General features: G+C 59.8%; 48 protein-coding genes and 3 tRNA genes (2 of these 51 cut by a window edge). 39 read left to right on the top strand and 12 right to left on the bottom strand.

The genetic code is table 11. The features are described from left to right. From M0814_RS18240 to M0814_RS18220, 5 genes are all read right to left on the bottom strand, one after another. A protein-coding gene (locus tag M0814_RS18240; RefSeq protein ID WP_103484339.1) for an FAD-binding and (Fe-S)-binding domain-containing protein crosses the window boundary here: on the bottom strand, nt 1–2,491 show its 5' portion. It extends 320 nt beyond the left edge of the window; the window shows 2,491 of its 2,811 coding nt (coding positions 1–2,491); it begins with the start codon at nt 2,489–2,491; its stop codon lies beyond the left edge, outside the window. Beyond that, nucleotides 2,488–3,159 carry a lactate utilization protein gene (locus M0814_RS18235; protein ID WP_086793694.1) on the bottom strand — a complete coding sequence of 224 codons (672 nt, stop codon included), beginning with the start codon at nt 3,157–3,159 and terminating at the stop codon, nt 2,488–2,490. Before M0814_RS18235 ends, M0814_RS18240 begins: the two co-directional genes overlap by 4 nt. Next, a complete protein-coding gene (locus M0814_RS18230) occupies nt 3,159–4,613 on the bottom strand; it encodes a LutB/LldF family L-lactate oxidation iron-sulfur protein (RefSeq protein WP_041066752.1) in 1,455 nt (484 codons plus the stop codon). Before M0814_RS18230 ends, M0814_RS18235 begins: the two co-directional genes overlap by 1 nt. Beyond that, a complete protein-coding gene (locus M0814_RS18225; protein WP_003221501.1) occupies nt 4,610–5,434 on the bottom strand; it encodes a (Fe-S)-binding protein in 825 nt (274 codons plus the stop codon). Before M0814_RS18225 ends, M0814_RS18230 begins: the two co-directional genes overlap by 4 nt. Before the next feature lie 161 nt (nt 5,435–5,595). Then, nucleotides 5,596–7,290 carry a lactate permease LctP family transporter gene (locus tag M0814_RS18220; protein WP_103484338.1) on the bottom strand — a complete coding sequence of 565 codons (1,695 nt, stop codon included), beginning with the start codon at nt 7,288–7,290 and terminating at the stop codon, nt 5,596–5,598. A 261-nt stretch (nt 7,291–7,551) separates the two neighbouring features. On the opposite strand from M0814_RS18220, the gene M0814_RS18215 reads away from it, so the two are divergent. Continuing rightward, the gene (locus M0814_RS18215) at nt 7,552–8,319 is read left to right on the top strand and encodes a GntR family transcriptional regulator (protein WP_045122286.1); all 768 of its coding nucleotides are present in this window, start codon (nt 7,552–7,554) and stop codon (nt 8,317–8,319) included. Between the two features lie 144 nt (nt 8,320–8,463). Here the strand turns inward: M0814_RS18215 and smpB are convergent, their stop codons facing one another. Further along, a complete protein-coding gene (gene smpB, locus M0814_RS18210; protein WP_003221505.1) occupies nt 8,464–8,946 on the bottom strand; it encodes an SsrA-binding protein SmpB in 483 nt (160 codons plus the stop codon). A 119-nt stretch (nt 8,947–9,065) separates the two neighbouring features. Between smpB and M0814_RS18205 the strand changes: the two genes are divergently transcribed. The 3 genes from M0814_RS18205 to M0814_RS18195 are packed head-to-tail and all read left to right on the top strand — an operon-like array spanning nt 9,066 to nt 11,218. Beyond that, nucleotides 9,066–10,469, top strand: a complete 1,404-nt coding sequence (locus tag M0814_RS18205) for a sodium-dependent transporter (protein WP_047597942.1) — start codon at nt 9,066–9,068, stop codon at nt 10,467–10,469. 7 nt (nt 10,470–10,476) lie between these two features. Then, nucleotides 10,477–10,911 (top strand): type II toxin-antitoxin system RatA family toxin, encoded by a 435-nt coding sequence (locus M0814_RS18200; protein WP_003221509.1) that lies wholly within the window; start codon nt 10,477–10,479, stop codon nt 10,909–10,911. Next, nucleotides 10,904–11,218 carry an RnfH family protein gene (locus M0814_RS18195; protein ID WP_103484337.1) on the top strand — a complete coding sequence of 105 codons (315 nt, stop codon included), beginning with the start codon at nt 10,904–10,906 and terminating at the stop codon, nt 11,216–11,218. The genes M0814_RS18200 and M0814_RS18195 overlap by 8 nt, the downstream gene beginning before the upstream one ends. Nucleotides 11,219–11,279: 61 nt before the next feature. Here M0814_RS18195 and M0814_RS18190 read toward each other — a convergent pair whose 3' ends face one another. Next, nucleotides 11,280–11,807, bottom strand: coding sequence for an outer membrane protein assembly factor BamE (locus M0814_RS18190; RefSeq protein ID WP_003221514.1), 528 nt, complete (start codon nt 11,805–11,807; stop codon nt 11,280–11,282). 97 nt (nt 11,808–11,904) lie between these two features. Between M0814_RS18190 and fur the strand changes: the two genes are divergently transcribed. Beyond that, complete coding sequence (gene fur, locus M0814_RS18185; protein WP_003221515.1) at nt 11,905–12,309, top strand: ferric iron uptake transcriptional regulator; 405 nt, start codon at nt 11,905–11,907, stop codon at nt 12,307–12,309. 75 nt (nt 12,310–12,384) lie between these two features. Here the strand turns inward: fur and recN are convergent, their stop codons facing one another. Beyond that, a complete protein-coding gene (gene recN / locus M0814_RS18180) occupies nt 12,385–14,058 on the bottom strand; it encodes a DNA repair protein RecN (protein ID WP_003221517.1) in 1,674 nt (557 codons plus the stop codon). A gap of 240 nt (nt 14,059–14,298) precedes the next feature. Between recN and grpE the strand changes: the two genes are divergently transcribed. From grpE to M0814_RS18140, 8 genes are all read left to right on the top strand, one after another. Beyond that, the gene (gene grpE, locus M0814_RS18175; RefSeq protein WP_007961425.1) at nt 14,299–14,865 is read left to right on the top strand and encodes a nucleotide exchange factor GrpE; all 567 of its coding nucleotides are present in this window, start codon (nt 14,299–14,301) and stop codon (nt 14,863–14,865) included. A gap of 102 nt (nt 14,866–14,967) precedes the next feature. Then, nucleotides 14,968–16,884, top strand: a complete 1,917-nt coding sequence (dnaK, locus tag M0814_RS18170; protein WP_003221521.1) for a molecular chaperone DnaK — start codon at nt 14,968–14,970, stop codon at nt 16,882–16,884. A 297-nt stretch (nt 16,885–17,181) separates the two neighbouring features. Further along, the gene (dnaJ, locus tag M0814_RS18165; RefSeq protein ID WP_003221522.1) at nt 17,182–18,306 is read left to right on the top strand and encodes a molecular chaperone DnaJ; all 1,125 of its coding nucleotides are present in this window, start codon (nt 17,182–17,184) and stop codon (nt 18,304–18,306) included. 9 nt (nt 18,307–18,315) lie between these two features. Further along, nucleotides 18,316–19,122 (top strand): 4-hydroxy-tetrahydrodipicolinate reductase, encoded by an 807-nt coding sequence (dapB, locus tag M0814_RS18160; RefSeq protein ID WP_103484336.1) that lies wholly within the window; start codon nt 18,316–18,318, stop codon nt 19,120–19,122. 257 nt (nt 19,123–19,379) lie between these two features. Beyond that, nucleotides 19,380–20,516, top strand: a complete 1,137-nt coding sequence (carA, locus tag M0814_RS18155) for a glutamine-hydrolyzing carbamoyl-phosphate synthase small subunit (RefSeq protein WP_103484335.1) — start codon at nt 19,380–19,382, stop codon at nt 20,514–20,516. Nucleotides 20,517–20,642: 126 nt separating this feature from the next. After that, nucleotides 20,643–23,864: a carbamoyl-phosphate synthase large subunit gene (gene carB, locus M0814_RS18150; protein WP_007961429.1), complete on the top strand. Its 3,222-nt coding sequence runs from the start codon at nt 20,643–20,645 to the stop codon at nt 23,862–23,864. Beyond that, entirely contained in the window at nt 23,861–24,337 is a 477-nt protein-coding gene (greA, locus tag M0814_RS18145) for a transcription elongation factor GreA (protein ID WP_003221530.1), read from the top strand. Before carB ends, greA begins: the two co-directional genes overlap by 4 nt. Before the next feature lie 28 nt (nt 24,338–24,365). Continuing rightward, a complete protein-coding gene (locus M0814_RS18140; protein ID WP_103484334.1) occupies nt 24,366–24,770 on the top strand; it encodes an MFS transporter in 405 nt (134 codons plus the stop codon). A 9-nt stretch (nt 24,771–24,779) separates the two neighbouring features. Here the strand turns inward: M0814_RS18140 and M0814_RS18135 are convergent, their stop codons facing one another. Further along, on the bottom strand, nt 24,780–25,088 hold the full coding sequence (locus M0814_RS18135) for a YhbY family RNA-binding protein (protein WP_003221534.1): 309 nt from the start codon (nt 25,086–25,088) through the stop codon (nt 24,780–24,782). A gap of 101 nt (nt 25,089–25,189) precedes the next feature. Between M0814_RS18135 and rlmE the strand changes: the two genes are divergently transcribed. From rlmE to M0814_RS18050, 17 genes are all read left to right on the top strand, one after another. Continuing rightward, nucleotides 25,190–25,819: a 23S rRNA (uridine(2552)-2'-O)-methyltransferase RlmE gene (gene rlmE / locus M0814_RS18130; protein WP_003221536.1), complete on the top strand. Its 630-nt coding sequence runs from the start codon at nt 25,190–25,192 to the stop codon at nt 25,817–25,819. A 202-nt stretch (nt 25,820–26,021) separates the two neighbouring features. After that, nucleotides 26,022–27,929 (top strand): ATP-dependent zinc metalloprotease FtsH, encoded by a 1,908-nt coding sequence (gene ftsH, locus M0814_RS18125; RefSeq protein WP_027610779.1) that lies wholly within the window; start codon nt 26,022–26,024, stop codon nt 27,927–27,929. A gap of 8 nt (nt 27,930–27,937) precedes the next feature. Continuing rightward, nucleotides 27,938–28,789: a dihydropteroate synthase gene (gene folP / locus M0814_RS18120; protein ID WP_103484333.1), complete on the top strand. Its 852-nt coding sequence runs from the start codon at nt 27,938–27,940 to the stop codon at nt 28,787–28,789. 16 nt (nt 28,790–28,805) lie between these two features. Continuing rightward, nucleotides 28,806–30,143: a phosphoglucosamine mutase gene (glmM, locus tag M0814_RS18115; protein ID WP_103484332.1), complete on the top strand. Its 1,338-nt coding sequence runs from the start codon at nt 28,806–28,808 to the stop codon at nt 30,141–30,143. A gap of 65 nt (nt 30,144–30,208) precedes the next feature. Beyond that, complete coding sequence (gene tpiA / locus M0814_RS18110) at nt 30,209–30,964, top strand: triose-phosphate isomerase (protein ID WP_003221542.1); 756 nt, start codon at nt 30,209–30,211, stop codon at nt 30,962–30,964. Nucleotides 30,965–30,968: 4 nt separating this feature from the next. Beyond that, complete coding sequence (gene secG, locus M0814_RS18105; protein ID WP_045122288.1) at nt 30,969–31,355, top strand: preprotein translocase subunit SecG; 387 nt, start codon at nt 30,969–30,971, stop codon at nt 31,353–31,355. A gap of 22 nt (nt 31,356–31,377) precedes the next feature. After that, nucleotides 31,378–31,463 (top strand) — tRNA-Leu (locus M0814_RS18100). A gap of 97 nt (nt 31,464–31,560) precedes the next feature. Next, a tRNA-Met gene (locus M0814_RS18095) sits at nt 31,561–31,637 on the top strand. A 138-nt stretch (nt 31,638–31,775) separates the two neighbouring features. Next, nucleotides 31,776–32,234, top strand: coding sequence for a ribosome maturation factor RimP (rimP, locus tag M0814_RS18090; RefSeq protein WP_007973115.1), 459 nt, complete (start codon nt 31,776–31,778; stop codon nt 32,232–32,234). Between the two features lie 47 nt (nt 32,235–32,281). Next, nucleotides 32,282–33,763, top strand: a complete 1,482-nt coding sequence (nusA, locus tag M0814_RS18085; RefSeq protein WP_003221546.1) for a transcription termination factor NusA — start codon at nt 32,282–32,284, stop codon at nt 33,761–33,763. A gap of 27 nt (nt 33,764–33,790) precedes the next feature. Continuing rightward, entirely contained in the window at nt 33,791–36,310 is a 2,520-nt protein-coding gene (infB, locus tag M0814_RS18080; RefSeq protein ID WP_003221547.1) for a translation initiation factor IF-2, read from the top strand. 160 nt (nt 36,311–36,470) lie between these two features. After that, nucleotides 36,471–36,869 carry a 30S ribosome-binding factor RbfA gene (gene rbfA / locus M0814_RS18075; protein ID WP_003221549.1) on the top strand — a complete coding sequence of 133 codons (399 nt, stop codon included), beginning with the start codon at nt 36,471–36,473 and terminating at the stop codon, nt 36,867–36,869. 4 nt (nt 36,870–36,873) lie between these two features. Beyond that, nucleotides 36,874–37,791, top strand: coding sequence for a tRNA pseudouridine(55) synthase TruB (truB, locus tag M0814_RS18070; protein WP_024011571.1), 918 nt, complete (start codon nt 36,874–36,876; stop codon nt 37,789–37,791). A 115-nt stretch (nt 37,792–37,906) separates the two neighbouring features. Continuing rightward, the gene (rpsO, locus tag M0814_RS18065) at nt 37,907–38,176 is read left to right on the top strand and encodes a 30S ribosomal protein S15 (protein ID WP_003221553.1); all 270 of its coding nucleotides are present in this window, start codon (nt 37,907–37,909) and stop codon (nt 38,174–38,176) included. 193 nt (nt 38,177–38,369) lie between these two features. Continuing rightward, nucleotides 38,370–40,475 (top strand): polyribonucleotide nucleotidyltransferase, encoded by a 2,106-nt coding sequence (gene pnp / locus M0814_RS18060; protein ID WP_003221554.1) that lies wholly within the window; start codon nt 38,370–38,372, stop codon nt 40,473–40,475. A 136-nt stretch (nt 40,476–40,611) separates the two neighbouring features. Then, nucleotides 40,612–40,687, top strand: a tRNA-Thr gene (locus M0814_RS18055). Nucleotides 40,688–40,912: 225 nt separating this feature from the next. Then, nucleotides 40,913–41,212 (top strand): DUF6388 family protein, encoded by a 300-nt coding sequence (locus tag M0814_RS18050; RefSeq protein ID WP_103486507.1) that lies wholly within the window; start codon nt 40,913–40,915, stop codon nt 41,210–41,212. 51 nt (nt 41,213–41,263) lie between these two features. Here M0814_RS18050 and nadC read toward each other — a convergent pair whose 3' ends face one another. Continuing rightward, entirely contained in the window at nt 41,264–42,112 is an 849-nt protein-coding gene (nadC, locus tag M0814_RS18045; protein ID WP_027610785.1) for a carboxylating nicotinate-nucleotide diphosphorylase, read from the bottom strand. Between the two features lie 371 nt (nt 42,113–42,483). Between nadC and M0814_RS18040 the strand changes: the two genes are divergently transcribed. From M0814_RS18040 to M0814_RS18020, 5 genes are all read left to right on the top strand, one after another. Beyond that, on the top strand, nt 42,484–44,670 hold the full coding sequence (locus tag M0814_RS18040; protein WP_103486508.1) for a DUF1631 domain-containing protein: 2,187 nt from the start codon (nt 42,484–42,486) through the stop codon (nt 44,668–44,670). A gap of 64 nt (nt 44,671–44,734) precedes the next feature. Next, nucleotides 44,735–45,295, top strand: coding sequence for a 1,6-anhydro-N-acetylmuramyl-L-alanine amidase AmpD (gene ampD, locus M0814_RS18035; RefSeq protein ID WP_103367760.1), 561 nt, complete (start codon nt 44,735–44,737; stop codon nt 45,293–45,295). Then, nucleotides 45,292–46,131 (top strand): regulatory signaling modulator protein AmpE, encoded by an 840-nt coding sequence (ampE, locus tag M0814_RS18030; protein WP_103486509.1) that lies wholly within the window; start codon nt 45,292–45,294, stop codon nt 46,129–46,131. The genes ampD and ampE overlap by 4 nt, the downstream gene beginning before the upstream one ends. A 288-nt stretch (nt 46,132–46,419) precedes the next feature. Further along, complete coding sequence (locus tag M0814_RS18025; RefSeq protein WP_103486510.1) at nt 46,420–48,450, top strand: methyl-accepting chemotaxis protein; 2,031 nt, start codon at nt 46,420–46,422, stop codon at nt 48,448–48,450. Nucleotides 48,451–48,693: 243 nt separating this feature from the next. Continuing rightward, the gene (locus tag M0814_RS18020) at nt 48,694–49,083 is read left to right on the top strand and encodes a hypothetical protein (protein WP_103486512.1); all 390 of its coding nucleotides are present in this window, start codon (nt 48,694–48,696) and stop codon (nt 49,081–49,083) included. Here M0814_RS18020 and M0814_RS18015 read toward each other — a convergent pair whose 3' ends face one another. Both M0814_RS18015 and cra read right to left on the bottom strand, forming a co-directional pair. Next, on the bottom strand, nt 49,084–49,860 hold the full coding sequence (locus tag M0814_RS18015) for a TatD family hydrolase (protein ID WP_103486513.1): 777 nt from the start codon (nt 49,858–49,860) through the stop codon (nt 49,084–49,086). Nucleotides 49,861–49,863: 3 nt separating this feature from the next. Further along, complete coding sequence (gene cra / locus M0814_RS18010) at nt 49,864–50,859, bottom strand: catabolite repressor/activator (protein ID WP_003221573.1); 996 nt, start codon at nt 50,857–50,859, stop codon at nt 49,864–49,866. Between the two features lie 306 nt (nt 50,860–51,165). On the opposite strand from cra, the gene ptsP reads away from it, so the two are divergent. The 4 genes from ptsP to M0814_RS17990 all read left to right on the top strand — a co-directional run. Next, on the top strand, nt 51,166–54,027 hold the full coding sequence (ptsP, locus tag M0814_RS18005; RefSeq protein WP_103486514.1) for a phosphoenolpyruvate--protein phosphotransferase: 2,862 nt from the start codon (nt 51,166–51,168) through the stop codon (nt 54,025–54,027). Then, nucleotides 54,027–54,968, top strand: a complete 942-nt coding sequence (pfkB, locus tag M0814_RS18000; protein ID WP_103486515.1) for a 1-phosphofructokinase — start codon at nt 54,027–54,029, stop codon at nt 54,966–54,968. The genes ptsP and pfkB overlap by 1 nt, the downstream gene beginning before the upstream one ends. Before the next feature lie 11 nt (nt 54,969–54,979). Continuing rightward, on the top strand, nt 54,980–56,713 hold the full coding sequence (locus M0814_RS17995; RefSeq protein ID WP_003221576.1) for a PTS fructose-like transporter subunit IIB: 1,734 nt from the start codon (nt 54,980–54,982) through the stop codon (nt 56,711–56,713). Between the two features lie 171 nt (nt 56,714–56,884). Next, nucleotides 56,885–57,671: the 5' portion of an alkaline phosphatase D family protein gene (locus tag M0814_RS17990; protein ID WP_103486516.1), read on the top strand. 755 nt of this gene lie beyond the right edge of the window; the window shows 787 of its 1,542 coding nt (coding positions 1–787); it begins with the start codon at nt 56,885–56,887; its stop codon lies off the right edge, out of view.

The raw sequence follows: 57,671 nt of genomic DNA, 5'->3' as shown, positions 1-57,671 counted from the left end.
CTTCCTGCGGGGTGAACTCCAAACGATCGAGAAGATGCGTACGGATGAAGCGCACCGGGTCGTACAGATCCAGGCGCACATTTCCCACATCCTGCACCAGACGCAAGGTGCACGGGCTGGTGTCGCAGTAGATCGGATCTAGCCCGCCACGACTGGCATGGAGGAGCGCGCTGATCAGTTCCTGGCGTTTGTGTTCGGCCTGTTCGGCGTAGCCTTTGGAGGCAAACGGCTGACCGCAGCAGAGGTTGTCCTGATTGTCCGGGAAGACTACTTGGTAACCGGCCTTTTCCAGCAGGCCACGGGTCTTGTCGTACAGCGACATCTGCTCCTTGTCGCCGGCTGCCGGGCCCATCACCCGTGAAACGCAGGCGGCCAGATAGACCACGCGCGGCCGTTCGTCCGACACGCTCGGGCTGAAGCGAATGGCTTTTTCCGGTTGCGGCATCGCATTGGTCCACAGCGGCACCTGGCCTTTGGACAAGCGCGTCAGCGTCGCCGAAAGCTTGGCCAGACGCGGTGTGCCGAGCAGCATCCGTGCGCCGTTGGCCACGTGCAGGGTGAAGCGTGCGCCTTGCAGGGTCTTGGCGAAATTTCCTTCGATCCAGTCAGCGGTTTTCTGATGCGTGGCGTTACGGGCGCGGAGCTTTTTCACCAGTTCGCCGGTATTGATGCCAACGGGGCAACGCTGAGCGCACAACCCGGTCGCCGCGCAGGTCTCGATGCCTTGGTACTCGTAGGATTGTTCCAGCTCGGTGGTGTCAACGCCGGCGCGTTTCTTCGCTTGAATGTCACGCCAGATCACGATGCGCTGGCGCGGGCTGAGGGTCAGGCCTTTTGACGGGCAGACCGGTTCGCAGAAGCCGCACTCGATGCATTTATCGACAATCTCGTCTGCGGCTGGCAACGGCTTGAGGTGCTTGAGGTGGATCTGCGGATCTTCGCTGAGCACCACGTCGGGGTTGAGGATGCCGTTGGGGTCGAGCAGGCGTTTGAGCTGCCACATCAACTGATAGGCGTCGCTGCCCCACTCCAGCTCAACGAACGGCGCCATGTTGCGCCCGGTGCCGTGTTCGGCCTTCAGCGAACCGCCGAACTCCACCGCCACCAGTTGCGCCACGTCGTCCATGAACGCCTGATAGCGTGCGACTTCTTCCGGACTGTTGAAGCCTTGGGTGAAGACGAAGTGCAGATTGCCTTCCAGTGCGTGTCCGAAAAGGATCGCTTCGTCGTAGGCATGTTTGTCGAACAGCGCGATCAGGCGATTGACGCCGATGGCCAGTTGCTCGACCGGGAAGGTCACGTCTTCGATGATCACCGTGGTGCCGGTTTTACGCACGGCGCCGACGGCGGGGAAGGTGTCCTTGCGGATCGCCCAGAGCTTGGCGTTCTCGGCCGGGTCTTCGGTGAAGTCGACCTGTTTTTCCACCGGGAAACTGACCAGCGAAGCCATGATCTGCGCCAGCTGTTCCTGCAGCAAAGTGGAAGAGGCGGCGCGGGATTCGATCAGCAGCGCGCAGGCATTGTTCGACAGGTGTTGTACGAAATCCGGCATGCCCGGTTTGTCCTGCACCGAACGCAGACTGCGCCGGTCCAGCAGTTCTACCGCCGACACCGGTTGGCTTTTCAGCACGGTGACCGCGTTGCAGCAGGTTTCCACATCCGGGAACACGATCAGTGCCGAGGCCTTGTTCGGGTGGTCGATCACCGTGTCGTAGGTCACCGCACTGATGAAGCCGAGCGTGCCTTCGGAGCCGACCAGCAGGTGGCTCAAGATATCCACAGGTTCGTCGAAATCCATCAGGGCGTTGAGTGACAGGCCGGTGGTATTTTTCAGACGGTATTTGTGGCGGATTCTCGCCGCCAGTTCGGCATTGGCGCGGGTCTCACGGCCCAATGTCGCCAGGCGCTCCAGCAGATCGCCGTGGCTGGCGCGAAACGCGGCGACACTGGCGGCGTCTTCGGTATCGAGGCGCGTGCCGTCGGCAAGAACCAGACGAATCCCGGCCAGGGTGTGATAGGTATTTTGCGCGGTGCCGCAGCACATGCCGCTGGCGTTGTTGGCGACGATGCCGCCGATTTTGCAGGCGTTGATCGATGCCGGATCCGGGCCGATCTTGCGCCCGAACGGTGCCAGCCACGCGTTGGCCTGCGCGCCGATCACCCCGGGTTGCAGGCGAATCTGCATGCCCTGGCCGCGAATCTCACGAGCGTTCCAGTTATCCCCCAGCACGATCAACACCGAATCGCTGATCGCCTGCCCGGACAAACTGGTGCCAGCGGCGCGGAAGGTCACCGGGACCTGATCGCGCTGGGCCAGTTTCAACAGCGCCACCACTTCGTCTTCGGACTCGACGCGGATCACCAGTTTGGGAATCAGCCGATAAAAACTGGCGTCGGTGCCGAAGGCCAAGGTCGACAGCGGATCGTCGAAGCGGCGCTCCGCTGGAATCAGTTGCTGCGCATCGCGCAGGAAATTCACCGGAAGCGTCATTGGTCCTCCAGGATCAGCACCACAAGGTCTTTCGGGCCGTGGGCGCCGTAGGCCAGCACTTGTTCGATGTCGGCAGTTTTCGACGGGCCGGACACCAGTAGCGCGTTGGTCGGCATGCCTTGGGCCCACTCGAATTCCTGTTGCACCTGATAGAAGTTGTCGCGGATTTCGCTGGCCTTGAGCAGGGCGAAATGCACCGGTGGCACCAGACTCATCAGTCGCGGTTCTTCACGGGTTGGCCAAAGGATCAGGCTACCGGTCGCGGCGATGGCGCCGAGGGTGCCGGTAAGGCTGGCCGGGGTGTCGTTGAACAGCTCGGCTTTCCATTCTTCCATCGGCCGGTTGTAGGACTTCAGCGTCGGCAGATCAGGATTGTTTGCCCAGTGTTGTGAGATGCGCTGCCCGTGAGGTGTAGTCGGTGCGATCAACAGGCTTGGCAACTGACGGTCACGCAGCAATTGCGCGAGCAGCGCCGGCCAGTCTGCGCCAGTAGTCAGATGGATCTCGGTGTGCACCGCTTCCATCAGTTTGCGCAGTTGCGGGATACGTTGCTCGGCGCTGTAGGTGTAAGGCTGCGTCACCAGATCGACGTCGAAGTCGTCGGCAATCGGTGTGGCGCCGGTCAGACTTTTCCGTAGCTTGGCGAGGATATTTTGCTTGGCGCTCATCAGCGGTCTCCCTGTTTGGCCAGATGCTCGCGGGCCATGTCATGCAGTGAGCGGGCGGCGGGTTTGGGTGCGCTGTGGTTTTGCGTCCATGGGCCGACATTGCTCGGGGTCAGGGCGCGCAGACGCGTGGCGAAGAACCCGAACAACCGATACAGCGTCGGCGAGCTGTTGAGTTTCGCCCAGGCGTTCCAGATGAAGCGTTCCTTGCGCGAATACTTGCTGCCCTGGCCGCGCATCACTTGATGCGGACTGTCCGGGGCTTTGACGTTCTCTTCGCGTAGGCGCCGCAGGATCGCCGGGATAGGAATTTTTACCGGGCACACTTCGCCGCAGGCGCCGCACAGCGACGAAGCGCTCGGATGATCCGGTACTTTCGCCAGACCGACCATGTGCGGGGTGATGATTTTGCCGATCGGTCCCGGGTAAACCTCGCCATAGGTGTGACCACCGACGCGGGTGTAGACCGGGCAATGGTTCATGCAGGCGCCGCAGCGGATGCAGTTCAGGGTCTGGCGCAGCTCGCTGTCGGCAAAGGCCTGACTGCGACCGTTGTCGAGCAGGACCAGGTGCACTTCCTGTGGGCCGTCGAGTTCATGTTCCTTGCGCGGGCCGGAGATCATGTTGACGTAAGTGGTGATCGGAATGCCCAGCGCCGAGCGGGTCAGCAGCGATAGCAGCGGCACCACGTCGCGCAGGTTTTCCACAACCTTTTCGATGCCGGTGACGGCGATGTGCACCGGCGGCACGGTGGTGGTCATGCGCCCGTTGCCTTCGTTTTCCACCAGCAGCAGGGTGCCGGTCTCGGCCACGGCGAAGTTGACGCCGGAAACGCCGATGTCCGCTTCGAAGAATTTCTGCCGCAGGACTCTGCGACCGATCTGAATGAGTTGGTCAACGTCCTTGGTGTACTCCACGCCAAGTTTGTCGTGGAACAAGGACGCGACCTGACCGGCATTCTTGTGGATCGCCGGCATAATGATGTGTGAAGGCTTCTCGTGGTCGAGCTGGACGATGTATTCCCCCATGTCGGACTCCAGGCATTCAACACCTTGAGCCTCGAGGAAATGGTTCATCTCCATCTCTTCGCTGACCATCGATTTGCCCTTGATCACTTGCCGCGCCTCGTGAGCGCGGATGATCGATAAGACGATGCCATTGGCCTCGTCCACCGTTTCCGCCCAGTGCACTGTCACACCGTTGCGGGTCAGGTTCTGTTCCAGTTGCTCGAGCAGGTCGGGCAACTTGGAGAGCGCACGCGCCCTGATCGAGTTGCCCAGGGCGCGCAAGTGTTCTCTTTCGTGGGCATCGCTGAAAGCCGCTGCCCGCTTGGTCATCAGTGAATCCATCGCAGTGCGGAAGTTGTTCCGTAGCTGCTGATCGCCCAAGGCGTTGTGCGCCCGGGTGCGGAAGTCTTCTTCTACGGCAACCGTAGGAATAATCGTCGAGGTGCTCATTTCGCACCTCCGGTTCGCTGCCAGAGGAAGCTCGCCAGGTGTTGCCCGCGCAGTGCTTCCTGCTGTTTTTCCAGCGAGCCGTTGATGTTCATCAAGCAGCCGCAGTCGGCACTCAAGACCTGATGCGCGCCGGACTCCTTCAACGCTCGGGTCTTGTCAGCCACCATCGCGCCGGAAATGTCTGGCATACGGACGCTGAATGTCCCACCGAAGCCACAGCATTCGCTTTCATGCTCATGGTTGACCCGTTCCACATTGCTCAACTGCGCCAACAACTCGCGGCCGTGCAGGTGGGTGTTCATCTCGCGGCGTGCCGAACACGAGGTGTGCAGCGCGACTTTGACCGGTTCGCCGCTGTCCTTGAGCTGCACCTTGCAGACGAACAGCAGGAACTCGGCCAGCTCATAGGTGCGGGCCGCAAGGGCCTGCACCTGTTTCAAGGTTTCCGGCTCGTCCTTGAACAAGTCGGCGTAATGCTCGCGCAGCATGCCCGCGCAGGAACCCGACGGCACCACCACCGGATAATCCCCGGCAAACAACGCCAGTTGCGAGCGCGCGACCGTCCGCGCCTGCTCGGTGTAACCCGAGGTGTAGGCCGGTTGCCCGCAGCAGCTCTGCCCCTGCGGGTACTCGACGCGGATGCCTTCGCGCTCCAGCAAGTGGATCGCGTCCATCCCGGCTTCGGGGTAGAACAGGTCGACCACGCAGGTCCCGAACAGGTAGACCCGCGACGGTTTCTCGCTGGGGTATTGCCGAGGTTCGGGCAGGGGCGGTGCGACGCGGGTGGCGTTGGGCACAGCGTTGTAAAAAAGCTCGCTCATCAGGCGTGTCTCCGGGTGGGCCCGGTTATCCGTCTGTGGCGGCTGCTGAATATAGACAGCATTGCTTTCAGCAGCCTTACAGACCGGGTTGTGAATTGCTGACGCCGGAATCACGAACCGGCGTCGGTTATTTCCGTGTTGCTTGTAGGCTTCTTCCAGCTTTAGTGCACCAGCATGCCGGTGAACCAGTAGGCCTGGGCCAGGGTGATCAGGCCGACAATCGTGGCAAAGAATAGGCTGTGCTTGAGGGTGAAGCGGAACAGATCCGATTCCTTGCCCACCAGGCCGGTCGCGGCGCAGGCCACGGCGATCGATTGTGGCGAGATCATTTTGCCGGTCACGCCGCCGCTGGTATTGGCGGCTACCAGCAGGGTGTCATTGACGCCGATCTGGTGCGCGGTGGTCGCTTGCAGCGAACTGAACAGGGCGTTCGACGAAGTATCGGAGCCGGTCAGAAACACACCGAGCCAGCCGAGGAACGGTGAGAAGAACGGGAAGGCTGCGCCAGTTGCGGCCAATACCAGAGCCATGGTCGAAGACATGCCCGAGTAGTTGGTGACGAAGGCGAAGGCCAGCACCATGCCGATCGACAGGATTGGCCAGCGCAGTTCGTAGAAGGTCTCTTTCAAAGTGGTCAGACCAGTTTTGAAGTTGATCTTCAGCACTAGCATCGAGACCAGCGCCGAGAAGAAAATTGCTGTACCGGTTGCGGAAATCGGATCGAGTTTGAACACCGCAGGAATCGCAGTGGGGGTGGCGACGATCGGCGCGGTCTTGATCACCAGTTGATCAAGGTGCGGGATGGCGAAGTTGAATACCCAGGCGTACATCGATCCGCCGGCGGCGAACATGGCTTTGAAGGGTTTGAGGGTCCAGATGGTCACCAGCACGGTGAGGATCAGGAACGGCGACCACGCCTTGAAAATTTCCCCAAGACTGTAAGGCGAAGCCACGGTGGTGCGCTTCTGGCCGAAACCGCCGACGCTGGCGGTAATCGCTGCGCTCGAGGTGGCGCCGGCGATCTGTGCACCGGCAGTGCGTTTTGGTTGCCAGACTTTGAGGAACAAGGTCAGGGCGATCAGGCTGGCCAGGGCAGAGGTGATGTCCGGCAGTTCCGGGCCGATGAAGTTCGAGGTGAAGTACTGCGTCACGGCAAAGCTCAGGCCGGCAACCAGCGCAGCGGGCCAGGTTTCGCGCACGCCGCGCAGGCCGTCCATCATGAACACCAGCCAGAACGGCACGAACAGCGACAGCAGTGGCAGTTGGCGGCCGGTCATGGCGCCGATCTTGAACGCGTCGATGCCGGTCACCTGGCCGGCCACAATGATCGGAATTCCCAGCGCGCCGAACGCTACCGGCGCGGTATTGGCAATCAGGCACAGGCCGGCGGCGTACAGCGGGTTGAACCCGAGACCGACCAGCAGCGCAGCGGTAATCGCTACCGGCGCACCGAAACCCGCGGCACCTTCCAGGAATGCACCGAAGCAAAAACCGATCAGCAATACCTGCAGGCGCTGGTCGTCAGTGATCGACAGTACCGAACTGCGAATGACCTCGAACTGACCACTCTTGACCGTCAGTTTGTAGAGAAACACTGCCGCGACAATGATCCAGGCAATCGGCCACAAACCGTAGGCAAAGCCGTATCCAGCAGCGGCGAAGGCCATGTCGACCGGCATGTGGAAGGCGAAAATCGCCACGGCGATCGACAGGGCAAGCGTGATGCTGCCGGCCACATGCCCCTTGAGGCGGAACACCGCCAGCGCGAGAAAGAAGAAAACGATGGGGATGACGGCCGCGAGTGCGGAGACGCCGAGACTGCCGAGCGGGGTATAGAGCTGTTGCCAGGTTTGCATATGGGGTGGCCCCTAATTGTTGTTGGTCAGGCACTGTCAGCGTTCTTGGTTAATTGGTAATACCAATTTACAATCGCTGTTGGCTAGGGTAAAAGCCTTGATGTCGGTGTGTCAATTTGTCGCCCTGAAACTTTTGTCGAATAAGCGGTGCAGAGGGCATCTGATCCGGTCGGACGATTGCGCACTGACAGGTGTCGGCGCGGCGCCGATCGGCCAGAATAGAGAGCCCGGCGTGCGGTCGGGATCGTGGAGAGTTGAGTTATGGGGTTTGATCAGATTCGTCAGCGCCGTTTGTCTGACGATATTGTCGAGCGACTTGAGGGGATGATCCTTGAGGGCACGCTGAAGTCCGGTGAGCGGCTTCCGGCCGAGCGAACGTTGGCCGAGCAGTTCGGCGTATCGCGCCCGTCGTTGCGCGAAGCGATTCAGAAACTGGCGGCCAAGGGCTTGCTGGTCAGTCGCCAGGGTGGCGGTAACTACGTGGTGGATACGCTTGGCTCGACCTTCAGCGATCCCCTGCTATTGCTGCTTGAGAGCAACCCCGAAGCGCAGCGTGACTTGCTGGAATTTCGGCACACTCTGGAGGCATCGTGTGCCTATTACGCCGCATTGCGCGCCACGGATGTGGATCGTGAGCGTCTTACTGCAGCGTTCAACGAGCTGCAGGATTGCTACACGCGACATGACGAAGTGAGCCGGGCGGAAGAGGGGGCGGCGGATGCGAAGTTTCATCTGGCGATCGCCGAAGCCAGCCACAACGCGGTGCTGCTGCACACCATCCGCGGGCTGTTCGATCTGCTCAAGCGCAACGTGGTGACCAATATTGGCGGCATGTACAAGCAACGGACGGAAACCCGCGACATGCTGATCGCTCAGCATCGGGAACTGTATCTGGCGATTATCGAAGGGCGTGCGGAGCAGGCGCGCGAGGTTTCCAGTCGGCACATTCTGTATGTGCAGGAAGTGCTGGAAGAGGTGCGGCAGGAGGTTCAGCGCATGGCCCGGGCGGAGCGGCGCAAGGGGATGTGACGGCAATTCAGTTGTGGCAAGGGGGCTTGCTATCGCTTGCTTGCGCAGCAGGCGCCCTCAGCTCTCGCCATTGTCTGTAAAGCGGGTGCCGCTACGCGCCCCAGCGGGAGCAAGCTCCCTCGCCACAGTATCAGGCAGAAGAAATTATTCTTCTTTGCCCTTGTTGCGCACGGCGCGCTGCAACTCACGACCGGCGTCGCGTTCGCGCTCGGTGTCACGCTTGTCGTATTCCTTCTTGCCCTTGCCCAGAGCGATCTCGCACTTGACCATGTGCTTGCTCCAGTAGAAGGACAGGCACACGCAGGCGTAGCCTTTCTGTTGCACGGCAGCGGCGAGTTTTTCCAGCTCGCGTTTGTTGAGCAGCAGTTTACGGGTGCGGGTCGGATCGGCGATGACGTGGGTGCTGGCGGTCATCAACGGTGTGATGTGACTGCCGAGCAACCAGGCTTCGCCGTCCTTGAGCAGGACGTAACTGTCGACCAGTTGCAGCTTGCTTGCCCGCAGACTTTTTACTTCCCAGCCGGCCAGGACCAGGCCAGCCTCGAACCGATGTTCGATGAAGTAATCGTGTCGCGCCTTTTTGTTCTGCGCGATGGTCCCTGTTGGGTGTTTCTTCTGTTTAGCCATAGGGGCGGCATTATATGGAGATAAACGGTCCTCGGCTACGGTGATGCTGCGTGCTTGAGCAGGTTGAGTGAATCCCGGACAATGCGGCCTCTTTTTCTAACGCTTGGGCGTGATATTCAATGTCGACAGACAAGGTTTCTGTCCACGGCAGTTGGGCTAGCCGCTGGGTTTTCATATTCGCCGCGACCGGTTCGGCCGTGGGACTGGGCAGCATCTGGAAATTCCCCTACATGGTCGGGGTCTACGGTGGCGGCGCCTTCGTGCTGATGTTCCTGGCGTGCATCGCGTTGATCGGGATCCCGGTCATGCTGGCTGAAACCCTGATCGGCCGCCGCGCACGGCAGAGTCCGGCGAACGCCCTGAAGGTGCTGGCGCTGGAAGCCGGACATTCGGGCAAGTGGTCGTGGGGCGCATTTGCCGGGATGATCACGGCGCTGCTGATCCTGTCTTTCTATAGTGTGGTCGGCGGCTGGTCGCTGGATTACATCATCGACATGGGACGCGGGGATTTCCAGGGCGCTACGGCAGAGCAGGTCGGCGCTTATTTCGGCAATGTCATCTCCGATCCCTGGCGCCTGACACTTTGGCACACAGTTTTCATGCTGTTGTCGGCCGTGGTGATCGCCAAAGGCGTGGTTGCCGGGCTTGAACGCAGCCTGCGGATCATGATGCCGCTGCTGTTTGTGATGGTGCTGGTGCTGCTGGGTTACAGCATGACCACCGGGCATTTCATGGAAGGCGTGCATTTCATGTTCGATTTCCACCCGGAAAAAGTCCTCGACGGCTTGCTGCCCGCCATGGGGCACGCATTTTTTTCCCTGAGCGTGGGCGTCGGTTCGATCATGATCTACGGCGCTTACATGACCAAGGAAGCCTCGCTGTCCGGCACCGTGGTCGGTGTCGCGCTGCTCGACACCTTCGTTTCGCTGGTGGCCGGTCTGGCATTGTTTCCGATTGTGTTCGCCGGCGGTTTGAACCCTAGCGAAGGCCCGGGCCTGATGTTCGTCAGTCTGCCATTTGCCTTTGGTAACGTGGTTTTTGGCCAGTTGATGGGTGTGGTGTTCTTTGTCCTGGTAGCAATTGCCGCCTGGAGTTCGGCGATTTCCCTGCTCGAACCGATGGTTGCCTATCTGGTTGAACGCACGAAAATCAGCCGTGGCTGGGTGACTTTCTGGCTGGCCTTCATCTGCTGGTTCGTTGGTCTGGGTACGGTTTTCTCCTTCAATATCTGGAAGGAAGCCAAATTTTTCGTGAACGATGGCGGGCTGTTCCATCTCTACCAATGGGGTGCGGCGGGTGGTCTGGACTTCTTCGGCGTGATCGATTTCTTCACCTCGCGGATCATGTTGCCGCTCGGTGGCCTGTGTTTTGTGCTGTTTGCCGGTTGGGTGATGGGGCGTGATGCGGTGCGTGACGAGTTGTCGATTCGTAACCCGGCGCTGTTTGCCCTGTCCTTGTTCTTGATGCGCTACGTGGCGCCTATCGGCATTCTTGTAGTGTTTGCCGCTCAGCTCTGGAAGTAACGCTTACATGACGACACATATTCAACGTTCGGCGTTGCTGCCATACCCGGCGCAATTCCTCTACGACCTGGTCAACGACGTCGCGCGTTACCCGGAATTCCTGCCATGGTGCTCGTCCGCCGAGGTGCTGGAGAGCTCGCCCGAGCACATGCGCGCCAGCGTTGGCGTGGCCAAGGGCGGTCTCAGTCAGCACTTCGTGACGCGCAATACGCTGGTGCCGGGGCAGTCGATCGAGATGAACCTGGAAGAAGGCCCGTTCAATCAGTTGCATGGCGTCTGGGTGTTCAAGGCGTTGAACGAGAAGGCCTGCAAGATCAGTCTCGACCTGTCTTTCGACTATGCCGGGCCGCTGGTGCGCGCGACACTCGGCCCGCTGTTCAATCAGGCGGCCAATACGCTGGTGGATGCTTTCTGCCAGCGTGCCAAGCAGATGCATGGTTGAGCCGGTGATCGAGATCGAGGTGGTATATGCCGCCGTGGATCGTCAGATCCTGCGCACTTTGAGCGTCCCTGAAGGGGCGACAGTGCGTGAGGCGGTGCTCAAGTCAGGTATCGGCGATGAATTTCCAGAGCTGGACCTGAACGAATGTCCGCTGGGGATCTTCGGCAAGGTGGTGGCTGACCCACAGGTTCGCTTGATTCAGGCGGGGGATCGCATCGAGATCTACCGGCCGTTACTGGCGGATCCGAAAGAGGTTCGGCGCTTGCGGGCGGCCAAGGCTGCCGAAGCCAAGGCGCGAAATCAGTAGGACGAGCAAATCGCAGGCAATAAAAAACCCGGAAATTCCGGGTTTTTTATTGCCTCGCACATTACTGCGGCGAGGTGTCCAGCGGCTCAGGCGTCGGAACCGGAACGGTTTCAACACCATCCACGTCCTTCTGGATCGAATCCAGCAAGGAGCCAGGTTTGGCTGGTTGTTCCGGCTTCGGCTTCTCGGCGTTTTCAGCAGGGGCGGTCACGCTGGTGCCACTGTCCTTGCCGAGAATGGCTTCGTCACGGCTCACGCCCGGCATGAAGTCACCGGACAGGCTGACAAGCTGGTCGTTAGAGTTGAAAATAACACTCATGCGTTCCTGTTGGCGTTCACCGCCACCAGGTTGCAGGCTGTACAGATAATCCCAGCGATCGGCATGGAACGTGTCGGTCAGCAGAGGGTTACCCATGATAAACCGTACTTGCCGACGGGTCATTCCCGGGCGTAACTGGTCTATCATGTCCTGCGTGACGACATTGCCCTGCTGGATGTCGATTTTGTAAACCCCGGGGAATGAACAACCGGCGAGTGCGAGCAGTCCCACAAAGGTGAAACTGGTTAGCAAGAGCTTGGTGTTTTGCATCGGTGGGCGACTTCCACTATCTTGGCTGGGACAACGTAAACGCCGATCATACCCGCATTAAGAGAAGCTGCGAAGCAGCATCGCGAGAAAGCTGACCATGGTTGAAAATAGCGAACTACGCAAAGCCGGCCTCAAAGTGACCCTGCCACGGGTCAAGATCCTGCAAATGCTCGACTCTACCGAGCAGCGTCACATGAGTGCCGAGGACGTCTACAAGGCGTTGATGGAAGCGGGCGAGGACGTCGGTCTGGCCACGGTTTACCGTGTTCTGACCCAGTTCGAAGCCGCTGGCCTCGTGGTCCGTCACAACTTCGACGGTGGCCACGCGGTATTCGAATTGGCCGACGGTGGCCACCACGACCATATGGTCAACGTGGAAACCGGTGAAGTCGTCGAATTCGTCAGTCCGGAAATCGAAAAGCTCCAGAAGGCAATTGCCGAGGAGCACGGTGTTGATCTGGTAGATCACAATCTGGTGCTGTACGTACGCAAGAAAAAATAAGCATGTCGCGCGAATTTCAGGTTCGCGAAACGAACGAAGGCGACCCAAGGGTCGCCTTCGTGCTTTCTGCTGCTCTTAAACTTTTGCGGTGACCACCATTTTTTTCGCGTGAGCCAAAGACTCTTTGGTCAGGTCGATGCCGCCCAGCATCCGTGCTACTTCTTCTATACGGTCGTTCTTGCTCAGTTTGGACACGGCGGTGTGAGTCGCCTGCTCGCCCCGTACCTTGTGCACGAACAAATGCTGATGACCCTGCGCTGCCACTTGCGGCAAGTGCGTCACGGTCAGCACCTGCCCGCGATCGCCAAGACGTCGCAACAACTGGCCGACGATTTCGGCTGTCGGCCCGCCGATACCCACGTCCACTTCGTCGAATACCAGGGTTGGTACCCGTGAGGTCTGCGCGGTGATCACCTGAATCGCCAGGCTGATCCGCGACAGCTCGCCACCGGAGGCCACTTTGGCCAGCGCTTTCAGCGGCTGACCGGGGTTGGCACTGACCAGCAGCTCGACTTGCTCCAGGCCGTTGGGCAGCAATTCGTCGCTGCTGTTGGCGCGCAATTCGATGGTGAATCGACCGCCGGGCATGCCCAGGCGCTGGATTTCCTGTTCCACGGCGCTGGCAAGGCTGCCGGCGGCTTGATGACGCAAGTCGCTCAGCTCGCGGGCTTTCTCTTGATAGTGGCGTGCGTAGGAAGCCAGCTCTTCACCCAGACGCTCGATGGATTCGTCATTGGCGTTGAGGGTTTCGATCTCATCCAGCAACTTTTGCTGCAGCTCGGCGACTTCAGTTGGCTGGATCCGGTGCTTGCGGGCCAGGGTGTAAATCGCGTCGAGGCGTTCTTCCAGATATTGCAGGCGCGCCGGATCGGCATCGAAGTTGTCGAGGAAGCGATTGAGCTCGCCCACGGCTTCTTCGACCTGGATCTGTGCGCTGGTCAGCAAGCTGCTGGCTTCGCCCAGTGCGCCCACCGAGTTGTTCACGCTCGACAGACGGTTGAGGCTGGCGGTCAGTGCATTCAGTACGTTGCCGGAATCGCTTTCGCTGCATTGTTCGACCACTTGTCGGCAAATGCCGAGCAGGGTTTCGGCATTGGTCAGGTTTTTGTGTTCCTGCTCCAGCTGTTCCAGCTCGTTTTCGCCGAGGCCGAGGTTTTCCAGTTCCTCGAGCTGGTAGCTGAGCAGTTGGTGGCGCGCGCGTTGTTCGTCGCCGGAGTTGGAGAGACGCTCCAGCTCCTGGCGAGTCTGGCGCCAGCGCTGCGCAGCCAGTTGAACTTGGCGGGCCAGATCGGTGGCACCGGCGTATTCATCAAGCAGGCGGCGATGGGTATCGGTTTTCAGCAGGGACTGGTGTTCGTGCTGGCTGTGGATATCGATCAGCAGTTCGCCGAGAGCCTTGAGATCGCCGAGCGGGCAGGGCGTGCCATTGATATAGCCACGCGAACGGCCTTCGGCGGTAATGACCCGACGCAGGATGCACGGGCCGTCGTTTTCCAGGTCGCGTTCGGCCAGCCAGGCATGGGCTTCGGGAATGTCGACCAGATCGAAGGTAGCCAGAATGTCGGCCTTGTCGGCGCCCGGGCGAACCACGCCGCTGTCGGCGCGATCGCCCAGGGTCAGGCCCAGGGCGTCGAGCATGATCGACTTGCCGGCGCCGGTTTCCCCTGTGATCACGCTCATCCCGCGATCGAGTTCGAGATCGAGATGTTCAACGATGGCGTAGTTGTGTACGGACAGGTGCACCAGCATAAAGGCCGCTCCCAGGCTTTAGGTCTGGTTATTTATACAGTGTTTTGTTTCGGGCTGACAATGCCCTCGCTTAGCTCGATTTGCTTGATCCGATCAAATGCTTATTCCGAGCGGGAATGACAATGCAGCACTTTTTTGTAGGGTTAATCATTGCAGGCCCTTGAAGCCTGATTTTGCGGCCCCATATATCGGGGCAGAAGCGCGAGTACAGCTCGCGGACGTAATTGAAAGGAGAATTCTATGGCTGACGAACAGACAGTAGATACGCAAAATCCAGAAGCCAATCAGGCGCCCGAAACTTCGGGTGACGACCTGGCGACCCGTGTACAAGTGCTCGAAGAGCAGTTGGCCGCCGCGCAGGATCAGTCGCTGCGCGTAGCTGCCGATCTACAGAACGTCCGCCGTCGTGCCGAGCAGGATGTCGAGAAGGCGCACAAGTTTGCGCTGGAAAAATTCGCCGGTGACCTGCTGCCGATCGTCGACAGCCTGGAGCGCGGCCTCGAGCTGTCGAGCCCGGACGACGAAAGCATCCGTCCGATGCGCGAAGGCATCGAGCTGACCCTGAAAATGTTCCACGACACCCTCAAGCGTTATCAGCTTGAAGCGATCGATCCGCATGGCGAACCGTTCAACGCTGTTCACCATCAGGCGATGGCCATGCAGGAAAGCGCCGACGTCGAACCGAACAGCGTTCTGAAGGTGTTCCAGAAGGGCTACCAGCTCAATGGTCGCCTGTTGCGTCCGGCCATGGTTGTGGTCAGCAAGGCGCCGGCGCCAATTTCGCCTTCGATTGACGAGAAGGCTTGAAATTAGCCGCAAGGCCCCCATTTAGAAGTCAAGCGTTTAAGTATTACCGCAGTTAGCCACCACTGCTGCGGCAACAAAATCCAAAGTTTCGGGAGAGTGAACATGGGCAAAATTATCGGTATCGACCTGGGGACTACCAACTCCTGCGTCTCCGTGCTGGAAAACGGCGTAGCCAAAGTTATCGAAAACGCCGAAGGCGCGCGTACCACGCCGTCGATCATCGCTTACGCCAACGATGGTGAAATCCTTGTTGGTCAGTCGGCCAAGCGTCAGGCAGTGACCAACCCGCACAACACCCTGTACGCGGTGAAGCGTCTGATCGGTCGCAAGTTCGACGAAGAAGTCGTACAGAAAGACATCAAGATGGTCCCGTACAAAATCGCCAAGGCTGACAACGGCGATGCCTGGGTTGAAGTGAACGGCCAGAAAATGGCGCCGCCACAAATCTCGGCTGAAATCCTGAAGAAGATGAAGAAAACCGCCGAAGACTACCTCGGCGAGCCTGTGACCGAAGCGGTGATCACCGTTCCGGCCTACTTCAACGACAGCCAGCGTCAGGCGACCAAAGACGCCGGCCGCATCGCCGGTCTGGACGTTAAACGTATCATCAACGAACCAACCGCAGCTGCTCTGGCTTACGGTATGGACAAGGCCAAGGGCGATCACACCGTGATTGTTTACGACCTGGGTGGCGGTACTTTCGACGTGTCCGTGATCGAGATCGCTGAAGTTGACGGCGAGCACCAGTTCGAAGTGTTGGCCACCAACGGTGACACCTTCCTCGGCGGTGAAGACTTCGACATTCGTCTGATCGACTACCTCGTTGACGAATTCAAGAAAGAAAGCGGCATGAACCTCAAAGGTGACCCGCTGGCCATGCAGCGTCTGAAAGAAGCCGCTGAGAAAGCCAAGATCGAGCTGTCGTCCGCTCAGTCGACCGACGTCAACCTGCCGTACATCACTGCAGACGCCACCGGTCCTAAGCACCTGAACGTGAAGATTTCGCGTGCCAAGCTCGAAGCACTGGTTGAAGACCTGGTTCAGCGCACCATCGAGCCTTGCCGTATCGCCATGAAAGACGCCGGTATCGATGTTGGCGCGATCAACGACGTGATTCTGGTCGGCGGTCAGACCCGTATGCCGCTGGTACAGAAGCTGGTGACCGATTTCTTCGGTAAAGAAGCACGTAAAGACGTGAACCCGGACGAAGCGGTTGCCATGGGTGCTGCGATTCAGGGCGCCGTTCTGGCTGGTGACGTGAAAGACGTTCTGCTGCTCGACGTCAGCCCGCTGACCCTGGGTATCGAAACCATGGGTGGCGTGATGACCGCGCTGATCGAGAAAAACACCACGATTCCTACCAAGAAATCGCAAGTGTTCTCGACTGCCGACGACAACCAGGGCGCCGTGACCATTCACGTCCTGCAAGGTGAGCGTAAGCAGGCTGCACAGAACAAATCGCTGGGCAAGTTCGACCTGGCCGACATTCCACCAGCTCCACGTGGCGTGCCGCAGATCGAAGTGACCTTCGACATCGACGCTAACGGCATCCTGCACGTTGGCGCGAAAGACAAGGCGACCGGCAAAGAGCAGAAGATCACCATCAAGGCCAACTCCGGTCTGTCGGATGAAGAAATTCAGAAGATGGTTCGCGATGCCGAGCTGAACGCCGAGGAAGACCGCAAGTTCGCTGAACTGGCTGAATCCCGTAACAAGGGTGACGCACTGGTTCACTCGACTCGCAAAATGGTTACCGAGGCGGGCGACAAGGTCAGCGCTGAAGAGAAGACCGCGATCGAAGCTGCCGTGGTTGCACTGGAAGCCGCTGTGAAAGGCGACGACAAGGCTGCCATCGAAGCGAAGATCGAAGAGCTGTCGAAAGTCTCGGCTCCGGTTGCTCAGAAGATGTACGCCGAACAGGCTCAGCCTGCTGAAGGCGCGGCACCGCACGACGAGAAAGCTGAAAAGGCTGACGATGTCGTTGATGCCGAGTTCGAAGAAGTCAAAGACCACAAGTAAGTTGTTGGTCGCCCGGTTGACTGCCTTGCGGCGGTGACTGGTAGGATGTCGCCGCGCGGGAGCTTGCTCCCGCGTTGGCGTATCTGGAATACACGAATTTTTACAGCATGCGACAAGGTTCGCTTGCTGCTGGTATGGCCGGGAATGCTCCTGCTTTTCGCGCTGCAAGTACCAAACGAAGCAAAGACCAGGATCGTTGAATTGACGTGAGTTGGGTCCGGGCCTGTATTGGGGCTCAACGAGTTTGGCCATCCTCAGGAGGGGTTTGCCGGACGTCCTCAAGAGTGCAAAAGAATTATGGCAAAGCGTGACTATTACGAAGTATTGGGTGTTGAGCGTGGTTCAAGCGATGCAGACCTGAAGAAGGCCTATCGTCGTCTGGCGATGAAGCATCACCCGGACCGTAATCCCGATGACAAAGCGTCGGAAGAACTGTTCAAGGAGGCCAACGAGGCCTACGAAGTATTGTCCGATTCGAGCAAGCGCGCGGCGTACGACCAGTACGGTCATGCCGGTGTCGACCCGAGCATGGGTGGCGGTGGCGCCGGTTTCGGCGGGCAGAACTTCTCGGACATCTTTGGCGATGTCTTCAGTGACTTCTTCGGTGGTGGTCGTGGCGGTTCCCGTGGCGGCGCCCAGCGTGGCAGCGATCTGCGCTACACCCTGGAGCTGAATCTGGAAGAAGCGGTGCGCGGCACTACCGTGAATATCCGCGTTCCGACACTGGTCAATTGCAAGCCATGCGATGGTTCCGGCGCGAAGAAAGGCTCGTCGCCATCGACGTGCCCGACCTGCGGCGGCATCGGTCAGGTGCGCATGCAACAGGGCTTCTTCTCGGTGCAGCAGACCTGCCCGCGTTGCCATGGCCAGGGCAAGATCATTTCCGATCCGTGCGATTCCTGCCACGGCGATGGTCGCGTCGAAGAGTACAAGACCCTGTCGGTGAAAGTTCCGGCTGGCGTCGATACCGGCGACCGCATTCGTCTGTCGGGCGAAGGCGAAGCGGGTACTCAAGGTGGCCCGACCGGCGACCTGTACGTTGTGATCAACGTGCGCGAGCACGACATCTTCCAGCGCGATGGCAAACACCTGTTCTGCGAAGTGCCGATCAGCTTCGTTGATGCGGCGCTCGGTGGCGAACTGGAAATCCCGACCCTCGACGGTCGCGTCAAACTGAAAATCCCTGAAGGTACCCAGACCGGCAAGCAGTTCCGCGTGCGCGGCAAAGGCGTGGCGCCAGTGCGTGGCGGTGGTGCGGGCGACCTGATGTGCCGTGTGGCTGTCGAGACGCCAGTCAATCTGAATCGTCGTCAGCGCGAATTGCTCGAAGAGTTCCGCAGCTCGCTGGCGGACGATAACAGTCACTCGCCGAAAACCACCGGTTGGTTCGATGGTGTGAAGCGCTTCTTCGGCGATCTGTAAGGAGTTGGCATGCGACGTATAGCTGTGATGGGCGCCGCCGGGCGCATGGGCAAGATTCTGGTCGAGGCCGTGCAACAGCGCGCGCCGCTGACCGGCCTGACCGCGGCGATCGTTCGTCCCGGCAGTACGCTGATCGGAGTGGACGCCGGTGAGCTGGCTTCGCTGGGTCGCATCGGTGTGCCGTTGTCCGGCAACCTTGAATCGGTGGCTGAAGAGTTCGATGTGCTGATCGACTTCACCTTGCCGGAAGTCATGCTGAAAAACCTCGCGTTCTGTCGCAAGGCTGGCAAGGCCATGGTCATCGGCACCACTGGGCTCGACGCTGCGCAGAAGCAATTGCTGGCTGAGGCGGGCAAGGATATTCCGATCGTGTTCGCGGCCAACTTCAGTGTCGGGGTCAACCTGTCGCTGAAGCTGCTCGAAATGACCGCTCGGGTGCTGGGCGATGATGCGGACATCGAGATCATCGAGGCGCATCACCGGCACAAGATCGATGCGCCTTCGGGTACTGCCCTGCGCATGGGTGAGGTGATTGCCGATGCGCTGGATCGTGATCTGCAGAAGGTCGCGGTCTATGGTCGTGAAGGCCATACCGGTGTGCGCGAGCGGGAAACCATCGGTTTCGCTACCGTGCGCGGTGGTGATGTGGTCGGCGATCACACCGTGCTGTTCGCTTGCGAAGGCGAGCGCCTGGAGATCACGCACAAGGCTTCCAGCCGCATGACATTCGCCAAGGGTGCGGTGCGTGCGGCGTTGTGGCTGGATGGTCGCGAGCCGGGTCTGTATGACATGCAGGACGTGCTCGACCTGCATTGATTGACTGTTTCACCCAGCGCAAACGCCCGGTTTGCGCTGGTTTTTCTACATCGCGCGACGGCCTGTCGCATTCTCCGGCCTTTTAGGCTCTTTAGCGGTGGACCAAAAAAGCCTTTTTCTGTAAGCTACAGCTTTAGTGTGTCCACTAAAAGCGCGCAGAATAATTCAGTGAAGAAGCGGGGTGACGTGTCCATACGTCACTCCGCTTTTTTACAACCTGCGATTGCCCTTTCATGCGTTATTTACGGGAGGTCTTCTTGACTAAGCCAGCCATACTCGCCCTTGCTGATGGCAGCATTTTTCGCGGCGAAGCCATTGGAGCCGACGGTCAAACCGTTGGTGAGGTGGTGTTCAACACCGCAATGACCGGCTATCAGGAAATCCTTACCGATCCTTCCTACGCCCAGCAGATCGTTACCCTGACTTACCCGCACATCGGCAACACCGGCACCACGCCGGAAGACGCCGAGTCTGACCGCGTATGGTCCGCTGGCCTGGTGATCCGTGACCTGCCGCTGGTAGCGAGCAACTGGCGTAACACGATGTCACTGTCCGACTACCTGAAAGCCAACAATGTTGTGGCAATCGCTGGTATCGATACTCGTCGCCTGACCCGCATCCTGCGTGAAAAAGGCGCACAGAACGGCTGCATCATGGCCGGCGACAACATCTCCGAAGAAGCTGCAATTGCCGCCGCGCAAGGCTTCCCGGGCCTGAAGGGCATGGATCTGGCGAAAGTCGTCAGCACCAAGGAAAAGTACGAATGGCGCTCCACTGTCTGGGACTTGAAGACCGACAGCCACGCGACCATCGAAGCCTCCGAGCTGCCATACCGCGTGGTTGCCTACGACTACGGCGTCAAACTGAACATCCTGCGCATGCTGGTCGAGCGCGGCTGCCGCGTGACCGTGGTGCCGGCGCAAACCCCGGCTGCCGACGTGCTGGCACTCAAGCCGGACGGCGTGTTCCTGTCCAACGGCCCTGGTGACCCGGAGCCTTGCGACTACGCGATCAAGGCGATCAAGGAAGTGCTGGAAACCGAAATTCCGGTCTTCGGTATCTGCCTCGGTCACCAGTTGCTGGCTCTGGCCTCCGGCGCCAAGACCCTGAAAATGGGCCATGGCCACCACGGTGCCAACCACCCGGTGCAGGATCTGGACACTGGCGTTGTGATGATCACCAGCCAGAACCACGGTTTCGCGGTTGACGAAGCGACCCTGCCGGCCAACGTGCGTGCGATCCACAAATCGCTGTTCGACGGCACCCTGCAAGGCATCGAACGCACCGACAAGAGCGCGTTCAGCTTCCAGGGCCACCCTGAAGCGAGCCCGGGCCCGAACGATGTGGCGCCCCTGTTCGACCGCTTCATCAACGAGATGGCCAAGCGACGCTAAGCGTTCGCCTTGAGACTGTAGCGAGAAGCCCTCGAGGGCGGCCCCGACACCGGTGGCGCCCCTCAGGGCTTCAGAAATCGATCAAGACGGCTTGCCGACTGACCTGCGGATTTGAGTGACAAACCCATGCCAAAACGTACAGACATTAAAAGCATCCTGATTCTCGGCGCTGGCCCGATCGTTATCGGCCAGGCCTGCGAATTCGACTACTCCGGCGCCCAGGCCTGCAAAGCCCTGCGCGAGGAGGGTTACCGCGTCATCCTGGTGAACTCCAACCCGGCCACCATCATGACCGACCCGGACATGGCTGACGCCACGTACATCGAGCCGATCAAGTGGCAGACCGTGGCCAAGATCATCGAAAAAGAGCGTCCGGATGCGGTGCTGCCAACCATGGGCGGCCAGACTGCACTGAACTGCGCCCTGGACCTGGAGCGCGAAGGCGTCCTGGAAAAGTTCGGCGTGGAAATGATCGGCGCCAACGCCGACACCATCGACAAGGCTGAAGACCGTTCGCGTTTCGACAAGGCCATGAAGTCGATCGGCCTGGAATGCCCGCGTTCCGGTATCGCTCACAGCATGGAAGAAGCCAACGCCGTCCTCGAGCGTCTGGGTTTCCCGTGCATCATCCGTCCGTCCTTCACCATGGGCGGCACCGGTGGCGGCATCGCGTACAACCGTGAAGAATTCGAAGAAATCTGCGCCCGCGGTCTGGACCTGTCGCCGACCAAAGAGCTGCTGATCGACGAATCGCTGATCGGCTGGAAAGAATACGAAATGGAAGTTGTCCGCGACAAAAAGGACAACTGCATCATCGTCTGCTCGATCGAAAACTTCGACCCGATGGGCGTGCACACCGGTGACTCGATCACCGTGGCTCCGGCACAGACCCTGACCGACAAGGAATACCAGATCCTGCGTAATGCCTCGCTGGCGGTACTGCGTGAGATCGGCGTCGAGACCGGCGGTTCCAACGTGCAGTTCGGCATCTGCCCGGACACCGGCCGCATGGTCGTGATCGAGATGAACCCGCGTGTATCGCGTTCCTCGGCACTGGCTTCGAAAGCCACCGGTTTCCCGATCGCCAAAGTCGCGGCCAAACTGGCGGTGGGCTACACCCTCGACGAACTGTCGAACGACATCACCGGCGGCAAGACTCCGGCGTCCTTCGAGCCGTCGATCGACTACGTCGTGACCAAGCTGCCACGTTTCGCTTTCGAGAAATTCGCCAACGCTGACGCACGCCTGACCACTCAAATGAAGTCGGTCGGTGAAGTCATGGCCATCGGTCGCACCTTCCAGGAATCCCTGCAGAAAGCCTTGCGCGGTCTGGAAGTCGGTGTTTGCGGTCTGGACGAGAAGCTCGACCTGAGCAACCCGGAAAGCATGAGCATCCTCAAGCGCGAGCTGACCGTGCCGGGCGCCGAGCGTATCTGGTACGTGGCGGACGCCTTCCGCGCCGGCATGACCGTCGAAGACATCTTCGGCATGAACATGATCGACCCGTGGTTCCTGGTGCAGATCGAAGATCTGATCAAGGACGAAGAGAAGGTCAAGACCCTGGGTCTGTCCGCCATCGACCGCGACCTGATGTTCAAACTCAAGCGCAAAGGCTTCTCCGATCAGCGTCTGGCAAAACTGCTGGGTGTGACCGAGAAGAATCTGCGTACTCACCGTCAAAAACTGGAAGTGTTCCCGGTCTACAAGCGCGTTGACACCTGCGCCGCCGAGTTCGCCACCGACACCGCTTACCTCTACTCGACTTACGAGGAAGAGTGCGAAGCCGCGCCGTCCGGTCGTGACAAGATCATGATTCTGGGTGGCGGTCCGAACCGTATCGGCCAGGGCATCGAGTTCGACTACTGCTGCGTACACGCGGCCCTCGCACTGCGCGAAGACGGCTACGAAACCATCATGGTCAACTGCAACCCGGAAACCGTTTCCACCGACTACGACACTTCCGACCGTCTGTACTTCGAGCCGGTAACCCTGGAAGACGTGCTGGAAATCTGCCGCGTCGAGAAGCCGAAAGGTGTGATCGTCCAGTACGGTGGCCAGACGCCGCTGAAACTGGCGCGCGCTCTGGAAGCCGCTGGCGTGCCGATCATCGGCACCAGCCCTGATGCCATCGACCGTGCCGAAGACCGTGAGCGCTTCCAGCAAATGGTCGAGCGCCTGAACCTGCGTCAGCCGCCAAACGCCACCGTGCGCAGCGAAGACGAAGCTGTTCGTGCTGCCGCGAAAATCGGTTATCCGCTGGTGGTGCGCCCGTCCTACGTACTGGGCGGCCGCGCGATGGAAATCGTTTACAAGGAAGACGAACTCAAGCGCTACCTGCGTGATGCGGTGCAAGTCTCCAACGACAGCCCGGTGCTGCTCGACCACTTCCTCAACTGCGCCATCGAGATGGACGTGGATGCGGTCTGCGACGGCAAAGACGTGGTGATCGGCGCGATCATGCAGCACATCGAACAGGCGGGCGTTCACTCCGGTGACTCCGCGTGCTCGCTGCCGCCGTACTCGCTGCCGGCGCACATCCAGGACGAGATGCGTGAACAGGTCAAGAAAATGGCCCTGGAACTGGGCGTTGTCGGCCTGATGAACGTGCAACTGGCGCTGCAGGGCGAAGACATCTACGTCATCGAAGTCAACCCGCGCGCTTCGCGTACCGTGCCGTTCGTGTCCAAGTGCATCGGTGTCTCCCTGGCAATGATCGCTGCTCGCGTCATGGCCGGTAAGACCCTGAAGGAAATCGGCTTCACCAAGGAAATCATCCCGAACTTCTACAGCGTGAAAGAGGCGGTGTTCCCGTTCGCCAAATTCCCTGGCGTTGACCCGATCCTCGGCCCGGAGATGAAGTCCACCGGTGAAGTGATGGGCGTCGGCGACACCTTCGGTGAAGCATTCGCCAAGGCCCAGATGGGCGCGAGCGAAGTGCTGCCGACCGGCGGTACCGCGTTCATCAGCGTGCGTGACGATGACAAGCCGCTGGTTGCAGGCGTGGCCCGTGATCTGATCAACTTGGGCTTCGAAGTGGTCGCCACTGCCGGTACTGCCAAGCTGATCGAAGCCGCAGGCCTGAAAGTGCGCCGTGTGAACAAGGTGACCGAGGGTCGTCCGCACGTGGTCGACATGATCAAGAATGACGAAGTCACCCTGATCATCAACACCACCGAAGGCCGTCAGTCGATCGCTGATTCCTACTCCATTCGTCGTAATGCCCTGCAGCACAAAATCTACTGCACCACCACCATTGCTGCGGGCGAGGCTATCTGTGAAGCGCTGAAGTTCGGTCCCGAGAAGACCGTGCGCCGCTTGCAGGATTTACACGCAGGATTGAAGGCATGATCAAATACCCAATGACCGTCCAGGGCGCTAAAGCCCTGGAAGAAGAACACGCTCATCTGACCAAGGTCGTTCGTCCGAAACTCAGCCAGGACATCGGTACGGCTCGCGAGTTGGGTGACCTGAAGGAAAACGCTGAATACCATGCCGCCCGCGAACAGCAAGGCATGGTCGAGGCGCGGATCCGTGACATCGAAGGCCGGATACAGAATCAGGTCATCATTGATGTGACGACCATTCCGCACACCGGCAAAGTGATCTTCGGTACTACCGTCGAGATCGCCAACGTCGAGACGGATGAGAGCGTCACTTACCACATCGTCGGTGAGGATGAGGCTGACTTCAAACTCGGCAAGATTTCGGTTGGCTCGCCTCTGGCCCGCGCCTTGATCGGCAAGGAAGAGGGCGATGTGGTCGCAGTGAAAACGCCAAGCGGCGTTATCGAGTACGAGATTGTCGAAGTCCGTCACATCTGAAGGCAGGCGCCCGCTACGTGCGGGCGCCATGCTTTGGCAACTGACCCAGATGTTGTGGGTCGGCGGCTTCTGGCTGATTCATCTCGGTTTGCGAGCGGTGTTGGGCAAGATTGGCCTGGCACCATTGCTGATCGATGAGATTGCCGATGCGTTCGAAGTGCCGGTGGTGAGTTTTGCCGCCGCATGCGTGATCTTTCAGGCTTTGGTGCTGGTACAGGCCGAGGGCCTTGCCAGTCTATGGCGGGACTTTCGTGGGCAGGTGTTGCTGATGGCGTTGTATGCGTGTGCGATGTTTGTCGCCGTGCGTGTCGGCTGGCCGCAAGCGCATCGCTGGCAGGAGTTCAGTTTTCTGGTGTTGGGCTTTTCCGGTCTGGTGCTGGTGTTACAACCGGTTCCGGGATGGAGTGGGAGGGTGCGCGAAGCACACCCTTGACCCTTGTCATCACTTGAAGCGATGAACGTTCGACAGCTGCTTGTTGACGCTGAAGTTCTTGCGATAAACCAGTGCCATCTTGCCGATGACCTGAACCAGGTCCGCTTTGCCGACCTTGCACAGTTCTGCAATGTGCGCCAGGCGCGACTCGCGGTCGAGGATGTTGAGCTTGATCTTGATCAGCTCATGATCCGCCAATGCGCGTTCGAGTTCGGCTAACACACCTTCAGTCAAACCGTTGTCAGCCACAGTCAAAACTGGTTTCAGATGGTGGCCAATGGATTTGTACTGTTTCTTCTGCTCTGGAGTGAGCGGCATAATCTGACCCTTTCGTCTGGATTCTGTAAAATGGCGGCCATTTTACCCGAGGGTTCGTGGATCCGCCCAATTAATCACGACCCTTATTATCGAGGTGCCCAATGGCGCGTTCCAAGACAAGCCTTGGTTGGCTGAAACGACATGTCAACGATCCTTATGTGAAGCAGGCGCAGAAGGATGGCTACCGCTCGCGTGCGAGTTACAAGCTTCTGGAGATCCAGGAGAAATACAAGCTGATCCGTTCCGGCATGAGCGTTGTCGACCTGGGCGCGGCGCCCGGCGGCTGGTCGCAGGTCACCAGCCGGTTGATCGGCGGTCAGGGCCGTCTGATTGCGTCGGACATCCTGGAAATGGACAGCATCCCGGACGTGACTTTCATCCAGGGTGACTTCACCGAGGACGAAGTGCTCGCGCGGATCCTTGAAGCTGTGGGTAATTCGCAGGTGGACCTTGTGATTTCCGATATGGCCCCCAATATGAGTGGTACGCCTGAAGTAGACATGCCGAAAGCCATGTTCCTTTGTGAGCTGGCGCTTGATCTGGCGGAGCGGATACTCAAGCCGGGCGGTAATTTCGTGATCAAGATTTTTCAGGGCGAAGGTTTCGATGTTTACCTGAAGGATGCTCGCAAGAAATTCGACAAGATCCAGATGATCAAGCCGGATTCGTCCCGTGGCAGCTCCCGCGAGCAATATATGCTGGCTTGGGGCTACCGCGGCGGCAACGAGTAAAACGAGTTTTTTGGCCGGGGTGATAGGTTTTTCGTATTTTGCCCCGCGTGCATAAGCGAATATTGTGTAGAAAGTGTTTCACAAAGGGTTACAGACGGCGCCTGCCAGAGTTGTAGGTAATGTAGTAAGTTAGGCCGGTGAATATCATGCGAAGCGCGCGCCAGTAGCGGAGCTTGCTTCAGAGGGTAGTTAATTGAACGATATGGCAAAGAATCTGATCCTGTGGTTGATCATCGCGGCAGTCCTCGTGACGGTGATGAACAACTTCTCCAGCCCTAACGAGCCGCAGACCCTCAACTATTCCGACTTCATCCAGCAGGTCAAGGATGGCAAGGTCGAGCGCGTAGCCGTCGACGGCTATGTGATTACCGGCAAACGCAACGATGGTGACAGCTTCAAGACCATTCGTCCGGCGATCCAGGACAATGGCCTGATTGGCGACCTGGTCGACAATCACGTTGTGGTTGAAGGCAAGCAGCCTGAACAGCAAAGCATCTGGACTCAACTCCTGGTGGCCAGCTTCCCGATCCTGGTGATCATTGCGGTGTTCATGTTCTTCATGCGCCAGATGCAGGGTGGCGCCGGGGGCAAGGGTGGACCGATGAGCTTCGGCAAGAGCAAGGCGCGCCTGCTCTCCGAAGATCAGGTGAAAACCACCCTGGCTGACGTTGCGGGTTGCGACGAAGCCAAGGAAGAAGTCGGCGAGCTGGTTGAGTTCCTGCGTGATCCGGGCAAGTTCCAGCGTCTGGGCGGTCGTATTCCTCGCGGTGTGCTGATGGTCGGTCCTCCGGGTACCGGTAAAACCTTGCTGGCCAAGGCGATTGCTGGCGAAGCGAAGGTACCGTTCTTCACTATTTCCGGTTCCGACTTCGTTGAGATGTTCGTGGGTGTCGGCGCAAGCCGCGTTCGTGACATGTTCGAGCAGGCCAAGAAGCACGCACCGTGCATCATCTTCATCGACGAAATCGACGCCGTCGGTCGCCACCGTGGCGCCGGCATGGGCGGTGGTCACGACGAGCGCGAGCAGACTCTCAACCAGTTACTGGTGGAGATGGATGGCTTCGAAATGAATGACGGCATCATCGTGATTGCGGCGACCAACCGTCCTGACGTACTCGACCCTGCGCTGCTGCGTCCGGGCCGTTTCGACCGTCAGGTGGTTGTAGGTTTGCCGGATATCCGTGGTCGCGAGCAGATCCTCAAGGTTCACATGCGCAAAGTGCCAATGGGCGACGACGTTGCTCCGGCCGTTATCGCACGCGGTACCCCGGGCTTCTCCGGTGCGGACCTGGCCAACCTGGTCAACGAGGCTTCGCTGTTCGCTGCACGCAGCGGCAAGCGCATCGTTGAAATGAAAGAGTTCGAACTGGCCAAAGACAAGATCATGATGGGCGCCGAGCGCAAATCGATGGTCATGTCCGAGAAAGAAAAACAGAACACCGCTTACCACGAAGCCGGCCACGCCATTGTTGGTCGCGTCGTGCCTGAGCATGATCCGGTCTACAAGGTCTCGATCATTCCGCGTGGTCGTGCGCTGGGTGTGACCATGTTCCTGCCGGAAGAAGATCGCTACAGTCTGTCCAAGCGTGCGCTGATCAGTCAGATCTGCTCGCTGTACGGCGGCCGTATCGCCGAAGAAATGACTCTTGGTTTCGACGGTGTGACCACCGGCGCCTCCAACGACATCATGCGTGCCAGTCAGATTGCGCGGAACATGGTGACCAAATGGGGCCTGTCGGAAAAACTCGGTCCGCTGATGTACGCCGAAGAAGAGGGTGAAGTGTTCCTCGGTCGCGGTGGTGGCGGTCAGAATGCCAGTTTCTCCGGTGAGACCGCCAAGCTGATCGACTCCGAAGTGCGTAGCATCATCGATCAGTGCTACGGCACGGCCAAGCAGATCCTCACGGACAACCGTGACAAGCTGGATGCCATGGCCGATGCGCTGATGAAGTACGAAACCATCGATGCCGAGCAGATCGACGACATCATGGCGGGTCGTACGCCCCGCGAACCGCGTGACTGGACAGGTGGCACCGGTACGCCTCCGCCTCCAGTGATCCAGGATGAGCGTCCGGAAACACCGATCGGCGGTCCGGCTGCTGACGTTTAAGGTTTGAAATGACTTCTGCACAGTCCCTGACCCGGTTGCCTTGCGGCAACCGGGTTCTTGATTTGGCCCGGACGCATGTCATGGGCATTCTCAATGTCACTCCCGATTCCTTTTCCGATGGCGGCCGCTACAGTCAGCTCGACGTGGCCTTGCGTCACGCCGAAGCCATGGTGGCTGCTGGCGCGACGCTGATTGATGTCGGCGGTGAATCGACCCGGCCCGGCGCTCGAGCGGTTTCGCCGCTGGAAGAGCTGGAGCGCGTAGCTCCGATTGTGGAGCTGATCAATCGCGAGCTGGATGTGGTGATCTCGGTTGATACTTCGACACCTGCAGTGATGCGCGAAACTGCGCGGCTCGGTGCCGGGTTGATCAATGACGTGCGCTCGCTGCGCCGTGATGGTGCGCTGGATGCCGCTGCGGCGACCGGGTTGCCGGTATGTCTGATGCACATGCTCGGTGAGCCAGGTGACATGCAGGACAATCCACACTATCAGGACGTTACCCGGGAAGTGGGTGAGTTTCTGGCCGAGCGCATGGCTCAATGTGCGGCGGCGGGTATTCCTGCCGAGCGGATCATTCTTGATCCCGGTTTCGGTTTCGCCAAAACCCTGCAGCACAATCTAAGCTTGTTCAAGCATATGGAAGCCCTGCATGCGCTGGGGCGTCCGCTATTGGTCGGTGTCTCACGCAAAAGCATGATTGGTCAGGCGCTGAATCGTCAGGTGGGCGAGCGTCTGCATGGTGGTCTGGCACTCGCGGCACTGGCGTCAGTGAAAGGAGCGCGTATATTGCGCGTCCATGATGTGGCGGAAACGGTAGACGTGGTGCGAATGCTCGCGGCCGTGGAATCAGCCGAATAAGAATGATGGAGCACTTATGAGCAAGAAATACTTTGGTACTGACGGTATTCGTGGTCGTGTCGGTGAATACCCGATCACTCCGGACTTCATGCTCAAGCTCGGCTGGGCGGCTGGCATGGCCTTTCGCAAGATGGGCGCCTGCAAGGTTCTGGTCGGCAAGGACACGCGAATCTCCGGCTACATGTTCGAGTCGGCGCTTGAAGCAGGCCTGACGTCGGCGGGTGCCGATGTAATGCTGCTCGGCCCGATGCCGACGCCGGCGATTGCCTATCTGTCGCGCACGTTCCAGGCCGAAGCAGGCATCGTGATCAGTGCTTCGCACAATCCGCATGATGATAATGGAATCAAGTTCTTCTCCGGCAAGGGCACGAAGCTGCCTGATGAACTGGAGCTTATGATCGAAGAACTGCTCGACACCCCGATGACCGTGGTCGAGTCGAGCAAGATTGGCAAGGTGTCGCGGATCAACGATGCTTCGGGTCGCTACATCGAATTCTGCAAAAGCAGCGTGCCGAGCGGTACCAGTTTTTCCGGTTTGAAGATCGTGATCGACTGCGCACATGGTGCGACCTACAAGGTTGCTCCAAGTGTATTCCGTGAGTTGGGTGCTGAAGTGGTCGTGCTTTCGGCTCAGCCCAATGGTCTGAACATCAATGAAAATTGCGGTTCGACCCATATGGGGTCGTTGCAGGCTGCTGTATTGGCTGAGCACGCTGATCTGGGTATCGCCTTCGATGGCGACGGTGATCGGGTGTTGATGGTCGATCACACTGGCGCCATCGTCGATGGTGACGAGCTGCTGTTCATCATTGCGCGCGATCTGCACGAGCGTGGCAAGTTGCAGGGTGGCGTGGTCGGTACTCTGATGAGCAACCTGGGTCTTGAGCTCGCGTTGGCGGATCTCTCGATTCCGTTCATTCGAGCGAATGTCGGTGATCGCTATGTGATCGCCGAGCTGCTGGAGCGCAACTGGCTGGTAGGTGGTGAGAATTCGGGCCACATCGTCTGCTTCAATCACACCACAACAGGTGATGCGATCATTGCGGCGTTGCAGGTGTTGATGGCATTGAAAGCCCGCAATGAAGGTCTTGCGCAAACGCGTCAGGTCTTGCGCAAGTGCCCTCAGGTGCTGATCAATGTGCGTTTCGGTGGTGGCGAAAGCCCGCTTGAGCATCCGGCTGTCAAGGAAGCCAGTGCGCGGGTAACCCAGGCGATGGCGGGTCGAGGTCGTGTGCTTCTGCGCAAGTCCGGCACAGAGCCGCTGGTGCGTGTGATGGTCGAAGGCGAGGATGAAACTCAGGTTCGCAGCTATGCCGAAGAACTGGCAAAACTGGTAAGTGAAGTTTCTGCCTGATTCGGCTTGCCAGCCATGATTGTGTTGGGTAACATCTGCGCCCACTTTGACCGACGAGGTACAGCATGCGTCGCCCTATGGTAGCTGGTAACTGGAAGATGCACGGTACCCGCGCCAGCGTCGCTGAGCTGATCAACGGCCTTCGTCATCTGGCCTTGCCAAGCGGTGTTGATGTCGCGGTATTCCCGCCTTGCTTGCATATCAATCAAGTGATTGATGGTTTGAAAGGCAAATCGATTTCGGTCGGTGCGCAGAATTCTGCGGTGGAATCCATGCAAGGTGCATTGACCGGTGAAATTGCACCGAGTCAGTTGGTGGATGCAGGTTGTTCCCTGGTGCTTGTCGGGCACTCCGAACGCCGCCAGATAATGGGCGAGCGAGACGGGATGCTGAATCGCAAGTTCGCAGCGGCACAGGCATGTGGCTTGATTCCGGTGTTGTGTGTAGGGGAAACCCTCGAGCAGCGCGAAGCCGGAAAAACTCTTGAGGTTGTCGGGCGTCAGCTGGGCAGCATCATCGAGGAGCTGGGTGTTGGTGCCTTTGCCAATGCAGTTATTGCTTACGAGCCTGTCTGGGCCATTGGTACCGGACTGACTGCAACGCCGCAACAGGCTCAGGATGTGCACAAAGCCATTCGCGAGCAGTTGGCGGCAGAGAATTCTGAAGTCGCACGAGGTGTGCGGCTTCTATACGGCGGCAGCGTGAAGGCGGCCAATGCGGTCGAACTGTTCGGCATGCCGGATATCGATGGGGGGCTCATTGGTGGAGCTTCCCTGAATGCAGATGAGTTCGGTGCGATTTGTCGCGCCGCGGGAAACTGAAAAAATGCTGGAAACAGTCGTAGTCGTTTTTCATCTGCTGGGTGCATTGGGCGTAGTTGCTCTGGTTTTGCTGCAGCAGGGTAAGGGTGCGGACGCTGGCGCGTCTTTCGGAGCAGGTGCTTCAAATACTGTGTTCGGAAGCCAAGGTTCCTCTACCTTTCTTAGTAAGTTTACTGCTATACTTGCCGCCGGTTTCTTCATAACCAGCTTGGGGTTAGGTTACTTTGCTAAAGAGAAAGCTCATCAGCTGACTCAAGCAGGTTTGCCAGATCCAGCAGTGTTGGAAGTACCTAAGCAACAAAAACCGGCTTCTGATGATGTCCCGGTGCTTCAAGAGCAAAAGTCGGCTACTCCAGCGACTGACGTACCTCCAGCTCAAGAGCAGAAGTAAGAAGGGTTTCAAACGTAGTTTTGCCGAGGTGGTGGAATTGGTAGACACGCAACCTTGAGGTGGTTGTGCCCATAGGGTGTAGGGGTTCGAGTCCCCTTCTCGGTACCAATTAGTCAGGAGAGCCCGCTGTTGCGGGCTTTCTTGCAGGTGGAAGGTTACATTGACCCTATAAGGGATCGGTCGTATACTTCCGCCCCAGCTTTGTCGCGGGGTGGAGCAGTCTGGTAGCTCGTCGGGCTCATAACCCGAAGGTCGTCGGTTCAAATCCGGCCCCCGCAACCAGTTTAAGGAGCCCCTTTTCAGGGGCTTTTTGTTAGCTGGACACTTTCTGCGCCGCTGTTCGACGGCGTTTCAAGGATGGGCGTTTCGCCCATTTTTTTATTTTGCAGCGCATGCATTTACATGCACGAGGGGGTTCAGGTGTCGAGCAAGCTAGAAGAGTTGCAGGCCTTGTTGGCCCCGGTGGTCGTGGCCCTAGGCTATGAATGCTGGGGTATCGAGTTTTCGGCTCAAGGTCGTCACTCGATGTTGCGTGTTTATATCGATAAAGAGGGTGGCGTGCTGGTGGACGATTGCGCCATTGTCAGCCGTCAGATCAGCGGTGTCCTGGATGTTGAAGATCCGATCTCCGTTGAATACACCCTCGAAGTTTCCTCGCCTGGCATGGAACGCCCACTGTTCACTCTTGAGCAGTTTGCAAAATTTGCCGGTGAACAAGTGAAGATCAAGCTGCGCTCGCCTTTCGAAGGTCGACGCAACTTTCAGGGCCTTCTGCGCGGTGTAGAAGAACAGGACGTCGTGGTGCAGGTAGAAGACCATGAGTTCCTGTTGCCGATCGATATGATCGACAAGGCCAACATTATTCCCAGTTTTGACTGAGACGCGGATCCCGCGGATCCAATGGCTTGCGAAAGGCGAGGCGTACGATGAGCAAAGAAGTACTGCTGGTTGTTGAGTCGGTATCCAATGAAAAGGGCGTACCGGCAAGCGTGATTTTTGAAGCGCTGGAGCTGGCTCTGGCCACTGCTACCAAAAAGCGTTTTGAAGACGAAGTTGACCTGCGTGTGGAGATCAATCGCCACACCGGTTCCTATGAGACTTTCCGTCGCTGGACAGTCGTCGAAGAGAATGATCTCGACGATCCTGCGATCGAAACCTGGCCAAGCAAGGTTGCCGAAACGCATCCGGGCGCCAAGGTCGGCGACGTCGTCGAAGAAAAGATCGAATCCATCGAGTTCGGCCGCATTGCTGCACAGACTGCCAAGCAGGTCATTGTGCAGAAAGTGCGTGAAGCCGAGCGCGCTCAAGTGGTCGACGCCTATCGCGAGCGCCTGGGAGAAATCATCTCCGGCACCGTGAAGAAAGTCACCCGCGACAACGTGATCGTCGATCTGGGCAACAACGCCGAAGCGTTGCTGGCCCGTGAAGACATCATTTCTCGCGAAACCTTCCGTGTCGGTGTGCGTCTGCGTGCACTGCTCAAGGAAATCCGCACCGAGAACCGCGGCCCGCAGCTGATCCTGTCGCGCACCGCGCCGGAAATGCTGATCGAGTTGTTCCGCATCGAAGTGCCGGAAATCGCTGAAGGCCTGATCGAAGTAATGGCAGCGTCCCGTGATCCGGGTTCGCGTGCCAAGATCGCTGTCCGTTCCAAGGACAAACGCATCGACCCGCAGGGCGCGTGCATTGGTATGCGCGGTTCGCGCGTCCAGGCCGTGTCGGGCGAGTTGGGTGGCGAGCGTGTCGATATCGTCCTGTGGGACGATAACCCGGCGCAGTTCGTGATCAATGCCATGTCGCCGGCAGAAGTGGCGGCCATTATCGTTGACGAAGATGCCCATGCCATGGACATCGCCGTTGGCGCAGACAATCTGGCTCAGGCCATCGGTCGGGGTGGTCAGAACGTGCGTCTGGCGAGCCAGTTGACTGGCTGGACCCTGAACGTGATGACCGAATCGGACATCCAGGCTAAGCAGCAAGCAGAAACCGGCGACATCCTGCGCAACTTCATCGACGAGCTGGAAGTCGACGAAGAACTGGCTCAGGTGCTGGTAGATGAAGGCTTCACCAGCCTGGAAGAGATTGCCTACGTACCGTTGGAAGAAATGCTCAACATCGACGGCTTTGACGAAGATATCGTCAACGAGCTTCGCGCTCGTGCCAAGGATCGTTTGTTGACCAAAGCCATCGCTACTGAGGAAAAGCTGGCAGACGCCCATCCGGCCGAAGACCTGCTCTCGCTTGAGGGTATGGACAAGGATTTGGCGATGGAACTGGCGGTGCGCGGCGTAATTACCCGCGAAGACCTGGCCGAGCAGTCTATTGACGACCTGCTCGACATCGACGGCATTGACGATGATCGTGCCGGCAAGTTGATCATGGCCGCCCGAGCCCACTGGTTCGAGTAATTAGGCGCGGCCTGAGGAGAGAAGTGCATGACGCAAGTCACGGTGAAACAACTGGCCGATGAGGTCAAAACACCGGTAGAGCGCCTGTTGCAGCAGATGCGTGAGGCAGGTCTGCCGCACACCGCCGCCGAAGAACATGTGACTGACAGTGAGAAGCAATCCCTGCTGACTCACTTGAAGAGCAGTCACAAGGCGAAAGTGGAAGAACCACGCAAGATCACGCTGCAGCGTAAAACCACCAGCACCCTGCGTGTGGCTGGTAGCAAGAGCATCAGCGTAGAAGTTCGCAAGAAGAAAGTTTTCGTACAGCGTAGCCCGGAAGAAATCGAAGCCGAGCGCAAGCGTGAACTGGATGAGCGTCGCGCAGTAGAAAATGCTGCCCGTCAGAAGGCTGAAGAAGAAGCCAAGCAGCGCGCTGAAGAAGAAGCGCGTCGCCAGCCTGCTGCTGCGCCGTCCGCGTCTGCCGAAGCTGTTGCTGCACCTGCGCCAGTAGCCGAACCCGTGCGCGAAGCCGCGCCGGTTGCTGCTGCGCCAGCTGCCGACACTCGCAAGCGTGACGAACAGCGTCGTCCGGACAAGCCACGTGCCGACGATAACAATCGTCGCGGCGGTGGTGGCGATGGCGAGCGCAAAAACGCTCCGCATCGCGCATCGGTCAAAGAAAAAGCGCCGGCTCCACGTGTGGCGCCACGCACTACCGACGAAGAAAGCGATGGCTTCCGTCGTGGTGGTCGCGGCAAGGCCAAGCTGAAGAAACGCAACGCTCACGGTTTCCAGAACCCTACCGGTCCTGTCGTGCGTGAAGTGAAGATCGGCGAGACCATCACTGTTGGCGATCTCGCCCAGCAGATGTCGGTCAAGGCTGCTGAAATCATCAAGTTCATGTTCAAACTGGGCACTCCAGCGACCATCAACCAGGTACTCGATCAGGAAACTGCTCAACTGGTTGCTGAAGAGCTGGGCCACAAAGTGACCCTGGTCAGCGACACCGCCCTGGAAGATTCCCTGGCCGAGTCCCTGAAGTTTGAAGGTGAGGCAGTTTCCCGTGCACCGGTCGTGACCGTAATGGGCCACGTTGACCACGGTAAGACTTCCCTGCTCGACTACATCCGTCGTGCCAAGGTTGCAGCGGGCGAAGCCGGCGGCATTACCCAGCACATCGGTGCATACCACGTTGAAACCGACCGTGGCATGGTGACGTTCCTCGACACCCCGGGTCACGCTGCGTTTACCGCAATGCGTGCCCGTGGTGCCAAGGCGACCGACATCGTGATCCTGGTGGTGGCGGCGGACGACGGCGTGATGCCGCAAACCATCGAGGCTGTTCAGCACGCTCAGGCGGCTGGCGTTCCTCTGGTGGTTGCGGTGAACAAGATCGACAAGCCGGGTGCCGACCTCGATCGCATCCGCAGCGAACTGTCGGTTCACGGCGTGACTTCCGAAGAGTGGGGCGGCGACACTCCATTCGTACCGGTTTCGGCGAAAATGGGTACCGGCGTTGACGAACTGCTCGAAGCCGTTCTGCTGCAGGCCGAAGTTCTCGAACTGACCGCCACTCCATCGGCTCCTGGCCGTGGTGTTGTCGTTGAATCGCGTCTGGACAAGGGCCGTGGCCCGGTGGCCACCGTGCTGGTTCAGGACGGTACGCTGCGTCAAGGCGACATGGTGCTGGTCGGCTCGAACTATGGCCGCGTGCGCGCCATGCTCGACGAGAACGGCAAGCCGATCAAGGAAGCAGGTCCGGCCATTCCGGTCGAGATCCTGGGTCTTGACGGTACACCAGACGCTGGCGACGAGATGAGCGTTGTTGCCGACGAGAAGAAAGCCCGTGAAGTGGCTCTGTTCCGTCAAGGCAAGTTCCGCGAAGTCAAACTGGCTCGCGCTCACGCCGGCAAGCTGGAAAACATCTTCGAAAACATGGGTCAGGAAGAGAAGAAGACGCTCAACATCGTCCTCAAATCCGACGTCCGTGGTTCGCTGGAAGCTTTGCAGGGCGCTCTGAACGGCCTGGGCAACGACGAAGTGCAAGTGCGCGTAGTCGGTGGCGGTGTCGGTGGTATCACCGAATCCGACGCCAACCTGGCACTGGCTTCCAACGCTGTACTGTTCGGCTTCAACGTGCGTGCTGATGCTGGCGCACGGAAGATCGTCGAGCAGGAAGGTCTGGACATGCGTTACTACAACGTGATCTACGACATCATCGAAGACGTCAAGAAGGCCCTGACCGGCATGCTCGGCAGCGATGTTCGCGAGAACATCCTGGGCGTGGCCGAAGTGCGCGACGTGTTCCGTTCGCCGAAGTTTGGCGCGATCGCCGGTTGCATGGTGATCGAAGGTGTTGTGCACCGTAACCGTCCGATCCGTGTACTGCGTGAAGACATCGTTATCTTCGAAGGCGAGCTGGAATCCCTGCGCCGCTTCAAGGATGACGCTTCCGAGGTACGTGCCGGCATGGAATGCGGTATCGGCGTGAAGAGCTACAACGACGTCAAAGTCGGTGACAAGATCGAAGTCTTCGAGAAGGTTCAGGTTGCTCGCAGCCTCTGACTCGCGCACTTCAAGGGCCACGCCGAGCTGCCGCATGCAGATGCGCGCCACGGCGTCAGGACTCTAAACGCAACGCCCGGTCTGGCTTTTGTCAGGCCGGGCGTTTGCCGCTTTCAGACCTTGCGGGTTTCACCGCGGGGCAGTAACAGGTAACAAAATCATGGCAAAAGAATACAGCCGTACCCAACGTATCGGCGATCAGATGCAGCGTGAGCTGGCCCAACTGATCCGTCGTGAAGTCAAAGACCCGCGCGTCGGCCTGGTCACCATTACCGCTGTGGAAGTCAGCCGTGACGTCGGTCACGCGAAGATCTTCATCACCGTCATGGGGCAGGACAACGCCGAAGACATCGCGCAAAGCATCAAGGTGCTCAACGCTGCTGCAGGTTTCCTGCGCATGCAGCTGGCCCGTGAAATGAAGCTGCGCAGCGTGCCGCAATTGCACTTCCACTACGACGAAAGCGTCGTGCGTGGCGCGCACCTGTCGGCCCTGATCGAGCGCGCCGTGGCTGAGGACAATCAGCACCTGGCCGCTGCACCTGAAGACACCAAGGAGTAATTCGGTGGCTCAGGTCAAACGTATCCGTCGTAACGTCAGCGGTATCATCCTGCTCGACAAGCCGCTGGGGTTCACCTCCAACGCCGCGTTGCAGAAGGTTCGCTGGTTGCTCAACGCCGAGAAGGCCGGTCACACCGGCAGTCTCGACCCGCTGGCCACCGGTGTCTTGCCGCTGTGCTTTGGCGAGGCAACGAAGTTTTCGCAATACCTGCTCGATTCCGACAAGGGTTACGAGACCCTGGCGCAACTGGGCAAGACCACCACCACGGCGGACGCCGAGGGTGAGGTTTTGCAGGAGCGTCCGGTGACCGTTGGTCGCGCCGATGTCGAAGCGGTTCTGCCGAAATTTCGCGGGCAAATCAGTCAGATACCGCCGATGTACTCGGCACTCAAGCGTGACGGTCAGCCGCTGTACAAGCTGGCCCGTGCAGGCGAAGTAGTGGAGCGCGAACCGCGTTCTGTTACTATTGCGCGCTTGGAATTGCTGGCCTTCGAAGGCGATACTGCGCGTCTTGCGGTGGATTGCAGCAAGGGCACCTATATCCGCACCCTGGTGGAGGATATCGGTGAGCAACTCGGTTGTGGTGCGTACGTCGCTGAACTGCGTCGTACCCAGGCCGGGCCTTTCACCCTGGCGCAGACCGTGACCCTCGAAGAGCTGGAAGCGGTACATGCCGAAGGCGGCAACGAAGCGGTCGACCGTTTCCTGATGCCATCGGACAGCGGCCTGCAGGATTGGCCGCTGCTGCACTTCTCCGAAGCGAGTGCGTTCTACTGGCTCAACGGCCAGCCGGTACGCGCCCCGGATGCTCCGAAGTTCGGCATGGTACGGGTACAGGATCACAATGGTCGCTTCATCGGTATCGGTGAAGTGAGCGAAGACGGGCGCATCGCGCCACGTCGACTGATTCGGTCAGAATGACCGAACGAGTGTGGCTGTTAACAGGCACGGTCACTACTCATTTATAGATACAGGGATTTGTCCCTGGCCTGTTGAAACTGTTTTTGAAACAGTTTCCTGATAAAAGGATTGCCTCATGGCTCTCGACGTTCAAGAAAAAGCTCAAATCGTTGCCGACTACCAGCAAGCTGTTGGTGATACTGGTTCGCCAGAAGTGCAAGTTGCACTGCTGACCGCCAACATCAACAAACTGCAAGGTCACTTCAAGGCCAACGGTAAAGACCACCACTCCCGTCGTGGTCTGATCCGCATGGTAAACCAGCGTCGCAAGCTGCTGGACTACCTGAAAGGCAAAGATCTGAGCCGTTACAGCGCTCTGATCGGCCGCCTGGGTCTGCGTCGCTAATCAGCGATTGCGCTATGAGGTTGGTTGTCTGTCAGGCATCAGCGGTTTTCCGCTGGTGGCTGGCAGGCTCCCAGCCTCAAGTTTTATCTGCACTACCGTTTTACCCGGACAGTCAGCGGGCCGATTCCCGACATTGCCCAAGAATTTCGCAAGAAACCAGTTCCCCCAAGAGCCACAAAGAAGGTAGGACACCGTGAACCCGGTAATCAAAAAATTCCAGTTCGGTCAGTCGACCGTTACCCTCGAGACTGGCCGTATCGCCCGTCAGGCCTCCGGCGCAGTATTGGTCACCGTTGACGACGACGTCAGCGTATTGGTGACCGTCGTCGGTGCCAAGCAAGCCGATCCAGGCAAGGGCTTCTTCCCTCTGTCCGTTCACTACCAGGAAAAAACTTACGCTGCCGGTAAGATCCCTGGCGGTTTCTTCAAGCGCGAAGGCCGTCCTTCCGAGAAAGAAACCCTGACTTCCCGACTGATCGACCGTCCGATCCGTCCGCTGTTCCCAGAAGGCTTCATGAACGAAGTGCAGGTTGTCTGCACCGTCGTTTCCACCAGCAAGAAGACCGATCCGGACATCGCTGCGATGATCGGTACCTCGGCTGCCCTGGCCATCTCGGGCATTCCGTTCGACGGCCCGATCGGCGCCGCTCGCGTAGCGTTCCACGAAAGCACCGGCTACCTGCTGAACCCGACCTACGAGCAGCAAGCTGCTTCGAGCCTGGACATGGTCGTTGCCGGTACTGCGGACGCCGTGCTGATGGTTGAATCGGAAGCCAAAGAGCTGACCGAAGACCAGATGCTGGGCGCGGTACTGTTCGCTCACGACGAGTTCCAGGTGGTGATCAACGCCGTCAAAGAACTGGCCGCTGAAGCTGCCAAGCCAACCTGGACCTGGGCTCCGGCGCCAGAAGCCACCGAACTGCTGGGCGCGATCCGTGCCGAGTTCGGCGAAGCGATCTCCCAGGCTTACACCATCACCGTCAAGGCTGACCGCTACGCACGTCTGGGCGAGCTGAAAGACCAGGTCGTTGCCAAGCTGTCCGGCGAAGAAGGCCAGCCTTCGGCTGCTGACGTCAAAGCGGCTTTCGGCGAAATCGAATACCGCACCGTTCGCGAAAACATCGTTAACGGCAAGCCACGTATCGACGGTCGCGACACCCGCACCGTACGTCCGCTGAACATCGAAGTCGGCGTTCTGCCGAAGACTCACGGTTCGGCGCTGTTCACCCGTGGCGAAACCCAGGCTCTGGTAGTCGCGACGCTGGGTACTGCCCGTGACGCACAGCTGCTGGACACCCTGGAAGGCGAGAAAAAAGACCCGTTCATGCTGCACTACAACTTCCCGCCGTTCTCGGTGGGCGAGTGTGGTCGCATGGGTGGTGCTGGTCGTCGTGAAATCGGTCACGGCCGTCTGGCCCGTCGTTCGGTTTCGGCCATGCTGCCAGCCGCTGACGTGTTCCCGTACACCATCCGTGTGGTTTCGGAAATCACCGAATCCAACGGTTCGAGCTCGATGGCTTCCGTTTGCGGCGCCTCCCTGGCCCTGATGGACGCTGGTGTTCCAATGAAGGCGCCGGTTGCCGGTATCGCCATGGGTCTGGTTAAAGAAGGCGAGAAGTTCGCCGTCCTGACCGACATCCTGGGTGACGAAGACCACTTGGGCGACATGGACTTCAAAGTAGCCGGTACCGCCAAAGGCGTTACTGCGCTGCAGATGGACATCAAGATCAAGGGCATCACCGAAGAGATCATGGAAATCGCTCTGGGCCAAGCCCTGGAAGCGCGCCTGAACATCCTCGGCCAGATGAACCAGATCATTGGCCAGTCGCGTACCGAACTGTCGGCCAACGCTCCGACCATGATCGCGATGAAGATCGACACCGACAAGATCCGTGACGTTATCGGTAAAGGTGGCGCGACCATCCGTGCGATCTGCGAAGAAACCAAGGCTTCGATCGACATCGAAGACGACGGTTCGATCAAGATCTTCGGCGAAACCAAGGATGCCGCAGAAGCTGCTCGTCAGCGCGTTCTGAGCATCACTGCAGAAGCTGAAATCGGCAAGATCTACGTCGGCAAGGTTGAGCGCATCGTCGACTTCGGCGCATTCGTCAACATCCTGCCGGGCAAGGACGGTCTGGTGCACATCTCGATGCTGAGCGACGCTCGCGTAGAGAAAGTCACCGACATCCTGAAAGAAGGCCAGGAAGTGGAAGTGCTGGTACTGGACGTGGACAACCGCGGCCGTATCAAGCTGTCCATCAAAGACGTGGCAGCAGCCAAGGCTTCGGGCGTTTAATCACCCCACAGCCTTAGCGCAATAAAAATGCCCCGCCGTGAAAACGGCGGGGCATTTTTTGTCTGCCACAAAAGATATCAGCAGAGACAACGCCAAATTTGCCGCAACCCGAGACCGGTGCTAGGTTTAGCCCACCGCCCGTGTAGCTCAGCCGGTAGAGCAGCGCACTCGTAACGCGAAGGTCGCAGGTTCGATTCCTGTCTCGGGCACCATCCCCTCAGTCCCCCGGTTTATGTCTTCCAGGTCAAAGTTTTTGTGGGAGAGATGTAAAGAGCCGTGTAATTCGTCATGCAAACGTCCTATATTCAATGCCTGCATGAGCATCGCCCAGCAGTTTTCAGATGATCCCGAATGGTTCCGAAGGCCGGACAATCCGCGTCAGAGAGATCCTTGATGATCCAGATCCATCCTCCATTCTTACGATCAGCGAGAACGCCATGACCGAATTAACTCAAGAGCAACGTCACGAACAAGCGCTGGAAAAATACATTCTGGACGTGCCGGATCTGAAAGAAGAGATCAAGGACCTGAGTTCTGATGATCAGAAAGACCAGATCCAGTGGGCATTCGAAGACGAAGCCGAAGCTCAGGGTTTGCAGCCGTGGGAGTTGACGCTCAAGTACACCAGCACCCCTGAAGAGTTCGAGGCCAAGCGTCTGGAGCTGCACAAGGAGGCGGCCGAAGTGTTGGGCGTCAAGTGGGACGAGTACTGCGAGATGAACAATCTGGTGGTCTGAAACAAAAACGCCAGCCTCAACCGGGCTGGCGTTTTTTATTGCGCGACGGCCTCAGAGGCTCAGACGCATCGACAGGTCCACTGCCTTCACGTCCTTGGTCATCGCCCCGATCGAGATGTAATCCACGCCGGTTTCGGCGATCGGCAGCAGCGTGCTTTCGTTGATGCCGCCGCTGGCTTCCAGTTTGGCCTTGCCGCCGTTCAGGCGTACGGCTTCGCGCATGTCGTCCAGGCTCAGTTCATCGAGCATGATGATATCGGCGCCGGCTGTCAGCGCTTCCTTCAGCTCCTCCAGGCTCTCCACTTCGACCTCAACCGGTTTGCCCGGCGCGATCTTGTGCGCGGCGGCAATGGCCTGCGCGATGCCGCCGCTGGCGGCGATGTGGTTTTCCTTGATCAGGAACGCGTCGTAGAGGCCGATGCGGTGGTTGTGGCAACCGCCGCAGGTCACGGCGTATTTCTGCGCCAGACGCAGGCCTGGCAGGGTCTTGCGGGTATCCAGCAGCTTGACTTGGGTCTGCGCCACGAAGTCCGCCAGGTACTGCGCACGCGTGGCCACGCCGGACAGCAGTTGCAGGAAGTTCAGCGCACTGCGCTCACCCGTCAGCAACGAACGGGCCGGGCCTTCCAGATGAAACAGCGGCTGATTGGGTTTGACCCGTTCGCCGTCCCGCACCTGCCAGTGCACCGCGACCCGCGGATCGAGCTGGCGAAACACCGTGTCGACCCACGCCGTACCGCAGATAACTGCTTCGTCGCGAGTGATGATGGTGGCTTTGGCCAGACGTTCGGCCGGGATCAGTTGCGCGGTGATGTCGCCGCTGCCGACATCTTCGAGCAACGCACGGCGCACGTTGGCTTCGATTTCGGCGGTCAAATCGGCGAGACGTAGATTCGGCATAACGGGCTCCACAGACTAAGTGCGCCGATTATAGGGGCATGGCGAGAGCCAACCCAAGGCGAGAACTCGCGTGCCTGACTGCATCTGGTCGATTTTCTTTGAGCAAAGCCCGATTTTCGTGGTCACTGAAAGGTGTTGCAGGCATAGGGGAAACCCTGACGGCTATAGCGCCGAGGACAAGTTTTGCAAGATAATCCGCCTTGCATTTGACGTCATAGCTTTGACGCTGATGTGGGAGCGTGTTTGCTCGCGAAAGCGGTTTGTCAGTGACAGTTTTGGCGAACGATACACCGCTTTCGCGAGCAAGCCCGCTCCCACAGGGAATTGCGCGGTAAAACTGACCAGTGGAATCACCGTTTCAGGAGGCTTGGATGCGCAACGACGGGAATGTAGTGCCTTTGCACAAGGCTGCTACCGATCAGGCGAATCATTCGCCGCTCGCCCGCCTGCCTGTGATTCTGCTTCAGGTCCGCGACAAGGCGGCCCAGCAACTGCGCCATGGTTTGCAGGAGTTGTTCGATAACGCCGACGACACCCTGTTCGAGATGGCCGACCGGGCGCGCAACGATGTCGAACAGAACATCTTTTTCGAAGCCATGCGCGACCTGCGCCTCAAGCGCAAAAACATCGAGCGCGGTTTTCTCGAGCAATTCTTCGAAGCCTTTGTCGCGCTGATTCAATACGACGCCGCACCACCCACATTGCCCGGCACGCTGATGTTCGAGGATTCGGCACCGCGTACCGATGACATGGAGCGCAGTGTGGCGGTCGAGACCATGGTCGGCCGCGTGCTCAAGCGTGACGGCTTTGCCCTCGATCAACTGACCGCGCGGCTTAACGCGTTGCTGGGCAAGGATTTCGACAACCAGCACAACCCGCTCGGCCCGGCGATGCTCTGCGAGTTTTTCCTGCAGGCCGGACGTAACCTGGGCGTGGAGATCAAGGTCAAACTGATCCTGCTCAAACTGTTCGAACGCTACGTGCTGGCCGATACCGAGCAGTTGTACGCCGAAGCCAATCAATTGCTGATTGCCACCGGCGTCTTGCCTGAGTTGAAGCCAGCACCGGCGCGGCGCGCAATCGAGCGCGCGACGGCCAGTATCAACAATGAAGAAAGTGCCGAACCCGAGCCCGCTGACGAAGGCGTGCAGGAAGTCTTTGCGGCGTTGCAGGAGTTACTTTTACATGTGCGCGGCAGCGTCGCGCCGACCCTGGAGCCGAGTGCTGCCGCGCAACCGATTACCACCCGCGATCTGCTGCGCCTGCTTTCGCACTTGCAGCAATACGTCCCGGCGCTGGCGGCGCAAGACGATTTCGATCTGCGCAATCAGCTTGAACAGTTGCTGACGCGGGTGAGCGTCAGGAGCGGTAAATCGCGCATCGTCGACGGCGCCGATGAAGACGTGATCAACCTGATCGCCATGGTCTTCGAATGCATCCTTGAAGACCGTAACCTGCCGGATTCGCTCAAGGCGCTGATCGCGCGTTTGCAGATCCCGATGCTCAAGGCGGCGGTACTCGACAAAAGTTTCTTCAGCCGCAGCAGTCATCCGGCGCGGCGGTTGCTCAACGAAATCGCCGATGCCGCCATGGGGTGGGGCGACTGCAATGGCGAGGCCCGCGACAGCCTGTATCTGCGCATCGAACAAGTGGTGCAGCGCCTGCTGAGTGACTTCGTCGACGATCCGGCGATTTTCTCCGAATTGCTCGCCGACTTCCTCGCCTTCACCAGTGATGAGCGGCGGCGCAGCGAGCTGCTGGAGCAGCGTTTGCGCGATGCCGAAGAGGGCCGGGCGAAAACCGAACTGGCGCGGCAACGGGTCGAGCAGGCGTTGAATATGGCGCTGCTGGGTAAAGTCCTGCCGCCGTCGGTGGTGACGTTTGTGCGCGATGCCTGGAGCAAGGTGCTGCTGCTGACCTGTCTCAAGCATGGCGATCACTCGGCTGAGTGGCAGGCCGATGTGCAGACCATGGAGCAATTGATCTGGAGCGTGCAGCGTCACGACGAAGCGGACGCAGGTCTGCAATTGTTGGCGCTGGTGCCCGGTTTGCTCAAATCACTGCGTGACGGCCTGAGCAGCTCGGCGTTTGATCCGTTCGCCACCAGCGAATTTTTCAGCGAGCTGGAAGCGCTGCATGTGCGGGTGCTTGAACCTGCAACCGAGCAGCCGCCGGCGGATGCGCCGGCGTTGGTTGAAGTGTCGCAGCACATTACCCTGCGCAGCGCCGATGAGGGCGCGGTCGGCCTGAACGCCAGCGGCCTTGCGCATGACGACCCCGGGCTGCGTCAGGTGGAGCAACTGCGCCTGGGCAACTGGGTCGCGTTCCAGGAAGACGACGAGCACAGCCTGCGCTGCAAGCTGGCAGCGATCATCGAAGCCACCGGCAAATACGTGTTTGTCGACCGTACCGGGATGAAAGTGCTGGAGCGCAGCCGCGTCGAGCTGGCCCTCGAGTTTCGCCGTGGCGCGGTGCGAGCACTGGATGACACCTTGCTGTTCGATCGGGCGCTGGAATCGGTGCTCGGCAATCTGCGGCGACTCAATCGCGGCAAGTGATCGCGCGCCGGGGGCCGATCACGGCATACTGGGCGCCAACACAGTCGGCGTTGAAGGAATCGGTATGCAGTTGGATCCCGCTAGCGGGTGGTGTCACGGGGTACAGGTCTGCCCATCGCCCAACTTCAATGAACGCCCTGCGGGCGAAATTTCTCTGTTGGTCATTCACAACATCAGCCTGCCGCCGGCGCAGTTCGCCACCGGCAAGGTGCAGGAATTTTTCCAGAATCGTCTGGATGTCACCGAGCATCCCTATTTTGCAGGGATTGCTGACCTGCGCGTCTCGGCGCATTTTCTGATTGAACGTGACGGCACCGTCACCCAGTTTGTCTCCTGTCTTGAACGGGCGTGGCATGCTGGTGTGTCGATGTTCGAAGGCCGTGAAACCTGTAACGATTTTTCCGTGGGTATCGAACTCGAAGGCACTGATGATCTGCCCTTTACCGATGCGCAGTATCAGGCGTTGATCACGCTGACGCGTCAGCTGCAAACAGCATTTCCGGCTATCACCGGCGCCCGTATCTGCGGGCACAGCGACATCGCACCCGGGCGCAAGACCGATCCTGGCCCGGCATTCGACTGGGCGCGTTACCGCGCAGCCCTGGCACAAGAGGAAGGACAATGAGTTTTCTGGTGTTACTGCTGGCGGTCTGGATCGAGAAATTCTCGGCCCTGCGCCATCGGGTTCAACGCGATGGCGGATGGATCCGCGAACTGCACAAACTCGAAGCCAGTGAGCGCCTGGCCAAGCGGCCATGGCTGGTGCTGACAATTCTGGTGTTGCTGCCGGTGGCGCTGCTCGCCTTGTTGCTGGTGGTACTGGAACCCGTCGCTTACGGCTTGCTGGCGCTGCCGGTGCATTTGCTGGTGGTGATTTACGCGCTGGGGCGCGGTGATCTGCTCGGCGGTCTCGGGCCGTTTCGTGACGCCTGGCGTCGCGAAGACCTGCAAGCCGCCGCGCATGTGGCCAAGCGTGATCTGGATATCTGTGCCGACAGCGGTGAGCAATTGCTGGATCAGGTACAGGGCCATCTGTTGTGGCAGGCGTATCAAAGTTTCTTCGCGGTGATTTTTTGGTACTTCGTGCTCGGTCCGGTGGCGGCGCTGGCTTATCGGCTGCTCGCATTGGCTGAAGAAAACAGCCAGAACCCAGCCCTCGCCGAACGTGCCGGCCAGTTACGTCATGCCTTCGACTGGGTGCCGGTGCGCTTGCTCGCCGCCAGTTTTGCCCTGGTCGGCAACTTTGTTGCGGTCAGCCGGGTGATGTTGCACGAACTGCTGAACTGGAACATCAGCGCCGCGCAACTGATCAACAAGGTCGGGCTCGCAGCCGGCGAGATCCCGCCGCCGGTGGTCGGGCCGGAAGGCATCAACACCCTCGATTGCCTGTGGGAATTGCTACTGCGCGCGGCGGTGTTGTGGTATGCCGGGTTTGCCTTGTGGACAGTGTTGATTCACTGAGCCCTCGGTGAAGTTAATTGTGGCGAGGGAGCTTGCTCCCGCTGGGTGGCGAAGCCGCCCTCGCTGTTCATCATAAACAACGCGTCCAAGCGATCTGCGTCTGCTGCGCAGCCGAGCGGGAGCAAGCTCCCTCGCCACAGGGTCAGCGATCTTCCCCAAATAGTCGTTAACCTTAAGTTACAAAACCTCCCCCCGATTTGAGCTATACAGAGACAGCGCCCGATAGTGGCTATCTGCTGTCGCCCCGCGCCTGCCAATAAAAACAAGAAAAGCCAAGGGAGACTTCCAGTGAAGAGCTTGCTCTATCCCGCCGTCTCGTTGATGAATCGCCTGAGCTTCGGCATGAAGTTCAGCCTGATCAGCGTGCTGTTCCTGGTGCCGATGCTGGTGACCAATTTCTATCTGGTGCGCGATTCCTTTCGCGAATTCCAGGGTACCCGGGTCGAATTGCAGAGCCTCGACCTGCTGGGCAGCAGCCTGACCCTGCGCCGGGATCTGGAAACCCTGAACAATCTGGTGCAGATCAACGTCACCCTCGGTCAGTCCGGCAAAGCCGACAACCTCGAGTCGCAGATCGGCAGCCTGGAGCAAACCGTGCTGGCGCGTCTGCAAGGTCTGCAGGCGATGACCGACGATCCCGAGCAGATCAAGGTGTTCGACGGCAAACGCGATGAAATGATCAGCGCGTTCAAGGCTCAACAGGCGGAAAGCTCCCTGCAAAGCAAAAGCGCAATGATTGGCAAGCTGCTCGGCAATGCGCAGATTTTCAGCCAGATCATCGCCAGTCAGGCCGGTCTGAGCCGCGACAACCAGAGCGACATCCGCCAGCTCAGCGAGTTGCTCACCAACATCACCCCGGCCGTGACCCAGACGCTTGGCGAAGGCCGGGCCATCGGTTCGTATTCGTTGGGGCAGGGCTTTCTCAACAGTTCGTCGAGCGCCCGTTTCGACGAGTTGCTGGCGCAGATTGAAAAGCTCCAGGCCGAATACGCGCTGAAACTGGCCGATGCCCTCGACTCCAGCAAAGCCGCACGCGCCAGCCTCAGCGCACCGGCCGACAGCAGCAAAACCTCGCTCAAGCAGGCCAGCGAGCTGTTTGAAGCGAAAGTCGTGGTGGCCGAAACCCTTGATACGCCGTGGCAAACGTTTTATGACCAAGTCACCGGGCTGATGGACCAGACCTACCAGCTCAACGAAGCGACCCTGAAATTCCTCGATACGCAATTGCAGCAACGCCTGGCGCAAAATCGCACGCACATGGTGTTGCAGGCGGTGGCGCTGTCGGTGGTGTTCGTGCTGATTTTCTATCTCTACGGCGGGTTCTACGCCTCGACCCGAACCACGCTCAAGCGCCTGGGCGCGATGATGGACAAGGTCGCGGCCGGTGACATGACGGTCAATTTCAAGGCCAACAGCCGTGATGAACTGGGCGAGTTGGGTGAGGTGTTCAACGGCACCGTGAGGAAGATCCACGACCTGATCGAGCGGGTCGGGCACACCGTGGCAGAGGTCGAGCGTCAGGCCGGACAGGTGGAAAACGTGTCTGCGCAAAGCAATCAGGCGGTGGCCGGGCAGCGCACGCAGATCGAGCAAGTGGCGACCGCAATGAACCAGATGTCGGCGACCTCGCTGGAAGTTGCACGCAGCGCGGCGGCAGCGGTGAGCAGCGCGCACAGCGTCAACGACGAAACCGTCAGCGGTCGCACACTGGTAGCGTCGCAGCAGGGCAGCATTGCCGCGCTGGCCAGCGAGATCGATCAATCGGTGCTGGTGATCAACCAGCTAGCCAGCGACAGCCAGTCGATCAGTCGCGTCCTGGAAGTGATCAAGAGCATCGCCGAACAGACCAACCTGCTGGCACTCAACGCCGCCATCGAAGCGGCCCGCGCCGGAGAGCAGGGCCGTGGCTTCGCGGTGGTTGCGGACGAAGTGCGAACGTTGGCCAAGCGCACCCAGCAATCGACCGAAGAAATCGAGCAGATGATCAGCAAGCTGCATGGCGGCGTGGGCGCTGCGGTGAAGGCCATGGGCATTAGCCATCAGATGGCCAATGGCACGGTCGGGCAGTCGGAAAAGGTCCAGCAGGCGCTGGAAAACATCCTCGGGGCGGTGGGCATGATCGTCGATCAGAACCAGCAGATCGCCGCCGCCGTGGAGCAACAGACTGCGGTGGCCCATGACATCGACCAGAACATCGTCGAGATCAATCGCGCTGGTGAGCGCACAGCCCAGGGGGCGCACCAGACCGAAGACGCCAGCCGAGCGTTGTCGGCGCAGGTGGTGGAACTGAAACAGCTGATCAGCGCGTTCCGCGTCTGATCGAGCGCGAATGCTGTAGGAGTGAGCCTGCTCGCGATAGGGGTGTGTCAGTCAACTCAATGGTTGGCTGATGCACCGCTATCGCGAGCAGGCTCACTCCTACAAGGGCGGTAATGTCAGAACATTTTGTAATGCTTTGATGCTTACGCTTGTAAGCCAATTCCTGTTTTCTTCCGGCGACTGGCTTTTCGTCATTATTGAGCCAGTATCCCTGATCAGTTAGTTGCGCTGAGGAGGCCGCGAATGTCCGTTGTAACCCTGGGAATTCAGGGCCGTTGTGCTCATTGCCAGACCACGCAGGTGCTTAAACCCTGGCAACTCAATGCCATCGCAATCAATGAACCGTTTACCTGCAATCACTGCCAGAAAACCCTGGAGTTGCGCTGTCCGGTGCAGATCAAACGCTTCAAATCTCTCGACTCTCTCGGATTGCTGCGCTTCAGCGCGTCAGTCACGGTGTGCACCGCGCTGCTGGTGGCGTTGGTCATGGAATGGATCGGGCTGCTCAACGTGACGGAACAGTTGAATGCATCGCTGATCGTGCTTTTTGTGTACTTCGCGCTGCTGCGTTTTGTTCATCATCGCCAGCGCATGACCCTGATCCTCGAGGCGGCCAAGGCCCACGGCGACTGATTACCAACCGAACACTTCGCAACTGTTGGCGGTGCTGGCGGCAGCCAGTTGTTTTGAACTGATATTCATCAACTCGGCGAGCGCCGCACAGATCGCCGGCAAGTGCGCAGGGGTATTGCGTACTCCGGGAAACATCGCCGGCGCCATGTCCGGGGAGTCGGTTTCCAGCACGATCGACTCCAGCGGCAGATCCGCCAGGACCCGATGCATGCGCAGCGCCTGCGGCCAGGTCGGCGCGCCGCCCAGACCCAGTTTGAAACCGAGTTTGATGTATTCCCGCGCTTCTTCACGACTGCCGGCGAAGGCGTGGATGATCCCGGCGCGTTTGAGCTTGAAGTGTTTGAGCGTGGCGATTACGGCTGCGTGGCTGCGGCGCACGTGGATCAGCGCCGGCAGTTCGAAGTCCGCTGCCATTTGCAACTGCGCCTCGAACAGCGCCTGCTGACGTTCACGGTCGAGGGTTTCGATGAAGTAATCCAGACCGATCTCGCCCACCGCACACAGTTGTCGATGGCCGCGCAGCCGCGTCAGCCAGTCACCGAGCGTGGGTAAATCTTCGGGTTGATGCTGATCGAGGTACACCGGGTGCAGACCGAATGCCGCGTACAGGTCGGCATCGTGCTGCACCAGATCCCACACCCGCTGCCAGTTACCCTGATAAACCCCCAGCACCACCATCCGCCGCACCCCGAGGGCGCGGCTTTCGGCGAGCAACGCCGAGCGATCGGCGTCGAAGTCGGGGAAGTCGAGGTGGGTGTGGCTGTCGATCAGCTCCACGGCTCAGTCCCGGTGAATACGCTGCTTGAAGGTACGGGCGATGGCCTGCACGCCAGGCTTGTATTGCGATTGCTCGACGGCGGCCAGCGCCAGTTCCAGCGCCTTGTCGGCGATCAACTGGTGCTGCTGGGCCATGGCGTTGACCGGCAGCGGCAGGAAGTCCAGCAACTGCGTATCACCGAAGGTGCCCAGGCGCAGCGGGCGGGATTTGAGCGGGAAGTCATGCAGCGCATCGAACACGCCCTGCAACAGCACGTAGGACGTGGTCACCAGCGCATCCGGCAAATGCCCCAGACGTTGCAGGAGTTCTTCCATCAATTGCTTGCCGCATTCGCGGCTGAAGGACTCGGCGTGCTCGATCAGCACTTCGCCTTTGAAGTCGACCAGTGCCTGCTTGAAGCCGGCCGCACGTTCCTGACTGATGCTCAGCTCCGGACGCGCGCCGAGCAGCACGATCTGTTTTGGTTGCGGATCGAGCAGGCTCTGGGTCAGGTGCAGGCTGGCTTCGCGGTCGTCACTGATCACCGAGCAGAAGTGCTCGGGTTCCATGACCCGGTCGATGGCGATGATCGGCAAGCCCTTGGCCTGCAACTGGCGGTAGCTGTCGTCACCGGCCGGCAGACAACTGGCGACGATCAGCGCATCGCAGCGGCGGGCGCGGAACAGTTGCAGCAACTGGCGCTCGCTGTCCGGCGCATCGTCGGAGCTGGCGATCAGCAACTGATAGCCACGCGCCCGCGCACCTTGCTCCAGCAGTTTGGCGATCCGCGCATAACTGGGGTTTTCCAGATCCGGCAGAATAAAGCCCAACGTGCGCGTGTGCCGACTGCGCAGCCCGGCCGCTTGTGGGTTGGGGGTGAAGCCGTGCTCTTCGACGACCGCACGCACGCGCTCGACCGTGGCGCTGCTGATGCGTTGCTGTTCGGCCTTGCCGTTGATGACGTAGCTGGCGGTGGTCACGGACACTCCGGCCAACCGCGCGATATCACTGAGTTTCAACCCGGGATTTCCTTGTTTTTTCGAGCTTGCCGCGACATTTTCGCCAATCCTACCCGATTCGGGCAGACGACTATTGTCGCAGCGCATCCGACAAGTTGGACTTCAAGGATGGGACATTATCGAGTAACGTGCCGATCAATCTAGATTAAACGTTTCAGCAGGCGTATTTTCTACGTTTTAGACGCTTTTGGCCGGTTCTGCCGTGAAACCGCCAAAACTGCCGCTGAAAAGCAGGCTGACCAGCGCCTAAGCTGTGACCATTCAAAACAATATCCTGGCGCATCCATGTGCCAAAAAGGAGATCGCATGCTCGAGCTCACTATAGAGCAGATATCCATGGGCCAATCGGCTGTGGATAAACCCGCCGCCCTGCAATTGCTTGCCCATCATCTGGTGGCCGATGGCCTGGTCGCCGATGGCTACCTCGCTGGATTGCAGGCCCGGGAAGCCCAGGGCTCGACCTTTCTCGGCCAGGGTATCGCCATCCCCCACGGCACCCCGGAGACCCGCGATCAGGTATTCGCCACCGGCGTGCGGCTGATGCAGTTTCCCGAGGGCGTGGATTGGGGCGATGGCCAGATCGTTTACCTGGCGATCGGCATCGCCGCCAAATCCGACGAACACCTGCGCCTGCTGCAACTGCTGACCCGCGCCCTCGGCGAGACCGACCTGGGTCAGGCTCTGCGCCGCGCCAGCTCGCCGGAAGCGCTGCTGAAACTGCTGCAAGGCGCGCCACAGGAACTGGCGCTGGATGCGCAGATGATCGGCCTCGGCGTCTCGGCTGACGACTTTGAAGAGCTGGTCTGGCGTGGCGCGCGTCTGTTGCGTCAGGCCGATTGTGTGAGCAACGGTTTTGCCGGCGTGTTGCAGCAAGTCGAAGCGCTGCCGCTGGGTGACGGCCTGTGGTGGCTGCACAGCGAACAAACCGTGAAGCGCCCGGGCCTGGCCTTCGTCACCCCGGACAAACCGATGCGTTACCTCGGCCAGCCGCTCAGCGGTCTGTTCTGTCTGGCCAGTCTGGGTGAGGCGCATCAGGCGCTGCTCGAGCGTCTGTGTGCGTTGCTGATCGAAGGTCGCGGTCATGAATTGGGCCGCGCCACCAGCAGCCGCAAAGTCCTCGAAGTGCTCGGCGGCGAACTGCCCGCCGATTGGCCGAGCGCACGTATTGCCCTGGCCAACGCCCACGGTTTGCATGCACGCCCGGCGAAGATTCTTGCGCAATTGGCGAAGAGTTTCGACGGTGAAATCCGCGTGCGCATCGTCGACAGCGCGGACAGCGCCGTGTCGGTAAAAAGCCTGAGCAAGCTGCTGAGTCTCGGCGCCCGTCGTGGTCAGGTGCTGGAGTTGATCGCCGAACCGAGCATCGCCGCCGATGCCTTGCCGGCGCTGCTGGCCGCTATCGAAGAAGGCCTCGGTGAAGAAGTCGAACCGCTGCCGGCCGTGAGTCAGCAACGCGAAGTCATCACCGATATTGCCGAAGTGCTGATCGCTCCAGCGTCCGGCGCGCAGTTGCAGGCGATCCCTGCCGCGCCGGGTATCGCCATCGGCCCGGCGCACATTCAGGTGCAGCAGGCTATCGATTACCCGTTGCGCGGCGAGTCCGCGGCCATCGAGCGCGAGCGTCTCAAGCAAGCGCTGAGCGATGTCCGCAGTGACATCCAGGGCCTGATCGAACGCAGCAAAGCCAAGGCCATCCGCGAGATTTTCATCACTCACCAGGAAATGCTCGACGACCCGGAACTGACCGACGAAGTCGACACCCGCCTCAAACAAGGCGAAAGCGCCGAAGCGGCGTGGATGGCGGTGATTGAGGCAGCGGCCAAACAACAGGAATCGCTGCAGGACGCGTTGCTCGCCGAGCGGGCGGCGGACCTGCGTGACATCGGGCGCCGGGTGCTGGCGCAACTTTGCGGTGTGCAGACGCCGAACGAGCCCGAGCAGCCGTACATTCTGGTGATGGACGAAGTCGGCCCATCCGACGTGGCGCGGCTCGATCCGGCCCGAGTTGCAGGGATTCTCACCGCGCGTGGCGGCGCCACCGCGCACAGTGCAATCGTCGCCCGTGCTCTCGGAATTCCGGCGCTGGTCGGTGCGGGCGCAGCGGTGCTGCTGCTGGCACCGGGCACGCCGTTGCTGCTCGACGGCCAGCGCGGTCGCCTGCACGTCGACGCCGATGCCGCGACCCTGCAACGCGCCGCCGAAGAACGCGACACCCGTGAGCAGCGCCTCAAGGCTGCCGCCGAACAACGCCATCAACCGGCGCACACCACTGACGGCCACGCCGTGGAAGTGTTCGCCAACATCGGTGAAAGCGCCGGGGTCACCGCTGCGGTCGAGCAGGGCGCCGAAGGCATTGGTCTGCTGCGCACCGAACTGATTTTCATGGCCCACCCGCAAGCTCCGGACGAGGCCACTCAGGAAGTCGAATACCGCCGCGTCCTCGATGGCCTCGCCGGACGGCCGCTGGTAGTGCGCACCCTTGATGTCGGCGGCGACAAACCGCTGCCATATTGGCCGATCGCCAAGGAAGAAAACCCGTTCCTCGGCGTGCGCGGCATTCGCCTCACGTTGCAGCGTCCGCAGATCATGGAAGCGCAATTGCGCGCCTTGCTGCGTTCGGCGGACAACCGTCCGCTGCGCATCATGTTCCCGATGGTCGGCAGCGTCGAAGAGTGGCGTCAGGCCCGCGACATGACCGAGCGTCTGCGCCTGGAAATCCCGGTCGCTGACTTGCAACTGGGGATCATGATTGAAGTACCGTCCGCCGCATTGCTGGCGCCGGTGCTGGCCAAGGAAGTCGACTTCTTCAGTGTCGGCACCAACGACCTGACGCAATACACCCTGGCCATCGACCGTGGTCACCCGACCCTCTCGGCCCAGGCTGACGGCCTGCACCCGGCGGTGCTGCAGTTGATCGACATCACCGTGCGCGCCGCGCATGCCCATGGCAAATGGGTCGGCGTGTGCGGCGAACTGGCGGCGGATCCGTTGGCGGTGCCGGTGCTGGTCGGCCTCGGCGTCGATGAGCTGAGCGTGTCCGGCCGCAGCATCGCCGAGGTCAAGGCGCGCATCCGCGAACTCAGCCTGACCCAGGCACAAACCCTTGCTCAACAAGCCCTCACCGTGGGCAGCGCGAACGAAGTGCGTGCATTAGTGGAGGCCCTGTAATGGCCAAGATTCTCACCCTGACCCTTAACCCGGCGCTGGACCTCACGGTCGAGCTGCCACGCCTGGAGGCCGGTCAGGTCAATCGCAGCGACGAGATGCACACCCACGCCGCCGGCAAAGGCGTGAACGTCGCTCAGGTCCTCGCAGACCTCGGGTATCAACTGACGGTCAGCGGCTTTCTCGGCGAAGACAATCTGCAAGCCTTCGAGACGTTGTTCGCCAAGCGCGGCTTTGTCGACGCGTTCATCCGCGTGCCGGGGGAGACGCGCAGCAACATCAAGGTCGCCGAGCACGACGGGCGCATCACCGACATCAACGGCCCGGGACCGGTGGTCGACGCGGCGGCGCAGCAGGCGTTGCTCGAGCGTCTGCTGCAGATCGCCCCGGGGCATGACGCGGTGGTGGTCGCCGGCAGTCTGCCGCGCGGCGTCAGCGCGCAGTGGTTGCGCGAACTGATCGAACGTCTGACCGGTCTCGGTCTGAAAGTCGCCCTCGACAGCAGCGGTGAAGCCTTGCGTGCGGCGATTGAAGGGCGCCCGTGGCTGATCAAGCCGAACACCGAAGAACTCGCCGATGCGCTCGATTGCGATGTGGTCTCGCACGCCGCCGAAGCTCAGGCGGCGGCGTGCCTGCACGCCAAAGGTATCGAGCATGTGGTGATCTCCCACGGTGCCGACGGGGTGAACTGGTTCAGCGTCGGCTCGGCGCTGCATGCCACGCCGCCGAAGGTCACGGTCGCCAGTACGGTGGGTGCCGGTGACTCGTTGCTGGCCGGCATGCTGCACGGTCTGCTCAGTGCCGATACTCCCGAGCAGACCCTGCGCACGGCCACGGCGATTGCCGCGATGGCGGTGACGCAGATCGGTTTCGGCATCAACGATGCGGCGCACCTGGCGCAGCTCGAACAGGGCGTACGCGTGCGTCCCCTGACAGAACAATAAGAGGGTTTGTCATGAAATTAGCCATTGTCACGGCCTGCCCGAACGGCATGGTCACCAGTGTGCTGTGCGCCCGCCTGCTCGATGCAGCGGCCCAGCGTCAGGGCTGGAGCACCAGCGTTGAAGTGGTCGATGCGGCGCACCCCGAGCGCGAATTGTCGGCCGCCACCATTGAGGCGGCGGAGTGGGTGTTGCTGGTGGTCACCGGTGACATCGACATGCGCCGTTTCGTCGGCAAGCGCGTGTTCCGCATCGCTCCGGCGCAAGCCCTGCAAGATGTCGAAGCGGTGTTGCGTCGAGGGGCTGAGGAGGCTGAAGTTTATGTCGCCAGCGATGCCGCCCCGGTTGCCGCTGCGCCACGTGCGCCGCGCATCGTCGCCATCACCGCGTGCCCGACCGGCGTCGCCCACACCTTCATGGCGGCCGAAGCGTTGCAGCAAACGGCCAAGCGTCTGGGCTATGAATTGCACGTCGAAACCCAAGGGTCGGTCGGCGCGAAAACCCCGCTCAGCGCGACGGCGATTGCCGAGGCTGACGTGGTGTTGCTGGCGGCGGACATCGAAGTCGCCACCGAGCGTTTTGCCGGCAAGAAAATCTACCGCTGCGGCACCGGGATTGCTTTGAAGCAGTCCGAAGCGACCCTGAAAAAAGCCCTCGCCGAAGCTCAGGTGGAGAGCGCCGCGAGTGACGGCAAGGCGCCGGCCAAGCAAGAGAAAACCGGGGTCTACAAACACCTGCTGACCGGTGTCTCGTTCATGCTGCCGATGGTGGTGGCCGGTGGTCTGATGATCGCCTTGTCGTTCGTGTTCGGCATCACCGCGTTCAAGGAAGAGGGCACGCTGGCGGCAGCGCTGATGCAGATCGGCGGTGAGACCGCGTTCAAGCTGATGGTGCCGCTGCTCGCCGGTTACATCGCCTACTCGATCGCCGACCGCCCTGGCCTGGCGCCGGGGATGATTGGTGGCTTGCTCGCCAGCACCTTGGGCGCAGGGTTCATTGGCGGGATCGTCGCCGGTTTCATCGCCGGTTATGCGGCCAAGGCCATCAGTCGCTATGTGGCGTTGCCGCAAAGTCTTGAAGCGCTGAAACCGATTCTGATCATTCCGTTGTTCGCCAGCCTGTTCACCGGGCTGGTGATGATCTACGTGGTCGGTAAACCGGTTGCCGGCATGCTGGCGGCGCTGACGCATTTCCTCGACAGCATGGGCACCACCAACGCGATTCTGCTCGGGGTGTTGCTCGGCGGCATGATGTGCGTCGACCTCGGCGGACCGATCAACAAAGCCGCGTATGCGTTCTCGGTGGGGCTGCTGGCGTCGCAGAGTTATGCACCGATGGCCGCGACCATGGCCGCCGGCATGGTGCCGCCAATCGGGCTGGGCATCGCCACCTTCATCGCCCGCCGCAAGTTCGCCCAGACCGAGCGCGAGGCCGGTAAAGCGGCGCTGGTGCTGGGGCTGTGCTTCATCTCCGAAGGGGCGATTCCGTTTGCCGCGAAAGACCCGCTGCGAGTGATTCCGGCGAGCATCGCCGGTGGTGCGTTGACTGGCGCGTTGTCGATGTACTTCGGCTGCAAACTGATGGCGCCGCACGGTGGCTTGTTTGTGCTGGCGATCCCGAATGCGATCAATCATGCGTTGCTGTATCTGTTGGCGATTGTCGCGGGGAGTTTGTTGACGGCGGTTGTCTATGCGACGGTCAAGCGTCCGGAAGCCGCGGAACTGGCGGTCGAGCCCGTCAACGCCTGACACTGCAACACCCCTGTGGGAGCGGGCTTGCTCGCGAAGGCGTCGTGTCAGTCGATATTTCTTTAACTGACACACCGCTTTCGCGAGCAAGCCCGCTCCCACAATGGTTAGTGTTGTCATGCCGGATTCATCATCGCGTGCTTAAGTTTTCCTTTTTTCAGGGAGAACAGCATGAGCGATTTCAACCTCGGGCGCCGTCGGGTCATGCAAGTGGTCGGCGCCGGGCTGCTGATGCCCGGGCTGGCGCCGGCAGTGATCGCGTCGGTCAAGGATCGGCCACAACTCACCGACGGCGTGCAGTCCGGCGACCTGCAGGGCGACCGCGCGATGATCTGGAGCCGCAGCGACCGCCCGGCGCGGATGGTGGTCGAGTGGGACACTCGCAGCCAGTTTCGCCACCCACGGCGGCTGGTCTCGGCACTGGCCGATGCGCGCACCGACTTCACCGCCCGGGTCGAACTCACCGGGCTGCCCGCCGATCAGGCGATTTTCTATCGGGTGTATTTCAAGGACGCACAAACCGGCGTCGCCAGCGAGCCGTGGCTCGGCCACCTGCGCAGCGCACCGACGGCGCGGCGCAATATTCGTTTTGTGTGGAGCGGTGACACCGTCGGCCAAGGCTTCGGCATCAACCCGGACATCGGCGGCATGCGCATCTACGAATCCATGCGTCTGCGCTTGCCGGACTTTTTTATCCACAGCGGCGACACCATCTACGCCGACGGCCCGGTGCCGGCGCAACTGACCACCGAAGGCGGGCGGATCTGGCGCAACCTCACCACCGAAGCCAAGAGCAAAGTCGCGCAGACCCTCGACGATTATCGCGGCAACTATCGCTACAACCTGATGGACGAAAACATCCGCCGCTTCAACGCCGAAGTCCCGCAGATCTGGCAGTGGGACGACCACGAAGTGGTCAATAACTGGTCGCCGGGCAAGCAGCTCGACGAGCGCTATC

Origin of the sequence: Pseudomonas sp. MWU12-2020 (genome assembly GCF_023100605.1) — a bacterium.
Taxonomy (GTDB): Bacteria; Pseudomonadota; Gammaproteobacteria; order Pseudomonadales; family Pseudomonadaceae; genus Aquipseudomonas; species Aquipseudomonas fluorescens_H.
Note: the sequence above shows the minus strand (reverse complement) of the source record. Positions and strands in the feature narration are given on the sequence as shown.

What these genes read in the sequence shown, in the direction of transcription:
- M0814_RS18235 (WP_086793694.1), bottom strand. Translation starts at nt 3,159, where the DNA reads ATGAGCGCCAAGCAAAATATCCTCGCCAAGCTACGGAAAAGTCTGACC.
- M0814_RS18230 (WP_041066752.1), bottom strand. Translation starts at nt 4,613, where the DNA reads ATGAGCACCTCGACGATTATTCCTACGGTTGCCGTAGAAGAAGACTTC.
- M0814_RS18225 (WP_003221501.1), bottom strand. Translation starts at nt 5,434, where the DNA reads ATGAGCGAGCTTTTTTACAACGCTGTGCCCAACGCCACCCGCGTCGCA.
- M0814_RS18220 (WP_103484338.1), bottom strand. Translation starts at nt 7,290, where the DNA reads ATGCAAACCTGGCAACAGCTCTATACCCCGCTCGGCAGTCTCGGCGTC.
- M0814_RS18215 (WP_045122286.1), top strand. Translation starts at nt 7,552, where the DNA reads ATGGGGTTTGATCAGATTCGTCAGCGCCGTTTGTCTGACGATATTGTC.
- smpB (WP_003221505.1), bottom strand. Translation starts at nt 8,946, where the DNA reads ATGGCTAAACAGAAGAAACACCCAACAGGGACCATCGCGCAGAACAAA.
- M0814_RS18205 (WP_047597942.1), top strand. Translation starts at nt 9,066, where the DNA reads ATGTCGACAGACAAGGTTTCTGTCCACGGCAGTTGGGCTAGCCGCTGG.
- M0814_RS18200 (WP_003221509.1), top strand. Translation starts at nt 10,477, where the DNA reads ATGACGACACATATTCAACGTTCGGCGTTGCTGCCATACCCGGCGCAA.
- M0814_RS18195 (WP_103484337.1), top strand. Translation starts at nt 10,904, where the DNA reads ATGGTTGAGCCGGTGATCGAGATCGAGGTGGTATATGCCGCCGTGGAT.
- M0814_RS18190 (WP_003221514.1), bottom strand. Translation starts at nt 11,807, where the DNA reads ATGCAAAACACCAAGCTCTTGCTAACCAGTTTCACCTTTGTGGGACTG.
- fur (WP_003221515.1), top strand. Translation starts at nt 11,905, where the DNA reads ATGGTTGAAAATAGCGAACTACGCAAAGCCGGCCTCAAAGTGACCCTG.
- recN (WP_003221517.1), bottom strand. Translation starts at nt 14,058, where the DNA reads ATGCTGGTGCACCTGTCCGTACACAACTACGCCATCGTTGAACATCTC.
- grpE (WP_007961425.1), top strand. Translation starts at nt 14,299, where the DNA reads ATGGCTGACGAACAGACAGTAGATACGCAAAATCCAGAAGCCAATCAG.
- dnaK (WP_003221521.1), top strand. Translation starts at nt 14,968, where the DNA reads ATGGGCAAAATTATCGGTATCGACCTGGGGACTACCAACTCCTGCGTC.
- dnaJ (WP_003221522.1), top strand. Translation starts at nt 17,182, where the DNA reads ATGGCAAAGCGTGACTATTACGAAGTATTGGGTGTTGAGCGTGGTTCA.
- dapB (WP_103484336.1), top strand. Translation starts at nt 18,316, where the DNA reads ATGCGACGTATAGCTGTGATGGGCGCCGCCGGGCGCATGGGCAAGATT.
- carB (WP_007961429.1), top strand. Translation starts at nt 20,643, where the DNA reads ATGCCAAAACGTACAGACATTAAAAGCATCCTGATTCTCGGCGCTGGC.
- greA (WP_003221530.1), top strand. Translation starts at nt 23,861, where the DNA reads ATGATCAAATACCCAATGACCGTCCAGGGCGCTAAAGCCCTGGAAGAA.
- M0814_RS18140 (WP_103484334.1), top strand. Translation starts at nt 24,366, where the DNA reads ATGCTTTGGCAACTGACCCAGATGTTGTGGGTCGGCGGCTTCTGGCTG.
- M0814_RS18135 (WP_003221534.1), bottom strand. Translation starts at nt 25,088, where the DNA reads ATGCCGCTCACTCCAGAGCAGAAGAAACAGTACAAATCCATTGGCCAC.
- rlmE (WP_003221536.1), top strand. Translation starts at nt 25,190, where the DNA reads ATGGCGCGTTCCAAGACAAGCCTTGGTTGGCTGAAACGACATGTCAAC.
- ftsH (WP_027610779.1), top strand. Translation starts at nt 26,022, where the DNA reads ATGGCAAAGAATCTGATCCTGTGGTTGATCATCGCGGCAGTCCTCGTG.
- folP (WP_103484333.1), top strand. Translation starts at nt 27,938, where the DNA reads ATGACTTCTGCACAGTCCCTGACCCGGTTGCCTTGCGGCAACCGGGTT.
- glmM (WP_103484332.1), top strand. Translation starts at nt 28,806, where the DNA reads ATGAGCAAGAAATACTTTGGTACTGACGGTATTCGTGGTCGTGTCGGT.
- tpiA (WP_003221542.1), top strand. Translation starts at nt 30,209, where the DNA reads ATGCGTCGCCCTATGGTAGCTGGTAACTGGAAGATGCACGGTACCCGC.
- secG (WP_045122288.1), top strand. Translation starts at nt 30,969, where the DNA reads ATGCTGGAAACAGTCGTAGTCGTTTTTCATCTGCTGGGTGCATTGGGC.
- nusA (WP_003221546.1), top strand. Translation starts at nt 32,282, where the DNA reads ATGAGCAAAGAAGTACTGCTGGTTGTTGAGTCGGTATCCAATGAAAAG.
- infB (WP_003221547.1), top strand. Translation starts at nt 33,791, where the DNA reads ATGACGCAAGTCACGGTGAAACAACTGGCCGATGAGGTCAAAACACCG.
- rbfA (WP_003221549.1), top strand. Translation starts at nt 36,471, where the DNA reads ATGGCAAAAGAATACAGCCGTACCCAACGTATCGGCGATCAGATGCAG.
- rpsO (WP_003221553.1), top strand. Translation starts at nt 37,907, where the DNA reads ATGGCTCTCGACGTTCAAGAAAAAGCTCAAATCGTTGCCGACTACCAG.
- M0814_RS18050 (WP_103486507.1), top strand. Translation starts at nt 40,913, where the DNA reads ATGACCGAATTAACTCAAGAGCAACGTCACGAACAAGCGCTGGAAAAA.
- nadC (WP_027610785.1), bottom strand. Translation starts at nt 42,112, where the DNA reads ATGCCGAATCTACGTCTCGCCGATTTGACCGCCGAAATCGAAGCCAAC.
- M0814_RS18040 (WP_103486508.1), top strand. Translation starts at nt 42,484, where the DNA reads ATGCGCAACGACGGGAATGTAGTGCCTTTGCACAAGGCTGCTACCGAT.
- ampD (WP_103367760.1), top strand. Translation starts at nt 44,735, where the DNA reads ATGCAGTTGGATCCCGCTAGCGGGTGGTGTCACGGGGTACAGGTCTGC.
- ampE (WP_103486509.1), top strand. Translation starts at nt 45,292, where the DNA reads ATGAGTTTTCTGGTGTTACTGCTGGCGGTCTGGATCGAGAAATTCTCG.
- M0814_RS18020 (WP_103486512.1), top strand. Translation starts at nt 48,694, where the DNA reads ATGTCCGTTGTAACCCTGGGAATTCAGGGCCGTTGTGCTCATTGCCAG.
- ptsP (WP_103486514.1), top strand. Translation starts at nt 51,166, where the DNA reads ATGCTCGAGCTCACTATAGAGCAGATATCCATGGGCCAATCGGCTGTG.
- pfkB (WP_103486515.1), top strand. Translation starts at nt 54,027, where the DNA reads ATGGCCAAGATTCTCACCCTGACCCTTAACCCGGCGCTGGACCTCACG.
- M0814_RS17995 (WP_003221576.1), top strand. Translation starts at nt 54,980, where the DNA reads ATGAAATTAGCCATTGTCACGGCCTGCCCGAACGGCATGGTCACCAGT.